Consider the following 55,211-nt stretch of genomic DNA (forward strand, 5'->3'; position numbering starts at 1 on the left):
GCGGCCAGTCAGCAATCCTGACTCCAGAAAGACAAAACCCCACGCTTCGAAAAACGTGGGGTTCGTCAGCAGTCTGAGCCGGGGCATGCCCCGGCTTTTTTTCACCCGATTGCCGACGCGCGGCTGCAGCGTGCGCGTCACACGTGCGCCGCGGCACCGTCGATCGCCGCGCGCACGCGCTCGACGCGCTGTTCGTCGACGGGTGCCAGCACCTCGCCGCGCGGCCGCACGCCCGAGCCGAAATGCACCGCGCGCACGCCGGTGGCACGGACGAAATCGCCGACCGCGTCGATCGTGAGGCCCGAGCCGGCCAGCACCGTGCAGGTCGAGCCTGCCGCCTGCCGGACCAGCCGCGTGATCGTCGCGACCGCGTCGAGCACCGACGGATGGCCGCCCGAGGTCAGCACCGACGTGACGGCCGGCACGCGCAGCAGCGTGTCGAACGCGGCATTGAGGTCGCGCGACACGTCGAACGCGCGATGGAACGTCAGGTCGCGCCCGTCCGCGGCGGCCGCGATGCGGGCAAGCGCGTCGAGATCGACGTCGCCGCGCGCATCGAGCGCGCCGAACACGACACCGTTCGCGCCGGCCGCGACGGCCGCGCGCACGTCGCGTTCGATCACGCGCAGATCGTCGGCGTCATAGACGAACGCGCGGCTGTGCGGCCGCACGATCACGTTGACGGGGATCGCCACGGCGGCCACGACGGCCTCGATCAGGCCGACGCTCGGCGTGAGCCCGCCTTCGCTGATCGCGGTCACGAGTTCGAGCCGGTCGGCGCCCGCGCGGGCGGCGGCCTTCGCGTCGCCGACGGTGGTGGCGATCACTTCGAGGAGGACGGAGGAAGCGGCGGTTCGGTTCATCGGCGGCTCGCGAATCGTCAGGACAATTCGCGCATCCTAGCCGAGCGGCGTGAACCGCGCCAGCGCGACGCCGGTGCTATGCGGCGTCCGCAGCCTCGTCGATCCAGTCGATATCGCCGCACAGCACGTGCTGCGCATCGCCGATCCGCACCGCCACCGACAGCGTCACGCACGGCTGCGCCTCGTTGATCGACAGGTACGGGCGCGTCACCTGCACGCGTCCGGGCTCCGCGATCGCCGTGCGGAAATACGGCCGGCGCAGCCAGTTCGCGCCCTGCGCATCCGACAGCGGCGAAAATCGCGCCTCGGCGAGCGCGCGGTCCGCGCGCAGCACGACGTTGCGGCCGGCCTGGCGGCCCCGCGCGTCGAGCAGGAAGCAGCGTGCCGCGTCGTCGAGCGCGAGGAAGTTCCAGCACACCTCGTCGAGCGGCTCGCCGGCCGCCACCCGCTCGGCCGCGCGCTCGAATGCGCGCAGGTACGGCGCGAGCCGCTGCGCGTCGCGCCGCTCGCGCGCTTCGGTCTGCTGACGGAACCGCTCGGTCAGCTCGCCGATGCAGCCGGTCGCCGTCGCGCTGTCGGGAAGCCCGGGCGCCGGGCGGCCGAAGAAATAGCCCTGCACGAAATCGGCCTCGCACGACAGCGCGATCTGCGCGTCGTGCTCGGTCTCGATCCCCTCGACGAGCACGAGCTTGCCGGCCTCGTGCAGCAGCGTGACGAGCCCGTGCAGGATCGCGGTGAGCCCCGTGCGGTGCGCCGCGTGGGACAGCATGATCCGGTCGAGCTTCACGATGTCCGGGTTCAGCTGCCAGATCCGCTCGAGGTTCGAGTGACCGGCGCCGAAATCGTCGAGCGCGATCAGGAAACCCTGCGCGCGGAATTCGCGCACGGCGTCGGCGAGCCGCTCGATGTCTTCCGCGCGCTGTTCGAGCACTTCGAGCACGACGCGGCGCGGCGGCATGCCGATCCGCCTCAGGTTCGCGAGCAGCGCGGCAGCCTGGAACGGGTCGGTCAGCACGCCCGGATGCACGTTGAGGAACAGCCACTCGCGCTCAGCGCCGAGCAGCGTGAAGTTCTCGAGATGCAGCGCCTGCGCGAGCCGGTCGAGCTGCAGCAGCTCGCCCTGGCGCGCGGCCTCGCCGAACACGTCGAGCGGCGACACCGCGCGGTCGAGCGCGTCATGCGCGCGCAATAGCGCCTCGTACCCTACCGCACGCTGGTGCGACAGGCTGAAGATCGGCTGGAACACGGTCGTGAGCGTCAGGTCGCGATGCTGCGTCGCCAGGCGTTCGAGGCCGGAGCTCATCTCCCGCTCGAAACGATACGGCGATGCGGTGGCCGGACGCTCCTGTTGCACGATCGTCATGGCTCCCTCCTGGTGATGCAGCCGAACGCGGCGGGTGAACGGGACGGCGCGCGCAATGTCATGGTTGGAATCCTCGGTTGTCCGGCCGGTGCCGGACGGTACGCAAGCATCAAGCAATCTCCGTGCAAGCGCTGAACACGCGCGCCGCGCCTGCCTGCGGCGCCGCCGCACCAGCGTGGCGCAGGCCGGATGCACCGTTTGCGTGCATACGCACCGGCGCACTCGAACGCACCCGTCACGCCGTCACGCTAAACTCCGTACGGTCGTTTCATTCTCCACAATTGCCGTATCGATGGAAATCGTCTTCACCGTCCTGATCCTGCTGCTGACCGTCGCGCTGTCCGGCGCGGTCACGCGCATCCTGCCGTTGCAATTGCCGCTGCCGCTGATGCAGATCGCGTTCGGCGCGATGCTCGCGTGGCCGAAGCTGAACCTGCACGTCACGTTCGATCCCGAAATCTTCATGCTGCTGTTCATTCCGCCGCTGCTGTTCGCGGACGGCTGGCGGATTCCGAAACGCGAGCTGTACCTGCAGCGCCGCGCGATCCTGATGCTCGCGTTCGGGCTCGTGTTCATGACGGTACTCGCAGTCGGTTACTTCGCGCACTGGCTGATACCCGAGTTGCCGCTGCCGATCGCGTTCGCGCTCGCGGCCGTGCTGTCGCCCACCGACGCGGTCGCGCTGTCGGGCATCGCCGGCAAGGGCAGGATTCCGCCACAGCTGATGCACATCCTCGAAGGCGAGGCGCTGATGAACGACGCGTCTGGCCTCGTCGCGCTGAAGTTCGCGGTCGCGGCGGCGCTCACGGGCATGTTCTCGCTGCGCGCCGCGTCGGTCACGTTCGTGATCGTCGCCGCCGGCGGGCTCGCGACGGGCGCGATCGTGTCGTGGGTGTTCAGCGCGCTGTCGACGCGCTTCCTGAACGCCGAGCAGGAAGGCGATCCGGCCCCCGGCATCGTGATGACACTGCTCGTGCCGTTTGCCGCCTATCTGTTCGCCGAGCACCTCGAGCTGTCGGGCGTGCTCGCGGCCGTGTCTGCCGGGATGATGATGAATTACACGAGCTTCTCCCGCAAAAGCACCGTCGCGTCGCGCGTGCGGGCCGAAAGCACGTGGGCGATGATCGAGTTCGTGTTCAACGGCATGGTGTTCATCATGCTCGGGCTGCAGCTGCCGCACATCATCGGCCGCGCGCTCGTCGACGCGCACCACACGAGCGACGCGCTCGTCGGCCGGATGATCTTCAACGTGTGCGCGATGATGCTCGCGCTGTATGCGATCCGCTTCCTGTGGGTCTGGCTGCTGCGCTGGATCGCAAGCCGCCGCGCCGCCCGCCACGGCCTCGCGGGCACGATGGCCGGCGTGCGCACGATCGCGGTGATGACGGTCGGCGGCGTGCGCGGCGCGGTCACGCTCGCGGGCGTGCTGTCGATCCCGGTCGCGCTGTCCGACGGCGCGCCGCTGCCCGGGCGCGACACCGCGATCTTCATCGCATCGGCGGTGATCCTCGGTTCGCTGATCGTCGCGGTGATCGGCCTGCCGCTGCTGCTGCGCGGCGTGCGCTCGACGCGCAACCCGCTCGCCGACGAGGAGCGCACCGCGCGCGCGGCCGCCGCGCAGGCCGCGATCCGCGCGATCGACTCGTCGCACGACGCGATCTCGGCCGATCTCGACGAATCGGGCGCCGCGCGCTGCGCGGACATCTCCGCGCGCGTGATGGACCAGTACCGCCGCCGCCTCTCCGCGCTCGCCGAAGACGGCCCGACACCGCGCGCGCAAGCGAAGCAGACCGAGACGATGGAGCTGCAGATGCGGATCGCGGCGGTGCGCGCGGAACGGTCGGTGCTGTACCGGCTGCGCAGCGAAAGCAGGATTTCCGACGAGACGCTGACGAAGCTGATCCGCGAGATCGACCTGTCGGAAACGGCGCTGTCGACGCGCAAGAAAGGGATCATCTGAGCGGCCGCGCCGCGGCGCGACTGCACGGCTTCCCGATAAAAAACGGCGACGCGCGAGCGTCGCCGTTTTCACATCCGCGCGGTTCGCGCTACTTCGCGACGACGACCGGAATCCCCTTCAGCATCCCCGCGCCCTTCATCTCGTCGAGCGCGTGCTGCACGGCCGCGCTCGTCGCCGCGTCGATGCCGAGTTGCAGCGCGAGCTCGCGCTCCGCACGCTTCACGCCCGCGAGGTTGCGCACCTTCACGTGACCGAAGCCGCGCACGCGGGCATGCAGGTCGGCCAGCTGCGTGACCTGCACCGCATTGCCGGCGGTCGTCGCGGCGAACGCACGCGTGAGCGTCGTCTCGTAGTCGTCCGCCAGCGCGCGCTCCATCCTGCGCTCGGCCGTGCGGCCGAACGGATCGAGCCACGTGCCGCGCAGGCCGCGCACGCGCGCGAGCGTGCCGAGCACCGGCCACATCCACTGGCCGAACACGCGCTTCTTCGGCACGCTGCCGTCGCGGCCGGCCTTCGCGACCGTCGGCGGCGCCAGGTTGAACTTCACGCGATAGTCCTGCCCCGGCACGCCTTCGAACTGCGCTTCGAGCGCCGTGCGGAACGCGCCATCCGCGTACAGCCGTGCCACCTCGTATTCGTCCTTCACCGCGAGCAGCCGGTAGAAGGTCGTCGCGACCGCGCGCGTCAGCGCATCGTCGCCCTTCGCACGCGCCGCGTTCACCAGCGCGCGGTAGCGCTCGACGTAACGTGCGCCGCCGTATGCGTCGAGCCGCGCTTCGCGATCGGCGATCAGTTCGGCGAGCGTCTCCGGCACAACCTGCACGGCCACCGCGTGACGCGCGTTCCACAACGCGTCGAGGCCCGCCGCGTCGCCGGCCGCCATCCGGCCGATCGCGAACGCGAGCTTGTTCATCGGCACCGCGACGTTGTTCAGTTCGATCGCGCGCATCATCGCGGCGAGCGACACCGGCACGAGGCCGAGCTGCCACGCGTAGCCGAGCATCAGGATGTTCGCGCCGATCGGGTCGCCGAGGAATTTCGCGGCGAGCGCCTGCGCGTCGCAGCTCGACAGGTAGCCGTCGCCGGCCGCGTGATGCATCTTCTCGAGCAGCGCATCCGCGTGCAGGTTCGCGTCGGGGTTCTGCACGAACGACGCGTTCGGAATCCGGTGCGTGTTGACGACGATCCGCGTGCGCTCGTGGCGCACCGTCTGCAGCGCCTCGGCGCTCGCGCCGACGACCATGTCGCACGCGAGCAGCACGTCGGCCTGCTGCGTGTCGATGCGCACCTGGTTCAGCCAGCGGTCGCTCGACGCGATCCGCACGAACGACAGCACCGAGCCGCCCTTCTGCGCGAAACCCATGAAGTCGAGCACCGACGCGCTCTTGCCTTCGAGGTGCGCGGCCATGCTGATCAGCGCGCCGACCGTCACGACGCCCGTGCCGCCCACGCCCGTCACGAGCATGTCGTACGGCGCCGCGTCGAGATGCGTCGCGGGCACCGGCAACGCGTCGACGCGCGCGGCGAGCGCCGCCTCGTCGAACGCCGCGCCCGCGGCCTTCTTCAGCGCCGCGCCTTCGACCGTCACGAAGCTCGGGCAGAAGCCGTTCACGCACGAGTAGTCCTTGTTGCACGACGACTGGTCGATGCGGCGCTTGCGGCCGAGCGGCGTCTCGAGCGGCTCGACCGACAGGCAGTTCGACTGCACGCCGCAGTCGCCACAGCCTTCGCACACCGCGTCGTTGATGAACAGGCGCTTGTCCGGGTCGGGGAACTCGCCCTTCTTGCGGCGGCGACGCTTCTCGGCCGCGCAGGTCTGGTCGTAGATCAGCACGGTGACGCCCGGCGTCTCGCGCAGTTCGCGCTGCACCGTGTCGAGTTCGCTGCGGTGATGGAACGTCGTGCCCGGCGGGAACTGCCCGTGATGGCCGTCGTACTTCTCCGGTTCGTCGGACACCACGACGAAGCGCGACACGCCTTCCGCCTCGACCTGCCGCGCGATCTGCGGCACCGAGATGCTGCCGTCGACCGGCTGGCCGCCCGTCATCGCGACCGCGTCGTTGTAGAGGATCTTGTACGTGATGTTCGCCTTCGCGGCGACCGCCTGGCGGATCGCGAGGATGCCCGAGTGGAAGTAGGTGCCGTCGCCGAGGTTCTGGAACACGTGCTTGGTGTTGGTGAACATCGCGTGCGCGGCCCAGTCGACGCCCTCGCCGCCCATCTGGATCAGGCCCGTCGTGTCGCGGTCCATCCACGACGCCATGAAGTGGCAGCCGATGCCAGCCTGCGCGATCGAGCCTTCCGGCACCTTCGTCGACGTGTTGTGCGGGCAGCCCGAGCAGAAGTACGGCGTGCGCTTCACCGCATCCGCCTCGTTCGACAGGATCTGCGGCGCGACGAGATCGACGACGCGTTCGCGGCGATCGAGCGCCGGCTTGTGCCGCGCGAGCCATGCGGCGAACACCGGCAGGATCCGCGACGGCCGCAGTTCGCCGAGTTCGGACAGCAGGCAGGCGCCCTGCTCGTCGTGCTTGCCGAGCACGCGCGGGCGCGCGCCGTCCGCGCGGTTGTACAGGTAGTCCTTGATCTGCTGTTCGATGACGGGGCCCTTTTCCTCGATCACCAGCACTTCGGCGAGCCCGTCGACGAAGGTCTCGATGCGCGTCATCTCGAGCGGATACGACAGGCCGACCTTGTAGATCCGCACGCCGGCCGCGTCGAGATCGGCGACCGTCAGGTCGAGCCGGCGCAGCGCTTCCATCAGGTCGAGGTGCGCCTTGCCGCAGGTGACGATGCCGACGTTCGCCTGCGCGCTCGGCGCGATCCACTTGTCGATGCTGTTGGTGCGCGCGAAATGGCGCACCGCGTCGAGCTTCGCGGCGAGGCGCGCCTCGATCGTGAGGCTCGGCAGGTCGGGCCAGCGGTTGTGCAGGCCGCCCGTCGGCGGCGTGAAGCCCGCCGGCGCCGGCCAGTGCGTCTGCAGCGCGTCGAGATCGACGGTCGAGCCCGACTCGACGGTCTCCGAGATCGCCTTGAAGCCGACCCATGCGCCCGAGTAGCGCGACAGCGCCCAGCCGTACAGGCCGAACTCGAGCATGTCGGCGATGTTCGACGGGTTCACGACCGGCATGTGCCACGCGATCATCGCGAAGTCGCTCTGGTGCGGCATCGACGACGACACGCAGCCATGGTCGTCGCCCGCCACCACCAGCACGCCGCCGTGCGGCGACGAACCGTATGCGTTGCCGTGCTTCAGCGCGTCGCCGGCGCGGTCGACACCGGGGCCCTTGCCGTACCACATCGCGTACACGCCATCGACGGTGCGCTCCGGGTCGGCCTCGACGCGCTGCGTGCCGAGCACGGCGGTGCCACCGAGTTCCTCGTTGATCGCGGGCAGGAAGCGCACGCCGCTGCCGTCGAGCAGTTTCTGCGCCTTCCACAGCTGCTGGTCGACCATCCCGAGCGGCGAGCCGCGATAGCCGCTGACGAAGCCGGCCGTGTTCAGGCCCTGCGCGGTGTCGGACGCGCGCTGCATCAGCAGCAGCCGGACCAGCGCCTGCGTGCCGGTCAGGAAGATCCGGCCGCGCGTGGCGGTCAGGTTGTCGGTCAGGCGGTAGTCGGATAGAGCGGGCGTGCCGTCGATGGGCAGGCGGGCGGTCATGGGGATGTCTCCTGATTGTGTGTTCTGGGCCGCGCATCGGGGCGTCGGGCGACGCCGGCCGGCGGCGGCTGGATGGCTCTATTTTTTCGCGGAGACACGAGAAAGTTTTTTCTCATCTTGCTCGGGCGACGCTGGAGTGAGAAAAACTGCGCAGGTTTTGACGGGGAATTGAGAGAGTTCTCGCGCGGGGTGATGGGCGGCTGTTGGGGGTGTGTCGGGGTGGGCTGGCCGGTTGCCTCGAAAAGGCGGGGATGCGCGGGTGGCGGACCGCGGGTGCGACAGCGGGCGCTCGCAGGCCGCCGTGCGACAAGGGTTTGGGCGGCGGAACGGGCGCGTCCTCACCCATGGAATGCACAGCGTTCGGATTGGTCGCGGGTGCCGGATGTCCACACCGCAGGGGCTGCGGGCGAAGCGGGCGGGTGCCCTCACCGGTCGATTGCACAGGGTTTCGAGTGGCGTCTGGGGGCGGATGTCCACACCGCGATCGGTCCGCGGTTCGAGCGGATGCCGACGCTCACCATTGAAATCCACAGCGCGACGAGTCGATGTCGGCGGGAGATATCCACACCATCGGATCCCCACCCAGCCGATGCGACGTTCGCCCTCACCTTTCTGATGCACAGGATTGCGAGTCGATTCGGCGGCGCGATATCCACACCGTTGTCCGCCATCGCGACGCTCCGGCGCGTCGGTCCGGCCGTCGGGGCGACGCAGGATAGCGCGTGTTCGGCGGGCGCGCGCCGGGTGCAGGCTTCAGTATGGATGGGCGTCCGTCTGCAAGCCCTCGCGGGGCTTTGGGGTTCATCGGTGCATGCCGTTGCGCAGCCGAACGAAGTGCCGGTACGGGTGTGGATATCGCCGCCATCAGACACTCAAAACCCTGTGAATTTCGATGGTGAGCGCCGGCACGCGATTGAAGCAGGATGCCGATTCGGGTGTGGATAGCCGGACCCGCGACGACTCGAAACACTGTGAATTTCTACGGTGAGCGACGACACCCGATCGAACGAGAGCGCCAACTCGGGCGCGAACAGCCCGATCAACGACAACTCAAAACGCTGTGAATTCCAACGGTGAGCGACGGCACGGCGATCGAGCGAGGACGCCGCTTCGGGTGTGGATGGCCCGATCCACGACCATTCAAGACGCGGCGGAATTCAACGGTGAACGTCGGCACGGCATCGCATGAAGGCGCTGAATCAGGCATGGACAGCGACGCCCGCAACCACGCGCAGGCCCATGCGTCCGGATTCGCGCAGACGCGGCCGAGCAGCACCCACGGGCCCTCACCACTGGAATACACAGCACGTCGACTGGTTCCGGCGACCGGATATCCACATCGCGGCACGCGATCGAATGGAACGCGCGATCGCGAGTGCGGTTAGAATGCGCGACCCTCGAAGCCGCGCCGACGATCGGGAACGAGCACGCAAGCCGACACCCGGTTTGGCCGGGGCCGACGCTCACTGTCCCAATACACAGCGCTTCGAGTGAATTCCGCGGCAGGATATCCACACCGCGATATGCGTGCGGATCTATCGCCGATCGGCGCGCGCCGTTAGAATGCGCGTCGCGCCGAATCTCGCGCGACGCCCGGAAGTCCGCGCCAGGCAAGCCCCACGCGCAATCGGACGTCAGCACTCACCCTTCGAAAGCACAGCATTTTTCGTCGTTGGGAACCCCGGTTGTCCACACCCCGCATTGCGCATCCGGCCGCGTGCGGTCACCCTCACCGGTGAAAAGCACAGCGTGCCGAGTGGTTTGGCGGCCAGGATATCCACAACCGATACTGCGCGTAAATTTACCGCTAGCGCATCGGCAACGTCGGTTCGCGCATCTCCCGCGATCGGCGTCAAATGCCGGGAAGCCCTGTAGATTCGGCCTCCGGGCGGGCGCTCACCGCTCCTGTTCACAGCATTTCGAGTGAGCGGAAAGGCCGGTTGTCCACATGCGCTCCGCAGCGGATGGCGCACGCAAATGCCTTCACTCGGCAATCGAACGGATGATCCGCGCCGGGTTTCCGCCGACCAAGGTATTCGGCGGAACGTCGCGCGTCACGACGGCACCCGCGCCGACCACCGAGTTCTCGCCGATCGTCACACCGCCGATGATCGTCGCGCCCGCGCCGATCCACACGTTGTTCCCGATCACGATCGGCCGGGCGACGACGGCATCGCGCCGGCGGGACGGCTCGACCGGATGGCCCGACGTGATGAGGCTGACGTTCGGCCCGATCATCACGTCGTCGCCGATATCGAGGCCGCCGAGGTCATAGAACGTGCAGTTCTGGTTGACGAACACGTTGCGGCCGATCCGCGTATCGGCGCCGCCCGTCGCGTAGAACGGCGGGATCAGCAGAAAGCCGTCGTCAATCGGTTTCCCGATCAGTTCTCCGAACAATGCTCGGACTTCATCCGCATCGTCGAACGTCAGACGGTTGAGCCTCGCGGTGATCGCCATCGTCCGCTTGAGCTCGCCGCGCATCGCGGCCGATTCCGGTGTGCGCCGGGGAATGATCGTGGTGCGATCGTCGTTCGCCATTCGTTACCGTTCTCCGTGCGCGATCGAACCGGCGCGCGGCGCATCACGCAGCGCCTGACTCGCCGAACGCGATCGCATCGCCTTGAATTCAATCGTTCGGTCGACCCGCGCGGGGCGACCCGGTTTCCGCATTTCGTGCCCCGTCGACGACCATCGTCCGGGTTCGTGCAGCCGGCCACAGACGTTGCTGCAAAGCCGGCGGAACAGTGCTGTCGCGCCGTTTCAACCGAGCATTCATATGCCAACTCTCAACTAGTCAGCGTATAACTAGTTAATTCATGAACTTCTGCCACACCTGGCTTTGCAGGAAATTCGCCACCCGTCCGCATCCGGCCGAACACGCACAACCCGCGCCCCGTCACCGGGCCAGGATCCATCGCTTCCACCGTCCGCCCCTGTCCGAACCTGCCCCGCTCGGGTACGCTTGAGCATCCACCGAACCGACACGCACACCCAAACGCGGAGGCGCGATGAAGCTCTACTACTGGCCGAAGACCCGGGCATTCCGGGCGCTGTGGATGCTGGAGGAAATCGGCGCCGTCTACGAACTCGTGCCGATCGACTTGCGGTCGCACGAACAGGGCAGCGACGCGTTCGTCCAGGTCAATCCGATGGCCAAGCTGCCCGCGCTCGACGACGGCGGCGAACCGTTCGCCGAATCCGGCGCCGTGCTGCTCTATCTCGCCGATCGCTGCCCGGGTGCCGGGCTCGGCATCGCGCCGGACGATCCGCTGCGCGGCCGCTTCCTGCAGTGGATGTTCTTCACGCCCACCTGCCTCGAGCCGGCGATGGCCGAGAAATTCACCGGCGCGTCGGGCAATCCGGTCGCCTTCGGCTGGGGCAACATCACGCGCGTGCAGCGTGCGCTCGCGCAAACGCTCGCCCAAAGCCGCTGGCTCGTCGGCGATCACTTCACCGCGGCCGACCTGCTGCTCGCCAGCACGCTGAAGATCGCGTTCGACGCACACCTGCTGCCGCACGAAGGCGTGCTCGGCGACTATGTCGCGCGCGCCGAGGATCGCGATGGCTACCGCCGCGCGGTCGCGGTCGAACAGCGCGAAGCGGCGCGTCTGCTGCATCCGTGACGCGTGAACGGCACGGCATTCGGTCGCGGCAGCCGCGCCCGAATGCCGGCGCCCGGGCGCGCCGGACGCCGACGTCATGCAGCCGGCCCGGGGGCCTGCGCGGCCGGACCGGCGTCGACCACCACGCCCGGCGAACCGCGTTCGTCGCTGTCGGCGTCGACCGGCACGACCTCGTGAAAGTGCGTGTAGTCGATGTGCGTGATGCCGCCCTCGTCGTGCATCAGGTCGACATAGCGGTGACGCCAGCGGATATCCGCATGCGCCCATGAGTAGCGCGCCTGCATGACCTGCGCGGTCGTCTCGTCGGAGCCCTCGATCGTGATCAGCAGCGACGCGTCGCGCGCGGCGAGCGATTCCGCCGTCTCGCCGAACAGCGGGCTCGTTTCGTCGATCACGTGCATCAGGTTCCAGCCGAGCAGGAAGATCGGATGCTCGCTGCGCACGAGCGGCAGGTCATGAATCTTGCGCAGCGTATAACCCTCGTGCGTGCCTTCGACGCGCATCAGCCGCAGTTTCGCCTGCGCTTCGGCGATCACGTTCTGGCGCGCATTCGCGGCACGCACCATCAGCGTCATCCGCCCGTTCAGCGGACGCACGATCGCGTAACGCGCGAACAGGATCTTCGCTTGCGGCCGGGAAAACCGCGCGAACACGAGGCCGGTCGCCAGCGCGATGCCCGACATCCCGATGAAGATCTCGAAGGTCGAGACGAGGTGCGCGTAGACGGTCTGCGGATGCATGTCGCCATAGCCGACCGTCGCGAGCGTCTCGACGCTGAAGAAGAACGCGCCGGCGAACCCGGCCGGCGACTGGTTCGCGATCGGCGCCTGGCCGAGCAGGTAGAGCGTCGCGAAGCCGCCGTTGAGCAGCAGGAACAGCAGCGCGAGCGACAGGAAGAATACGGGCCAGCTCACCGTCAGTGCACGGTGATAGAGATCGCGCCAGCCGAGCGGCGGCATCCCGTAGGCGATCACGGGGCGGGTGCCCGACCAGAGCTTGCGGCCACGGCCGCGGGAGGCTGGAGAGGACGAATCGACGTTCATCGCGCGAGGCCGGAAGCAGGGAGTCAAAGAGCGTAGCACGCGAAGGCGGCGGGCGGGAATGCGCGGCGATGCAGAGCGGGCCTGCGCACGCGGCGCAAAAAAAACCGGCCGCATGGGCGGCCGGCTTCGCGGTGATCCTGCGAGCACGCGCGCGGCGGGCGGCGCGTTTACTTGCGGTCGACGATCACGCGGTCGAATGTGCCGCCGTCGGCGAAATGGGTCTTCTGCGCGTTCGCCCAGCTGCCGAAAACCTGCTCGACGCTGAACGTCTTCAGCGGCTTGAACTCGGCCGCGTGCTTCTTCAACACGTTCGCATCGCGCGGGCGCAGATGGTGCTGCGCGATGATCTCCTGCGCCTGCGGCGTGTACAGGTAGTCGAGGTACGCCTGCGCGACCTTGCGCGTGCCCTTCTTGTCGGCAACCTTGTCGACGACGGCGACGGGCGGCTCCGCGAGGATGCTCGCCGACGGGTACACGGCGTCGAATTCCGCACCCGACGCGCCCGTGTCCATCAGCGCGACTTCGTTCTCGAACGTGACGAGCACGTCGCCGATGCCGCGCTGCGTGAAGGTCGTCGTCGCGCCGCGGCCGCCCGAGTCCAGCACCGGCACGTTGCGGAAGATCGCCTTCTCGAAGTCGAGCGCCTGCTGGTCGGTCGCACCCTTCTGCTTCTGATAGCCCCACGCGGCGAGGTACGCGTAGCGGCCGTTGCCCGACGTCTTCGGGTTCGCGATGATCACCTGCACGCCCGGCTTCGCGAGATCGCTCCAGTCCTTGATCGCCTTCGGATTGCCCTTGCGCACGAGGAACACCATCGTCGTCGAGTACGGCGAGCTGCTGTCGGGGAAGCGCGCGCGCCAGTCCTTCGGCAGCAACTGGCCGCGCTCGGCGAGCAGGTCGATGTCGTTCGGCTGGTTCATCGTCACGACGTCGGCCTGCAGCCCCTGCAGCACCGACAACGCCTGCGCGCTCGATGCGCCGTGCGACTGCTTGATCGTCACCGTTTCGCCCGTCTGCTGCTTGTACGCGGCGGCGAAGCGCGTGTTGATGTCCTTGTACAGCTCGCGCGTGACGTCGTAAGACACGTTCAGGATCGACGTGTCCGCATGCGCGGCCGTCGCCGCCACGACCAGCGCCGCCGCGGTGCCCGTGTGCAGCCAGCGGCCGATTCCCTTGATGCTTGCCATCGTGATATGCCCCGTTTCCAGTGGTGGTGAATGTGCGTGACGGCACGCGTACGCGCTGTCATCGAAACGTAAGCGGGCATTCTAGCGGCCGGGCGCCGCGCGCTTTCCAATCTGTCGTGCAAAGCAAATCTCGAATCCTGCTAAACGGCGCGCGCCGCTCGCGTGCGCGCCGGATCCGGTGTTAAGATCGCCGCTCAGCCCTTTTCACGGTTCATTCATGTCCGCTGCCCTGCGCTCGCCCTCGATCCTTGCCGCCATCGCGGCAGGTGCGTGCGCGGCCGGGCTGAAACTGAAAAAACGACTCCTCGACTGACGGGGACGTCGCGTCCCGTCAGGCGAATGCCGGACGGGATGCCCGCAGGTCGTTTCATTCTCCTTGCTCGCACGCCTCGCTCCGGCACACCGCCGACGGAACGGTTCCTTCCCACTCCGTTTCCACCATGAGGCTTTGCATGAACACACGTTTCGAAGGTATCTGGCTGCCGCTCATCACGCCGTTCCACGACGGCGCGGTCGACCGCGACGCACTCGCGCGGCTCGCGCGTCGCTATGCGGCGGCGGGCATCGCCGGTTTCGTCGCGGGCGCGACGACCGGTGAAGGCGTGCTGCTCGACGCGCGCGAACAGGACGCCGTGTTCGCCACGCTGCGCGATGCGGTGCCCGGCCTGCCGATCGTCGTCGGGCTCACCGCGAGCGCGACGCACTTCGCGGCCGCCCGCGCACGCGAACTCGCCGCGCTGCGGCCCGACGGGCTGCTCGTCACGCCGCCCGTCTATGTTCGGCCGACGCAGGACGGGATCCGCCGCCATGTCGAGGCGATCGTCGACGCGGCCGACCTGCCCGTCCTCGTCTACAACATTCCGTACCGCACCGGCGTGAACGTCGAACTGGAGACGCTGCAGGCGCTCGCGCGCGATCCGCGCGTCGCGGGCATCAAGGAGTGCGGCGGGACGCTCGACCGGATGAGCCGGCTCGTGCACGACACGCCGCTCGCGATCCTCTCCGGCGACGACAACCAGAACTTCGCCGCGCTGTGTGCCGGCGCGCATGGCGCGATCGCCAGCAGCGCGCACGTGCTGCCCGAATGGCACGTGCGCATCCACGCGCTGCTGCGCGACGGCCGGCTCGCCGACGCGCGACGGCTGTCGGTCGCGCTGCAGCCGCTCGTCGCGGCGCTGTTCGCGGAGCCGAATCCGGCGCCGGTGAAGGCGGTGCTGGCTGCGCAGGGGTGGTGCGAGGACGGGTTGCGGTTGCCGTTCGTGCCGGCAAGCGAGGGATTGCGGGAGAGGCTGGGGGCAATTCTTGCCGGGCTCGGCGAAATTGCGCAGGACACCGCTGCAGCATAGGCAGCCAAGCAACGCGCGGCTCGGACAACAGGCAAATCTTTGCCGCCAGATTGTTTCAAACCGTCAGAACGAGAGACAGGCCGTAGCGTGCAAGCTGGGCGTCGGCCGTCACGAGTTGCAGCGGTTCATGCCGAGCCTGCGCGACGAGCAAGCGATCGAACGGATCGCGATGGTGATGCGGCAAATCACGCACTGCGGCCCCATGCACGGCGCGAACCGGTAGTTCGCGCACCCCGCTTGTGCCGATCGAGCAGATCAATCTGCCCATGTCGATGTCGAGCTTCCCGAGGCCGGCCTTGATGGCGGCCTCCCAGATACTCGCGCTGCTGACAAAGCGTTCGTCGGCTGCGGAGATCAGTTTGCGCGCCCGCGCGCTGAGCTTCGGATCGTTGGTCACGATCCATAAAAAGATGTGCGTCTCGAGCAACAGGCGCATCAGCGTCCCTCGAATGCGTCCAGCAGATAATCCGGCAGCGGTGCGTCGAAGTCATCTGCGATCCAGGCCTGACCTTGCAGGACTCCAAATCGAACGGGCAGCTTCGCCGGCCCGACGGAATCGACGGGAGTCCCGTCAGCCGGACTCGAAACGTCGCCCCGTTGCGATGGATCGATCGAAATGCCGTTGGGCAGGTTCGTGCTTTGCATGATGACCTCCGTCTCAGGTGTCCATCACTGTAGTCTGGTTCGCCCGATCGCTCCATTCGGCCAATCGGGAGAGGGGGGTCGACGCACCCCGAGCCGCTGATCCGGAACGTTTCGTTACGCCGCCAGCACCACCACCTCCCCCGCCGTCGCGTCCCGTACAGCCTGCGTGACGATCCGCGCGAGCCGCTCGACGGTCGGCGTCGCCGACGACGTCCGCCGCAGCAGCATCAGCGGCAGGCTCGGCAGTGCCGGCAGCCCGGACGACGCCGCGTCGAGCACGCGCACCGACGCGGGCAGCCCGTAGTGCGAGCGCACCGTCAGCCCGAGGCCGGCCGCCGCCGCGGCCCACAGCCCGGCCAGGCTCGGCGTCGTGAACGCGACGCGCCACGGCACGCCCGCGCGGTCGAGCGCATCGGTCGCCGCGCCGAAGAAGCGGCACGGCCGGTCGAACACGACGAGCGGCAGCGGCTCGCCCGATGCGCGTAGCGCACGCAGACGCGCGGCGCCGTCGTCGGTCGGATCCGCCTGTCCGCCGCCCTCCGGCATGCCGTAGCCGCCCGCGCCGACCGCCGCGATCCACTGCATCGGCACCTGCGCGATCGCGTCGCTGTCGATGCCCGCGCGCGACACCAGCGTCGCCGACGCCGGATCGCCCCAGACGAGCGCGAGATCGAGCTGGTTCGCGTCGAGCCGCTCGAGCAACTCGGCATTGCGCGCGACGCGCGCCTCGATCCTCACCTTCGGATGCGCACGCGCGAAACGCCCGAGCACGTCGGGCAGGATCGCCTCGCCGAAGTCCTCCTGCAGGCCGACCCGCACCCAGCCGTCGAGATTCACGCCGCGCACGGCCGCGGCCGCTTCGTCGTTCAGCTCGATCATCCGCCGCGCATAGCGCAGCATCGCATCGCCGGCGTCGGTCAGCGCGAGCCCGCGCCCGGCCTTCACGAACAGCGGCGTGCCGGCCTGTTCCTCGAGCTTGCGGATCTGCGCACTCACCGCCGACGACGAACGCGCGACGCGATCGGCGGCCTTCGCGAAGCTGCCGAGATCCACGCCCGCGACCAGGCTGCGCAACGCCGCGACGTCGAAGTTCGGCCGGGCCAGCGTGGCGTCGGGTGCCGCGAGCGACGCCGCGCCGTGGGCATTGTCGTGTCCGGACATCTCAACCATCCCGTTTTATCGAACGATTCATCAAAAACTTTCCGATTTTCAGGATGAATGTAGGTCGCCACACTGGCGATGTCAATTTCCAAACGGGCCCTGCCGCCATGGATACCTCCTGCCTCGCTTCCCCGCCCTCGCCCGCGCGCGACGCGCGCGGCCCGGCCCATCGCTGGCGCGTGCTCGCGGCCGGCGTCGCCGCGAACATGAGTTTTTCCGCTGCCGCCGCCGGCATTCCGACCACCGCCGTGTGGATGCGCTCGGCCTATCACCTCGACAACGGCGCGCTCGGCCTCGTGCTCGGCGCGCTCGGCTTCGGCGTCGCACTGTCGGAGCTGCCTTGGGGGATCGCCGCCGACCGCTTCGGCGATCGCCGCGTGCTGCTCACCGGCCTCGTCGCGACCGCCGCGATGCTGGCGCTGATGGTGGCCGCGATCGTCCCGACCGCGCACGCGGTGCCGCCGCTCATGCGCGTCGTCGCGGCGATGTGCTGCGTCGGCCTGCTCGGCGGCAGCGTGAACGGATCGAGCGGACGCGCGGTGATGCGCTGGTTCGGCGAGCGCGAACGCGGGCTCGCGATGAGCATCCGCCAGACGGCCGTGCCGCTCGGCGGCGGCATCGGCGCGGCGCTGCTGCCGTCGCTCGCGTCGCACGCGGGCTTCGCCGCGGTATACGGCGCGCTGATGCTGCTGTGTGCCGGATCGGCCGCGCTGACGTGGCGCTGGCTGCACGAACCGCCCGACGCGCCGGCCGCCGCACGCCGCCCGGTCGGGCAGCAACCGCCGGCCGCGGCCGCGCGCAGCCCCCTTGCGAGCGGCCGCGTCTGGCGCATCGTGCTCGGCATCGGCGCGCTGTGTGCGCCGCAGTTCGCGGTGCTCACCTTCGCGACCGTGTTCCTGCACGACTTCGGCCGGCTCGGCCTCGCCGGCATCAGCGCGGCGATGGTCGCGCTGCAGCTCGGCGCCATGGTGATGCGCGTGTGGAGCGGCCGCCATACCGACCGGCACGGCAACCGGCGTGCGTACCTGCGCGGGTCGGTCTGCGTCGCGGCCGGATCGTTCGCGCTGCTCGCGGCCGCGACCGCCGGCAGCCCGCACGTGCCGCTCGCCGCGATCGTCGCGATCCTCGTGTTCGCCGGCATCTGCGTGTCGGCCTGGCACGGCGTCGCATACACCGAACTCGCGACGCTCGCCGGCGCGAACCACGCAGGCACCGCGCTCGGGATGGCGAACACGATCGTCTATCTCGGGCTGTTCGCGACGCCGCTCGCGATTCCGCCGCTGCTCGCCGTCAGTTCGTGGAGCGTGGTCTGGCTCGCGGCCGCGCTGATCGCAGGCGCGACCTGGCCGCTGTTTGCGCGATAGCGAGCCATCGCGCGGAACACGCGGACGTCGCCGCTCATGCCGCACACGCCGCGACGGCCGCGCAACGGCCGCGCACCGTCATGCCGTCTCGCGCGCCAGCGCGCGCCGCGCGGCCGGCCGCCCGGCCTCGCGCTGCGCATGCGCGGTCCACGCGGGATGCCGCGTCATGTCGAGCCCGATCGCGACGCCCCAGCGATACAGCACCAGCAGGAACGGATCGACGATCGAATGGCCACCCGGCTCGGCCCACGTGCGGCCGTCGGCGAGCGCGGCTTCGATCGTTGCGTTCGCGGCATCGATCAGCTCGCGCCCGTGCGCGCTGATCGCACCGTGCAGCGCAGGATCCCCAACGAAGCGCCCCGGCCGCCACAGCATGCCGTAGCCGACGCCGTGCACCCAGCCGACCAGCCAGGCGAGCCATTCGTGACAGCGCGCCTCGCGCAGCGGATCGTCGAGCGGCAGCAACTGCGCATCCGGATGGCGGCGCGCGAGATACGTGAGGATCGCGGGCGTTTCGGTCAGCATGCGCGGCTCGCCCGGAATCGCGAGCACGGGCACGCGCGCCTTCGGGTTGATCGCGAGATAGCGCGCGCCGAGGTTCTGCTGCTCGCGCACGGACACGATCTCGACGTCGAACGGCGCGCCGGTTTCCTCGAGCGCGATGTGGGTGGCGAGCGAACACGCGCCCGGCGAAAGATAGAGACGATATGCGTTCATGATGGCGTTGCCCGGCGGGCCTGTCGAAAAACGGAACCGAGTGTAGGAACGCACGGCCCGCCGCCGCAAACGATGAATTGTCGTGCTCGGGCATGAGTGCTACTAATGCGTGATGCGACGCATCCACCTCCCTCCGCTGCAGACGCTGCGTGCGTTCGAAGCCGCCGTGCGGCTGCAGAGCTTCACGCGCGCGGCCGACGAACTCGCGCTCACGCAGGGCGCGGTCAGCCAGCACATCCGCGCGCTCGAAGCGCAGCTCGGCCATCCGCTGTTCACGCGCGAGCGCAACGGCGCGACGCCGACGCATGCCGCGCATGCGCTCGTGCTGCAGGTGCGCCAGGGCCTGAGCGTGCTCGAACGCGCGTTCGAGCCGGCGCTCGCCGTGCGCAGCCGCCCGCGCACCCGCGACGTCACGCTGAACGTGAGCGTGCTGCCGAGCGTCGCCGAACGCTGGCTTGCGCCGCGCCTGCCGCGCTTCGCGGCCGCGCATCCGCACATCGCGATCGTGCTGCATCCGGACGCGGCGCTCGCGCCGCTGCGCAAGCGCGACCGCATCGACGTCGCGCTGCGCTACGGGCCCGGCACCTGGCCGGGTGTCGTCGCCGAGAAGCTGATGAACGAGACGATCTTTCCGGTCGCGAGCCCCGCGTATCGCAATCGCGACGGCATCGCGCCGCGCGCGCCGGCCGATCTCGTGCGCGCGACGCTGCTGCGCCATCCCGCGCAGCCGTGGGAACCGTGGTTCCAGGCGGCACGGCTCGACCTCACCGAATCCGCGCGTACGCCGCGCTTCACCGATGCGAACGCATTGATCGACGCGACGCTGAAAGGACGCGGCGTCGCGCTCGCGCGCCGCTCGCTGATCGAACCCGAACTTGCGGCCGGCATGCTCGTACGCGTGTCGACGGTGCGCGTGACCGACGTGTATGCGCATTACGTGGTGTGGCGCCCCGATCATCCGCACGAAGCAGCGATCCGCACGTGGCTCGACTGGCTGCGCAGCGAAGTGCGGCGCAGGACGCCGCGACGCTGAAACACGGCGCCCGCCTGCGCGGCAAAGCGCGCGAAAGCATTTAGTCGGCTCGACGAAAGCCGTTCGCGATCGTGCTCCGGTCGCAAACGATTCACCGAATCGTCGCATCGCGTCGGCATACTCGAAAACGTTTCCCGATCCGCCTGCCAGGAGAGAAGTCATGCATCGCGTTGCCCTCGTCGTCGTTCTATGTGCCGCCGCCTTCGTCGCCGCCTGCAGCGACGACGCGCCGCACGACGCGCACGCGGCCGACGCCTCGCAACAGGCCGGCGCATCGTCCGGCTCCGCGAGCGCATTCAACAGCGACGCGGGCGCGAACGCCGCCGCGTCCGATGCCGCACCGCTCGCGCCGCCCGTCGTCCACTACCCGCCCGACGATGACGACGACGCCAAGCCGGCGACGAACGCGGGCGCATCCGGCGTCGCCGCATCGTCGCCGCACTGATCCCGCCGTTCCTGGCCCTGTCCCCGTCCTCCCCGATCGCAGAACCGAGGTGAAATAACATGACGTCATCCAGCCGCCGCCGTTTCCTGCATACCGTCGCACAGTCAGCGGGCGCGGCCGTCGCGCTCAACGCGTTCCCCGAATCGATCCGCCGCGCGCTCGCGATTCCGGCCGCGCGCGGCACCGGCACGATCCGCGATGTCCAGCACATCGTCGTGTTCATGCAGGAGAACCGCTCGTTCGACCATTACTTCGGACACCTGCGCGGCGTGCGCGGCTACAACGACCGCTTCCCGATCCCGCTGCCGAACGGCAAGCCGGTGTGGTACCAGCCGTCGAAGGAAGACCCGACGAAACCCGTGCTGCCGTTCCGGCTCGACACGAAGACGACCAGCGCACAGTGCCTCGGCGCGCTCGACCACTCGTGGGCGAAGACCCACGCGGCGATCGACGGCGGCCGCTACGACCAGTGGCCCGCGAACAAGACCGACATGACGATGGGCTATCACGTGCGCGAGGACATCCCGTTCCACTACGCGCTCGCCGATGCGTTCACCGTGTGCGACAACTACTTCTGCTCGCTGCCGGGGCCGACGCACCCGAACCGTTCGTACCTGATGACGGGCACGGTCGACCCGACCGGCAAGTTCGGCGGCCCGCTGCTCGACAACGCCGACTACGTCGACGGCGACCTGCCGCCCGCGTACCAGCTGTTGTCGTGGACGACCTTCCCCGAACGGCTCGAGGCGCGCGGCGTGTCGTGGCAGATCTACCAGCAGGGGCTCACGTGGGCCGATCCGTACAACGGCAACTACGGCACGAACATCCTGCAGAACTTCACGAACTTCATCAACGCGAAGCCGGGCTCGTCCCTGTACCAGCGCGCGCAGACGGTGCGCACGCTCGACAACCTGAAGGACGACGTGATCAACGACCGGCTGCCGCAGGTGTCGTGGCTGCTTCCGCCCGCGGTGTTCTCCGAGCATCCGAAGTACACGCCCGCGTACGGCGCGAACTACACGTCGCAGATCCTCGACGCGCTGACGTCGAATCCGGACGTGTGGGCGAAGACCGTGCTGTTCATCATGTACGACGAAAACGACGGCTTCTTCGATCACGTCGTGCCGCCGCAGCCGCCGACGTCGGCCGCGCAGGGCGCATCGACCGTGACGACCGACGGCGAGCTGCATACGGTCGTGAATCCCGGCCGCGGCGGCAGCTACACGGCCGACGGGCTGCCGTACGGCCTCGGGCCGCGCGTGCCGATGACGGTCGTGTCGCCGTGGTCGAAGGGCGGCTTCGTGTGCTCGCAGGTGTTCGACCACACGTCGGTGATCCGCTTCATCGGCGAACGCTTCGGCGTCGACGAGCCGAACATCACGCCGTGGCGCCGGACCGTCTGCGGCAACCTCACCGCCGCGTTCGACTTCCGCTCGTCCGACGCGACGTTCCCGACACTGCCCGATACGAGCCAGTACCGTTCGATCGCCGACCAGCAATGCACGTCGCAACCGGCGCCGACCGTGCCCGCGACGCCGTCGCCGATCGATCCGCAGGAGCCCGGCGTGCGGCCCGCGCGCGCGCTGCCGTACGAACTGCATGTAAACGCGAGCATCTACGGCGGCAACACGCTGCGCATCGAGTTCGCGAACCGCGGCAACCAGGGCGCGCACTTCCAGGTGTACGCGACGAACCGCACCGACGGCCCGTGGCGCTACACGGTCGGCGCGCGCCGCGTGCTGCACGCGGACTTCGACCTGACGGAGGCGAACGGCGCGTATGCGTTCTCGGTGTACGGGCCGAACGGCTTCGTGCGGATGTTCGCGGGCAACGTGTCGGCCGCGACCGCGCGCCGCCGCAACCAGGCGCAGCCGGAGGTGAAGGCCGGCTACGACATCGCGAACGGCAACCTGTACCTGAAGCTGCGCAACCACGGCAGCGGTCACGCGACGCTGACGCTGACCGACAACGCATACGGCGCGCCGTCGCGGCAGGTCACGCTGCACGGCGGCGACGAGCACGTCGAGCAATGGGCGCTCGCGTCGAGCCACCACTGGTATGACGTGACGGTGAGCGACAGCGCGAACGGCACGTTCTCGCGCCGCTTCGCGGGCCACGTCGAGAACGGCCGGTCGAGCTTCTCGGATCCGGCCGCGGTGCGGCCGGTCGCCGCGTCGTAAGCACGGCGGCACGACGGTGCGCGGCACTCGCCGCGCAGCGCGTGCCCGTGAGTGTCAGATCGCGTGCGCGAGCGCGCGGTCGACGAGCGCGGCGTCGAAGCCGTCGTCCGCGTCGCGAAAGCGCAGCGGCGCCGCGCAATGCACCAGCGTGTCGATGAAGTACTTCGCGCGCGGCCACGGCCCGAAACCGGCCGCGGTGTTGATGTGCCCCGCGTCGCCGAGGTTCACGAACGCGCTGCCGAGCCGCTGCGCGAGCGTGCGCGCATCGGCAAGCGGCATCCACGGATCGGTCTCGCTGCCGATCACGATCGACGGCACCGCGAGCCGGCGCGCGTCGAACGGCCCGGCAAACGTGAATTTCCTCGGACTGGCCGGTGCGACGAGCAGCACGCCCGCGACGTCGGCCGCTTGTGGCCATTGCGCGAGCGCATGAGCGGCCGCGAGGCAGCCGAAACTGTGCGCGGCCAGCACGAACGGGCCGCGCTCGCGGTCGAGCAGCGCGCGCACGGACTGCGCCCAGCGCGCGAGATCGGGGGCATCCCAGTCGGCCTGTTCGACCCGCAGCGAACGCGGGAACTGCCGCTCCAGCCAGGTCTGCCAGTGGGCGCCTTCGCTGCCGTGCAGGCCCGGAACGGTCACGAGCCGCGGCGGCCACGCCGATTTGCTGCATGCGCGCATGATTGCCCTCGCTTGCTTTGCTTGGAGACGAGGTTCGATTGTGGCGTGGCGCGCGCGGCGGCCGAACCAATATTTTGTGCTTTGCTTGTGCGCGAGACGGCGACCGGGACGACCACCTGCGCGGGCCGGCGCGGCCTCGCGGCGGCGCAACGCGCCGCGAAACCGTAGAATGTGGGCTTCCCGCTTGCCATGCATCGGATCGCACCGGGGCGCCCCGCGCCGGGTCCGATCGACAGGAGACGCCCGATGTCCACTACGCCCGCCGGCGCGCTGCGCCCGTTCCATCTCGCCTTTCCCGTGTCGAGCCTCGCCGGCGCGCGCGCCTTCTACGGCGGCCTGCTCGGCTGCCCCGAGGGCCGCAGCTCCGAACACTGGGTCGACTTCGACTTCTTCGGCCACCAGCTCGTCGCGCACCTCGCGCCGGACGAAACCGGCAAAAGCGCGGTGAATCCGGTCGACGGCGACGACGTGCCCGTGCGCCATTTCGGCGTCGTCCTGTCGATGGACGAATGGCATGCGCTCGCCGACAGACTGAAGGCCGCAAATACGCGCTTCGTGATCGAGCCGCACATCCGCTTCAAGGGCGAGGTCGGCGAGCAGGCGACGATGTTCTTCCTCGATCCGTGCGGCAACGCGCTCGAGTTCAAGGCGTTCGCGGACATCGGCCAGCTGTTCGCGAAGTAGGCGCATGAAGATCCTGTTCTACTCGCCGCACCAGGAAGCCGGCGCATGGCGCGACGCGATCGCGCGGGCGCTGCCCGACGCCGAGCTGCGCGCGTGGCAGCCGGGCGACACGGCCGCCGCCGACTACGCGCTCGTGTGGCACGCGCCGCGCGAGCTGTTCGCGCCGCGCGACGGCCTGCGCGCGATCTTCAACCTCGGCGCGGGCGTCGATGCGCTGCTCGCGCTCGACCGCGCGCATCCCGGCACGCTGCCGCGCGACGTGCCGCTGGTGCGCCTCGAGGATTCGGGCATGGCGCGGCAGATGATCGAATACGTGACGCACGCGGCGCTGCGCTACCTGCGCCGCTTCGACGAATACGAAGCGCTGCAGCGCGAGCGCCGCTGGCAGGTGCTCGAGCCGCATCCGCGCGCGCGCTTCACCGTCGCGGTGCTCGGCCTCGGCGTGCTCGGCGCGCAGGTCGCGCAGGCACTCGCCGCGCTCGGCCTGCCCGTGCGCGGCTACAGCCGCAACCCGAAGCAGCTCGACGGTGTCGAGACCTTCGCGGGCGACGGCGCGTTCGACGCGTGCATCGACGGCGCGAAGGTGCTCGTGAACCTGCTGCCGAGCACGCCCGATACCGACGGGATCCTGTCCGCACGGACCTTCGCAAAGCTGGCGCCGGGCGCGTACCTGGTGAACGTCGCACGCGGCGCGCATCTCGTCGAAGCCGACCTGCTAGACGCGCTCGCGAGCGGCCGGGTCGCCGCCGCGACGCTCGACGTGTTCCAGCACGAGCCGCTGCCGGTCGATCATCCGTTCTGGCACGCGCCGCGCATCACGATCACGCCGCACAGTTCGGCCGAGACGCTGCGCGACGAAGCCGTCGAACAGATCGCCGGCAAGATCCGCGCGCTCGAGCGCGGCGAGCGCGTCGGCGGCATCGTCGACTACGCGCGCGGCTACTGAATTCCGCCCTACACAAAACTGGAGACAACCATGACGTTCCCCACCGCCGTCAAGATCGTCGAAGTCGGCCCGCGCGACGGGCTGCAGAACGAAAAGACCTTCGTGCCGACCGACGTGAAGATCGCGCTCATCGACCGGCTGTCGCGCGCCGGCTTCCGCAATGTCGAGGCCGCGTCGTTCGTGTCGCCGAAATGGGTACCGCAGATGGCCGACGGTGCGGACGTGATGGCCGGCATCGAGCGTCGCCCGGGCACCGTGTATTCGGTGCTCACGCCGAACCTGAAAGGCTTCGAGAATGCGCTCGCCGCACGCGCCGACGAAGTGGTGATCTTCGGCGCGGCGAGCGAGGCGTTCTCGCAGCGCAACATCAACTGCAGCATCGCCGAGAGCATCGCGCGCTTCGAGCCGGTCGCGAAGGCCGCGAAGGATGCCGGCCTGCGACTGCGCGGCAGCGTGTCGTGCACGCTCGGCTGCCCGTACCAGGGCGAGGTGCCGGTCGCCTCGGTCGTCGACGTCGTCGAACGCTTTGCCGCGCTCGGCTGCGACGAGATCGACATCGCCGACACGATCGGCGTCGGCACGCCGAAGCGCACGCGCGAAGTGCTCTCGGCCGTCACGCGCGTGTTCCCGCGCGAACGGCTGTCGGGCCACTTCCACGACACCTACGGCCAGGCGCTCGCGAACATCTACGCGGCGCTGTTCGAAGGGATCGAGATCTTCCACGCGTCGGTCGCCGGCCTCGGCGGCTGCCCGTACGCGAAGGGCGCGACCGGCAACGTCGCGACCGAGGACGTGCTGTACCTGATGCAGGGCCTCGGCATCGACACCGGCATCGATCTCGCGCAGGTGGTCGCCGCCGGCGACTTCATCTCGAACGCGATCGGCCGGGCGAACGTGTCGCGCGCCGGTCGCGCGCTGCTCGCCAAGGCGCAGAGCGCGGCCGACGCGCCGAGCTGCGTCTGACCCCGACATTCACGGATTCCCCATGACGACACCCGCTTCATTCGACTCTCTCCCCGATTCCGCGCGACGCGTCGCGCTGCTGCTGCGCGAGCGCGGGCATGCCAAAGGGATCGTGATGCTCGCCGAAACCGGCAAGACCTCCGCCGAGGCCGCGGCCGGGCTCGGCTGCGCCGTCGCGCAGATCGCGAAGTCGATCCTGTTTCGCCGCGAATCGGACGGCCTGCCGGTGCTCGTCGTCGCGAGCGGCGTGAACCGCGTCGACGAGAAGAAGGTCGCTGCCCAGGTCGGCGCGGTCGGCCGCGCCGACGCGAAGTTCGTGCGCGACAACACCGGCTACGCGATCGGCGGCGTCTGCCCGATCGGCCATCTCGTCGATCCGGTCACGCTGATCGACGCCGACCTCCTCGAGCTGGACAGCCTGTGGGCGGCCGCCGGCCATCCGCACGCGGTGTTCAACCTGTCGCCGCAGGAACTCGTCTCGCTGACGGGCGCGCCGGTCGCCGACGTCGCGCTGCGCAACGACGCATGAGCGACGTGCCGGTACCGGTCGGCACGGTCGCCTCGCCGTGCACCGACGTATGCAGGATCGACCCGCGCACCGACTGGTGCGCGGGCTGCCTGCGCACGCGTGACGAGATCAAGGGATGGCGCGCGTCGGACGACGACGCGAGACGCGCGTTGCTCGCGCGGCTCGACGCGCGGCGGCGCCTGCTCGCGCGGAGCGGCGCATAAAAAAATGCCGTTCGGCCTGTCTGGCGAACGGCATGAGATCGGAATCCTGTGAACGTGATCAACGTCACAGCCCGCATCATACGAGCGACGCGGCAGCGTCGCATCGGGTGTTTCCCTACAACTTCTTACGGCATTTTTCGCGCGCAATTCTCGTTCCCGGATGTGGCGGCGACAGGCGTTGGCGGCGAGCCGAAGCGGCAAGCCGAATCGCACGACCGTTTCAGTTGCCGACCGCCGCGCGACGCGCGGGCACGATGCGCCAGCCGAGGTTCACGCCGGCCGCCGCCAGCAGGATCAGGAGCGCGCCGAGCACCTGCGTCCACGCGAGCGTCTGCCCGAACGCGACGCGATCGACGATGATCGCGACGACCGGATAGACGAACGACAGCGCGCCCGTCATCGCGACCGGCAGCTTCTGGATCGCCCCGTACAGCAGCACGTACATCAGCCCGGTGTTCACGACGCCGAGCACGACGAGGTCGAGCCACTGCGCGGCCGTCGCGGGCAACGTGCCGAAGTGCGCGAACGGCGCGAGCAGCACGATGCCGAGGCCGGCCTGCAGCAGCGCGAGCAGGTGCGGCGGCGTGCCCTTCAGGTGCTTCGTGACGATCGACGACACCGCATACAGGAACGCCGCGCCGAGCGACAGCGCGACGCCTTCGAGATATTCGCCGGGCACCGCGAGCACGGCCGGCTCGACGCGCACCACGCACACGAGCCCGATGAAGGCGAGCGCGAGCCACGCGATCGTCGACGCGCTGATCCGTTCGCGGAACACGATCGCGCCGAGCGCGACGAGCATGAACGGCTGCGTGTTGTAGACGGCGGTCGCCATCGAGATCGACGCGCGCGAATACGCGGCGAACAGCAGCAGCCAGTTCGCGACGATCGCGACGCTGCCGAGCGTCGCGAGCGCGAGCATGCGCGGCGAGAACAGCGCGCGGCGCAGGAAGCCGAGCGCCGCGCAGACGATCGCGAGCGTCGCGGCGCCGAACAGGCAGCGGAAGAACACGACGTTGGTGAGCGGTTGCCGCGACGACATCACGAGCCAGCCGATCGTGCCGGACATCATCATCGCGACGACCATCTCGGCGGCACCGCGGCGGATTTCGTTCGAGGCCATCATGGACTCCGTTTGACGAGAGGGGATGACCTCGATTCTAGGAACTTGCTTTCCGGGCATCCACGGCTAAACTGAAGCGAAACAACCGATTCACCTTCGAAAGAAAAGCGATCATGTCGAAACGCCTTTCCCCGCCCGCCGTCGCGTCGCTCGACGCGACCGACCGCGCGATCCTCGCGGCGCTCGCCGAGGATGCGCGCATCGCCACCAGCGAACTGGCGCGGCAGATCGGGCTGTCGGCGCCCGCGACCGCCGACCGCGTGCGGCGGCTCGAAGCGCAGGGTGTGATCGCGGGCTTCACCGTCGAGCTCGACCCGCGCGCGCTCGGCTACACGCTGCAGGCGATCGTCCGCGTGAAGCCGCTGCCGGGGCAGCTGCATCTCGTCGAGGAAGTATTGCGGCGGATTCCGGAGTTCGTCGAATGCGACAAGGTGACCGGCGAGGACTGCTTCATCTGCCGGCTCTACCTGCGCACGATCGAGCACCTCGACGACATCCTGTCGAAGGTGACGGAGCGCGCGGAAACGAGCACGGCGATTGTGAAATCGACGCCCGTGCCGCGCCGCCTGCCACCGCTCGTCGACGACGACGCCGCGCACCGCTGAGCGCCAGGCACTGACCGTCGACGCGCAGCCAGCGCCGCGCTACCCGCGGCGACCGGCGCCGCTCACGCGGCCGCGTCGCGCGCCTCGAAGAACGCGAGCAGCTCGTCGATCAGCGCGACGGGCGCTTCTTCCGGAATGTAGTGCCCGCAATCGAGCGCGCGGCCGCTGACGTCGCGCGCGACGCGCCGCCATTCGTCGAGCGGATCGAAGCAGCGGCCGACGATCCCGTGCTCGCCCCACAGCACGCGCAGCGGACACGCGACCTTGTTGCCGCGCTCGAGATCCGCGCGGTCGTGTTCGAGATCGATCGTCGCCGACGCACGGTAGTCCTCGCACATCGCATGCACGGCGCCCGGCTGCGCGAGCGCGGCGCGATACGCGGCGAGCGCCGCCGGCGCGAACGGCGCGAGCCCGGCGGACCGGTTGCCCATCACGCGCTCGATGTACGCATCGGTGCGGCCTTCGATCAGCGTTTCGGGCAGCGGCGCCGGCTGGATCAGGAAGAACCAGTGGAAATACGCGGTCGCGAATGCGCGGTCGGTCTGCTCGTACATGGCGAGCGTCGGCGCGATGTCGAGCAGCATCATCCGCTCGACGGCCGCCGGATGATCGAGCGCGAGCCGGTGCGCGACGCGCGCGCCGCGATCGTGCGCGCAGACGTGGAATTGCTCGAAGCCGAAATGCCGCATCACGGCGACCTGGTCGGCCGCCATCGCGCGTTTCGAATACGGCGCGTGCCGCGCGTCGCTCGGCGGCTTGCCCGACGCGCCGTAGCCGCGCAGGTCGGTCGCGATCACCGTGAAGTGATTCGCCAGCGTCGCGGCGACGCGATGCCAGATCATGTGGGTCTGCGGATGGCCGTGCAGCAGCAGAAGCGGCGGCCCCGCGCCTCCTTTGACACCGAAGATGTCGGTGTCCTGCACCGTCACGCGAAACGGTGCAAACGCCTCAAACGACATGGTTTGTTTCTCGTTGGTTTGTTATGGCGGTTATTGTAGGAGCGCCCGGCCCGCTGCTGCGCACGGCAGATACCCGAATGCGTAGAAAGAGAACACTCACTCGATTGTCGCCATGCCGCGCAGTTTGTTAAGCTCGCGTAGAATCGCACGACCGTTCGTATTAATATGAATGCGCTGCTGCAACGCTACACTCGAAACACCGTTCGAACGCCAAGCATGGATGCCGGCACCGGCGCGATCGCGCCGGATCCGGCCGCCCCTCGAGACTGGAGACATCACATGGCATTGCCCGCCGTCCTGCAGAACCTGACGCTGCCCGTCATCGCGTCGCCGATGTTCATCGTCAGCTACCCCGAACTCGTGCTCGCGCAATGCAAGGCGGGTATCGTCGGATCGTTTCCCGCGCTCAACGCCCGTCCGGCCGAACTGCTCGACGAGTGGCTCACGCAGATCCAGTCCGAGCTCGCCGACCACAAGGCGAAGCACCCGGACGCGGTGATCGGCCCGATCGCGGTCAACCAGATCGTCCACCAGTCGAACGTACGGCTCGAGCATGACGTGCGCGTGTGCGTCGAGCACAAGGTGCCGATCTTCATCACGAGCCTGCGCGCGCCGTCGCGCGAGATCGTCGACGCGGTGCACGGCTACGGCGGCATCGTGCTGCACGACGTGATCAACCTGCGCCACGCGCAGAAGGCGCTCGAAGCCGGCGTCGACGGGCTGATCCTCGTCGCGGCCGGCGCCGGCGGCCACGCGGGCACGACGTCGCCGTTCGCGCTCGTCGGCGAAGTGCGCAAGATGTTCGACGGCCCGATCGTGCTGTCTGGCTCGATCGCGAACGGCGGCTCGATCCTCGCCGCGCAGGCGATGGGTGCCGACTTCGCGTACATGGGCACGCGCTTCATCGCGACGCAGGAAGCGCACGCGGTCGAAGACTACAAGCACGCGATCCTCAACGCGAAATCGTCCGACATCGTCTACACGAACCTCTTCACCGGCGTGCACGGCAACTACATCCGCGAGAGCATCGAGAAAGCCGGCCTCGATCCGGACGCGCTGCCGGAATCGGACAAGTCGAAGATGAATTTCGGCGGCGACAAGGCGAAGGCGTGGAAGGACATCTGGGGTGCCGGCCAGGGCGTCGGCCTGATGGACGACCTGCCGAGCGTCGGCGCGCTCGTCGAGCGGCTGAAGCGCGAGTACGACGACGCGAAGGCGCGGCTCGGCATCGCACGCTGACGCAGGCGGCGGGTTGCGCCACCGCCGCGCATGACTTCAGACAAAACAAAAAAGCGCGAACCGCAACGGCTCGCGCTTTTTTCATGTCCGCCCGCGGGCGGGCGGCGCCGGTCAGCCCGCGCGCTTGATCCGCGTGATCGGCAGCACGCGCAGGCGTGCCTCGATCGACGGGCACAGCGACTGCCCTTCGAACCGTGCGGCGAGGAAGTCGACGAACGAGCGCACCTTCGCGGACACGTGGCGACGACTCGCGTACACCGCATAGATCGGCGCCTCGTGCGGCGGCACGGAGTCGAGCAGCACCGGCACGAGCCGGCCGGATTCGATGTCGTCGCCGACCACCTCGGTGCCGAGCAGCGCGATGCCCGCGCCCGCGAGCACGGCCGCGCGCAGCCCCTCGAGATGGTTCACGATCAGGTTGCCGTTCAGGTTCACGCGCGACGCGGCGGCCGCGTCGATCACCAGCGAATCGAGCATCGTCGAATTCGAATCGCGGCGCAGGTAGTTGTGATGCGCGAGATCGGCAATCGTCTGAGGCGTGCCGTGCTTCTCGAGATACTCGGGCGATGCGACCAGCAGGATGTGCGCGGTCGCGATCTGCCGCGCGACCAGCGACGACGATTTCAGTCCGTTCGGCGCCGCACGCACCGCGACGTCGTAGCCTTCCTCGATCAGGTCGACCACGCGATCGGACAGCGTCATGTCGACGGTCACGTCCGGGAACCGGCCCGCATAGTCGGTGACGGCCTGCATCACGTGCCGCAATCCGAACGCGGACAGCGACGTCACGCGCAGGCGGCCCTGCGGCACCACGCTCGCGGCGCCGACCGCCTGCCCGGCTTCGTCGAGTTCCGACAGCGCCTGCACGAGGCGCTCATAGTATTCGCGTCCCGCCTCGGTCGGCGCGACACGTCGTGTCGTACGATGCAGCAGCCGCGCGCCGAGCTGCTGCTCGAGATGCATCACGTGCTTGCTCGCCATCGCGGCCGACATCTGCATGCGCTCGGCCGCGCCGACGAAGCTGCCCACTTCGACGACGTAGCGAAACACATTCATGCTGACGAGGGTATCCATCGAACTAGCTCGCAATTCCTGGGAATCATGCAATTACGAGATAGGGTAACAAAGGCGCGGAAACAAGAAGGTCAACAAAGGCAAAACGGCGCCGCGGGGAGCGGCGCCGTTTCGGGGCGGAAAGCCGGCTGACGGGACGCGCGCTGCGTGCGCGCGTCCCGCGGGCGAATCGTCAGAACTTCGCGCGAATGCCCGCGCCGAACGTGTTGCCGCTCGACAGGCCGCTGATGTGGTCGTTCATGTAAGCGGCATAGACGTCGGTACGCTTGGACAGCGGATAGTCGTAGCCGACGGCCCAGGTCTGGCGCGTCTGGTCGAGGCCGCCGCCGTCGCGCGAGTACGCGTACGACGCCATCGCGTTGCCGACGCCGAGCGGCACCGACACGCCGCCCTGCGCGGTATTCACGTGCCAGCTGCCGGCGACCTGGTCGTTCTTCGTATACATGTACTGGCCGAACAGCTTCACGTACTTCAGGTCGTAGGTCGCGCCGACCAGCCCGATGCCCTGGCTCTTCATGCCGGTCACGAGCGAGCTCAGGTCCTGCGGACCGTTGTTGAAGTTCACGTACTGATAGACGGCGGTCGCCGCGAACGGGCCGTTCGCGTAGTTGAACTGCGCGCTCCATTTCTTCGAACGGTTGTCGCCGGCCGTGTTGCCGAGCGCGTACATCGCCGCGAAATTCAGGCCGCCGAACGAAGGCGACGTGTACGACAGCGCGTTGTTCCAGCCCGAATCGCCGACCGCGCCCTGGTCGCTCGGATAGGTCGGGAACGTGCCGAGGCCGAGGAACACGTGGTACACCATCGGCGAGAAGGTGTACGAGTCGTAGAACGGGTTGAACAGGATCGTCGACAGGAACAGGTGCGTCGTCAGGCGGCCCGCCGTCACCGTGCCGTACGGCGAGCTGACGCCGACGTACGCATTGCGCGCGAAGAACGTGTCGCCCTGGAAGCGGCCGAACTGGCCGTTCTGCGCACGGAAGAAGCTTTCCAGCGTGAAGATCGCCTTGTAGCCGTCGCCAAGGTCCTCTGCACCGTGCAGGCCCCAGTACGACGTCGACATCCCGCCGCCCGACACGTTCCATGCGCGATTGCCGCCCGGGAACTTGGTTGCGCCGACCCATTCGTCGACCTGACCGTAGAGCGAGACGCTCGACTGCGCGTGGACGGGTGCGGCTGCCGCCACGCAGGCGGCCGCGGCGATCAGCTTGACAGACGTGCGCGACGCACGGCGAGCGAATGCTTTCATGGGATCTCCAGGATTTGTCGAATAGTCGATAAGTGGCGCGAGCGTTGTTTTTGGAGCCGATTGCTTGCGTCGTATGGGGCGCAGCCATCTTTACGGATCATTTGTCCGGTCAAAATTGCGCACACTTATTGCGGGTATAGCGGCGGCATTAACTTCGCGGGGATCGACACGTGGCCGGGCGCGCCTCGGCGGCCCCGCGCGGAGCGGGCACGCGACGGGACGGCCGCGGGGCGCGCGCGTGCCGGGCGCGAAAGATAGCGCAATGCGGCGGGAAAATCAGCGGAAATCTGCGCGCGACTGTGGCGAATTCGCATCACGGCCGGCGGGGGGACGAACGCGCGGGGCGCTCAGTTTCGGTAGAACGGGGAAAAAAACGGCGAGTGGGAAGGCTCTTCCTGCGAGCGGGGCGGCGGCATCGGACGGCCGCCGCGCTCCTCGTTGTAGCGCGCGACGTCGGCGCGGATCGAGCCGGCACGCAGCGGCACGTTGCCGCCGCCCGGCGGGCGCGGCATCTGGCGGGAATCGGCGCTGATCGGACGATACGGGCTCTGCGCGGCGTAATGGCCGTAAGACGGCGTCGGCCGCAGGCCCCAGCGGGAACCGTAGCCGCTCACGCCGCCGGCACGCGCGCCGCCCGGCGGCAGCGCCCGGCGCCACACCTGTGCGTGGCCGCCCGGCTGGCCGTACGGGCGCATCTCGCCGCCGCCGAAACCGTGACCGAAACCGAAGCCGTGGCCGCCGCCGCCGCCGCCGCCGAACGCCTGGCCGCCGTGCGGCGGTTGCGCGAGCGCAAGCGGCATCAGCAGCGCGCCGAGCACGCCTGCCACCCATCGTCCGACCTTCAGTTTCACCCGTTCCGTCATCATTCAGTGCCTGTTTCCGCTCGCCGCCGGCTGTTTCCGGCCGACGCAAGCCTTTCAGCAGTAATTTATGAGCGGTCCGAAACGGTGTCGAGCCAAAAAATGTTATGTCGCCGGCATCGGTGTAACACCATGTTACTGCTAGGTTTTTTCACTTCCGGGTGCGATCGCGACAGAACATTCTTCTGCTGTTTTGCGCACCGGCGGGCGCCCGCGGGCGAGCGTTGTTGCGCGATCGCAGCATGCAATTGATTCATCAATGGATTCACACAATGAATTTGTGTATTGAATAACCAATCGGGACAATGTCGGCTTCGCGCGCGCGACATGCGCGCCCGCCGTTTCCGAATCGAGTTCCCCGATGGCCCGTCCCCGTTTCCTTCCCGACAACTTCACGCTCGCGCTCGTCGGCACCGTCGTGCTCGCGAGCCTGCTGCCGTGCCGCGGCCCGGCCGCCCACGCGTTCAACTGGGCGACCAACATCGCGGTCGGCCTGCTGTTCTTCCTGCACGGCGCGAAGCTGTCGCGCGAAGCCGTCGTCGCGGGCGCGACCCACTGGCGGCTGCATGCGGTCGTGCTGCTCAGCACGTTCGCGCTGTTCCCGCTGCTCGGCCTCGCGCTGAAGCCCGTGCTGCAGCCGCTCGTCACGCCGACGCTCTATGCCGGCGTGCTGTTCCTGTGCACGCTGCCGTCGACCGTCCAGTCGTCGATCGCGTTCACGTCGATCGCGAAGGGCAACGTGCCGGCCGCGGTGTGCGCGGCGTCCGCGTCGAGCCTGCTCGGGATCTTCGTGACGCCGGCGCTCGTCGGGCTGATGATCACGTCGCAGTCGGCCGCGGCCGCATCGCCGTGGAGCACGGTCGGCAGCATCGTGATGCAGCTGCTCGTGCCGTTCGTCGCCGGCCAGCTGCTGCGGCCCGTGATCGGCGGCTGGATCGAACGCAACCGCGGCGTGCTGCGCTTCGTCGACCAGGGCTCGATCCTGCTCGTCGTCTACGTCGCGTTCAGCGAGGCCGTGAACCAGGGGCTGTGGCACCAGATTCCGGCGCACGCGCTCGGCGGCCTGCTGGTCGTCAACGTCGTGCTGCTCGTGATCGCGCTGGTGCTGACCGCGTTCGTCAGCAAGCGGCTCGGCTTCAACCGGGCCGACCAGATCACGATCATTTTCTGCGGATCGAAGAAGAGCCTCGCGGCCGGCGTGCCGATGGCGAAGGTGATCTTCTCTGCACAGGCGGTCGGCGCGATCGTGCTGCCGCTGATGCTGTTCCACCAGATCCAGCTGATGGCCTGCGCGGCGCTCGCGCAGCGCTGGGGCGCGCGCGACATGAGCGGCGAGCGTGATGGCGAGGGCGCCGCGGCCGGGGCGGCGCGCACGCAAGGCGCGCTGAACACGGGCAAGCGCTGAAGCGGGAGATGCGCGGCCGGCATGGCTGGCCGCGCGGGGTATTCTCCTTTCTGGTCCCCGCCTTCCGCCTTCCGCCTCCCGCTTCCCGCTTCCCACGTCTCCCCCCGTCTCCCCCGCTTCCTCCGCCGCGCCGCCGCAAACCCTCAGCCCGACGCGACGCATGCACCATCGACGCGCATCGCGTCACGAAATCTTCATTCAATTCTCCGCGCGCCCTGCCGTTAAAGTCGGGCGTCCCGTCGCCTCGGCTGTCCTCGCCCATGCCCGCGCCCCATCCCGCCCCGTCCGCCGCCCCCACCACCCGCCTGATCGCGGAACGCGCGCTCGCGGCCGTGTTCCAGCCGATCGTCGACCTCGGGTCGGGCACGGTCGTCGGTTACGAAGGCCTGATCCGCGGCCCGCGCGGCACCGACCTCGAGCCGCCGGCCGCGCTGTTCGCGCAGGCCGCCCGCGACGGCGCGACCGTCGCGCTCGAACAGGCGGCCGCGCTCACCTGCCTCGACGCATTCGCGGCGCTCGGCTGCGACGGCAAGCTGTTCCTCAACTTCAGCGCAGGCACGATCCTGCAACTCGCGCGCGAACGCGAGCGCGCGCGGCAGTTGCTCGTCCGTGCGCGGATCGGCGCCGAGCGCATCGTGATCGAACTGACCGAGCAGACCGCGCTGCCGGACGTCGCGCGCATCGGGCCGGCGGTCGCATCGCTGCGCGACGCCGGCATCCAGTTCGCGCTCGACGACTACGGCACCGCGAACGCGAGCATGAACCTGTGGCTGCGCCTGCACCCCGATGTCGTGAAGATCGACCGCTTCTTCATCCACGACATCGCGCGCGATCCGCTCAAGTTCGAGGCGGTCAGGGCGATGCAGCACTTCGCGCACGCGAGCGGCGCGCAATTGATCGCGGAAGGGATCGAGAACGAGTGCGACCTGATCGTCGTGCGCGACATGGGCATCTGCTGCGTGCAGGGCTTCCTGCTCGGCCGGCCGGACGCGCATCCGTCGCCGGTCGTCGCGCCGGCCGCGCGCGACGCGATCCGCACCCCGCACATCGCGGTGTTTCCCGGTGCGACCCGCGCCGTGCGGCCGGCCGGCACGATCGCGGCGAAGATGCTCGTCCCCGCGCCGGCGCTGCCGCGCGATGCCACCAGCAACGACGTGCTCGACCTGTTCAACCGGATGCCCGCCCTGCACGCGGTCGCGCTCGTCGAACGCGGGCGGCCGGTCGCGCTTGTGAACCGGCGCGGCTTCATGGACCGCTTCGCGCTGCCGTACCACCGCGAGGTGTTCGGGAAGAAGCCGTGCCTGCAGTTCGCGAACGACGCGCCGCTGATGATCGACAACGCGACGACGGTCGAGCAGCTCGCGATGGTCCTCGCGAGCCACGACCAGCGCTACCTCGCGGACGGCTTCGTGATCACCGAGCACGGCCGCTACGTCGGGCTCGGCACCGGCGAGAGCCTCGTGCGCGCGGTGACCGAGATGCGCATCGAGGCCGCGCGCTACGCAAATCCGCTGACGTTCCTGCCCGGCAACATCCCGATCAGCGCGCACATCGAGCGCCTGCTGGCGCGCGACGCCGGCTTCCACGCGTGCTACGTCGACCTGAACCAGTTCAAGCCGTTCAACGACCAGTACGGCTACTGGCAGGGCGACGAAGTGCTGAAGTTCGCGGCGACGGTGCTGGCCGGCGTGTGCGATCCGCAGCGCGACTTTCTCGGGCACGTCGGCGGCGACGATTTCCTCGTGCTGTTCCAGCGCGACGACTGGCACACGCGCGCGGCCGATGCGATCGCCCGCTTCAACGACGGCGCGCAGCGCTTCTACACGCAGGCCGACCGGTTGTCGGGCGGGCTGCGCGGCGAGGACCGCCACGGCAACCCCGCGTTCTTCGGCTTCGTGACGATGGCGATCGGCGCGGTCGGCGTGCCGGCCGGCGCGAACGGCGCGATGCGCTACGGCAGCGACGAGATCGCGTCGGTCGCGGCGCTCGCGAAGCGGCGCGCGAAACAGCAGCCGGGCGGACTCGCGGTGGTCGATCTCGACGCGGGCCGCGCGGCGTTGCGCGATCGCGGCGAGCCGCCGCACGCGGCGGCGGGCTGAACGGCGGGCAGTTGCCGGTCGCAGGCAGGTCGCCGGGCCGCCCGAACGACGTTGCCGGTGCTGCGCCAGCGTGGTGGGCCGCTTCCGGGCAACCGCCAGCCGATCGCCCCGCCCGCCTCTTTCACGCCGGCATCTGAACGCGCCCGACCGACTCCCTCCCGCCGCCGCCACATTCCGTATGATCACCTTGCCTTTTTCGCGTTTTGTTTAGTATTTTTAGTAACGGCGTTTTCGCAGATTAGCACGTAAAAACCCCGTTATTTCCGGGTATTCCCCGGTAATCCGGCCCGAATTAGGCGCCGTTTTTTACTATACAATCGCCGTCATCCTAAACAAACCGGACCCCGAACGATGGGCACCACCATTCGCGACGTAGCGCGGGCGGCAGAGGTCTCGATCGGCACCGTCTCCCGCGCGCTGAAGAATCAGCCGGGCCTGTCCGAAGCCACGCGGGCGCGCATCGTCGAGATCGCGCAGCGGCTCGGTTACGATCCGGCACAATTGCGGCCGCGCGTCCGCCGGCTCACCTTCCTGCTGCACCGCCAGCACAACCGCTTTCCCGCCAGCCCGTTCTTCTCGCACGTGCTGCACGGCGTCGAGGACGCGTGCCGCGAGCGCGGCATCGTGCCGACGCTGCTCACGGTCGGCCCGAACGACGACGTGCTGCGCCAGATGCGCCCGCACGCCCCCGACGCGATCGCGGTGGCCGGCTTCATCGAGCCCGAGACGATCGAGGCGCTCGCCGCGACCGGCCGGCCGCTCGTGCTGATCGACCTGTGGGCGCCCGGCCTGCGCTCGGTGAACATCGACAACGCGACGGGCGCGGCGCTCGCGATGCGCCACCTGCTCGCCATCGGCCGCTCGCGGATCGCGTTCATCGGCGGCTCGGCCGCGCACTACAGCATCGCGCAGCGCGCGATCGGCTACCGGCGCGCGTTCTTCGAGGCCGGGCGGCTGTTCGATCCCGCCTACGAAGTGACGATCGACGCCGGGCTCGACCCCGACACCGGCGCCGCGCGCGCGATGCAGCAGCTGCTCGACGCGCCGGGCCCGCGCCCGGACGCCGTGTTCGCGTACAACGACGCCGCCGCGCTGGCCGCGCAGCGCGTGTGCATCGCGCGCGGCGTGCGGATTCCGGAAGACATCGCGATCGTCGGCTTCGACGACATCCCGGCCGCCGCGCACGCGAACCCGCCGCTCACGACGCTCGCCGTCGACAAGGAAGCGCTCGGCCGCCGCGGCGTCGAACTGCTGCTCGCGGAAGCGCCCGAGCACACGGAGATCTCCCTGCCCGTCGAGCTGATCGTGCGGGCCAGCAGCCAGCCCGCCGGCTCGCCGGCATTCGATACCGCCACGGTCACCGAATCATGAACATGCCCCCGGCCCAATCCCCCACGGCCACGCCGGCCAACCACGCGCAAACGGCACCGTTCGTCGCGAGCTTCCGCGAGCCGTCGTTCCTGCTGTCGCACGTCGAGGACACGCTGCGCTTCTACGCGACGAACGCGTTCGACCCGACGGGCGGCTTCTACCATTACTTCCGCGACGACGGCAGCATCTACAACCGCACGTCGCGGCACCTGGTCAGCAGCTGCCGGTTCGTCTTCAACTACGCGATGGCGTACCGGCATTTCGGCGATCCGCGCCATCTCGAGTACGCGCGCCACGGGCTGCGCTTCCTGCGCGACGCGCACTGGGACGAAGCGCTGCAAGGCTACGACTGGGAACTCGACTGGCGCGACGGCGCGAAGCGCGCGACGCTCGACGGCACGCGCCACTGCTACGGGCTCGCGTTCGTGCTGCTGGCCGCCGCGCACGCGACGATGGCCGGCATCGACGAGGCGCGCGCGCTGATCGCGTCGACCTACGAACTCGCGGAACACCGCTTCTGGGATGCGGCAGCAGGCCTCTACGCGGACGATGCGACGCCGAACTGGAACGTGTCGTCGTACCGCGGCCAGAACGCGAACATGCACATGACGGAAGCGCTGCTCGCCGCGTACGAGGCAACCGGCCACCTCACCTATCTCGATCGCGCCGAAAAGCTCGCGACCCACATCACGCAGCGCCAGGCTTCGCTGTCAGGGGGCCTCGTGTGGGAGCACTACCACGCGGACTGGTCGGTCGACTGGGACTACAACAAGGAAGACAGCTCGAACATCTTCCGTCCGTGGGGCTTCCAGCCGGGACACCAGACCGAATGGGCGAAGCTGCTGCTGATCCTGGAGCGGCACCGCCCGCTCGACTGGCTCGTGCCGCGCGCGGCCGAGCTGTTCGACGCGGCGCTCACGCACGCGTGGGATGCCGATCACGGCGGCCTCTGCTACGGCTTCGGCCCCGACTTCACGATCTGCGACCACAACAAGTATTTCTGGGTGCAGGCGGAAACCTTCGCGGCGGCCGCGATGCTCGGCGCGCGCACCGGCAGCGAGCGCTTCTGGGACTGGTACGACGAGATCTGGCGCTACAGCTGGGCGCATTTCATCGATCACCGCTACGGCGCGTGGTACCGGATCCTCACCTGTGACAACCGCAAGTACAGCGACGAGAAGAGCCCGGCCGGCAAGACCGACTATCACACGATGGGCGCATGCTACGACGTGCTCGCGACCCTCGCGCGCGCGGCGCGCAGCGAGCCGACGCAATGAGCGGCGGCACGTTTCCGGCCTTCGTGTCGGCGGGCGACATCCTGACCGACATGGTGCGCGCGGGCGACGCGCAGTGGACGTCGGTGCCGGGCGGTGCCGGCTGGAACGTCGCGCGCGCGGTCGCGCGGCTCGGCATGCCGAGCGCGCTCGCGGGCGCGATCGGCGAGGACTGCTTCTCCGACGTGCTGTGGCGCACCAGCGAGGCCGCCGGCCTCGACCTGCGCTTCCTGCAGCGCGTGCCACGTGCGCCGCTGCTCGCGATCGTCCACGAGACGCGGCCGCCCGCGTACTTCTTCATCGGCGAAGCGAGCGCGGATCTCGCGTTCGACCCGGCTCGGCTGCCGGCCGGCTGGGTCGAACACGTGAAATGGGCGCACTTCGGCTGCATCAGCCTGGTGCGCGAACCGCTCGCGGGCACGCTCGTCGCGCTCGCGGCCGACCTGCACGCGCGCGGCGTGAAGATCAGCTTCGATCCGAACTACCGGAACCTGATGACGGCCGCGTACCGGCCGACGCTGGAGAAGATGGCCGCGCTCGCCGACCTGATCAAGGTATCCGACGAGGACCTGCGCCACCTGTTCGGCGGCGACGGCCCCGACGCGATCGCGGCGGTACGCGCGCTGAATCCGCGCGCGGCCGTGCTCGTCACGCGCGGCGCGCAGGCGGCGACGCTCCACGCGGACGGCGACGTGCTCGAGGCCAGCCCGCCGCGCGTCGAGGTGGTCGACACCGTCGGCGCGGGCGACGCGTCGATCGGCGGCATGCTGTTCAGCATGATGGCCGCGCCGCAGCGGTCGTGGCGCGAGCATCTCGCGTTCGCGCTCGCGGCGGGCGCCGCCGCATGCCGGCATACGGGCGCACACGCGCCGACGCTCGACGAGGTCGTCGCGCTGCTCGAACGGTGACGGGATGATGACGGCGCTCAGATCGGACGCCGATACGCGGCGCTGTACATGCTGCGCCGCAGTGCTACGATGAAGTGTCCTATTGCGGGAGAGGCACGATGGACACGAACACGTTCACGAAGGGCATCTACACGGCCAAGGCGCATACGCAGCACGCCGCCAACGGACAGTTCCAAGGCTACGTGATCCTCGCGCGGGACGACGGCGACGAGACGGAGAACATGCGCTACGACGTCCACACGACGAGCCCGAGCGAGGAAGAGGCGTTCAACGAAGCGAAGGCGCTCGCGCACCGGATCCTCGGCGAAATCGAACTGTAATGCGCCGAGCCATCACGCGCGCTGCGGCCGGACCGCGACGCGCCGTCTTCGGCGCGGTTCGAGGCAACCCACGATCATCGACACTCGCCGTCAGAGCAGCCGCGCCACCATCGACACCAGCATCGTCAGCACCAGCGTCGACATGAACGGGAACGGGTAGCGCCGCCCGCCGAGCGTCAGCGTGACATCGCCCGGCATCCGCCCGATGCCGAACTTGCCGAGCCACGGCCAGCAGCGCGTCAGGATCATCACCGCGACGAACGACGCCATCAGCCAGCGCAGCATCCTGGCTCCCGTCAGAGCGCGTGCGAGCGGTCGCCGCGCGCGAACGCGTCGAGCGTGCCATCGATCCCGCGCGAGAACGCGATGACCTTGAACAGCTCGCCCATCTCGGCCTCCGAGATCAGCTTCTGCACCGCGTTCGCGGCCGGCAGGAACTGGTGGATGTCGGACGGATCGATCGCGGCCAGCGCGTCGGTGATGCCCGCGTTCAACAGGAAGCGCGCCTGCGACGTGTAGCCGAGCAGGTCCGCGCCGGTCGCGACGCCCGCGTCGTAGATGCCGGTGAATTCGACGTGCGCGGTGATGTCCTGCAGCCCCGGGTACAGGAAGGCGTCGTCGTGCGCATGATGACGGTAGTGGCACATGAGCGTGCCGCGGTCGCGCTGCGGATGGTAGTACTCGTGCGCGGGAAAGCCGTAGTCGACCAGCAGCACCGCGCCGCGCGCGAGCATCGTGCACACGGTTCGCGTGAACGCCAGCGCGGCTTCGTGCGTCTCGGTCACGTAGCCGTCGTCGACGTCGAGGGTCGCGAGCACCGGCGGCAGGCCTGCCGCGCCGGCGGGCCGGTCGTCGAACACGAACGCGTGCCGCGCGTCGAGCGCGACGCCGCGCTCGAGCCACGCGCCGCCCGCCTTCGCGAAGAGGCGTACCGGCATCGCATCGAGCACCTCGTTGCCGACCACGACGCCGTCGAAGCGCTCAGGCAGCGCGTCGAGCCAGCGCACCTTCCCGGCAAGGGCCGGCGCGGCCGCCGCGATCGTGTCGCGCTGCCGTTCGCGCAGCTCGCCGGACAGGTCGACGATCAGGTAGTCGTCGAGTTCGACGCCGAGCGCATCGAGCGCCGCGAGCAGCCCGGCCGCGAGCTTGCCCGTGCCCGCGCCGAATTCCATCACGCGGCGCGTGCCGCTTGCCGCGAGCGCTTCCGCGACGGGATTCGCGAGCGTGCGCGCGAACAGCGGCGACAGCTCCGGGGCGGTCACGAAGTCGCTGCCGTCGTCGGCGCGGCGTCCGAACTTGCGCGCGCCGCCGCTGTAATAGCCGAGGCCGGGCGCGTACAGCGCGCGCTCCATGAAGCGGTCGAACGGCAGCCAGCCGCCGGCCGCCGCGATCTCGTCGCGCAACTGCGCGGCGAGGGTTTCGGACTGCGCGAGCGCATCAGGGCCGGGAGCAGGTAAACTAGCGGGTTCGTGAGCTTTCGGGTTCATCCCGGCATTGTAAATGACCGTTTCAGCCGATACGTCGACCCCGCGCATCGCGCTCGTCGCTGGCGCGCTGGGCAGCGCCGCCGACGCCGCGTCGCTCGGTCGTGCGCTCGCGACCGGATTCGCGCAGCGCGGCTGGGACGTCGCGCTGCAGCGCAGCCCCGGCACGCCGCGCGCTGCCGCCGACGCGCTCGTCGCCGAAGTCGCCGCACACGGCCGCCGCGCGGCCGTGCTCGACGCCGATCTGGCCCTGGAAACCGACGCGGCCGCGCTCGTCGCCGCATGCGGCGCGACGCTCGGCCGGCCGGCGTGCGTGGTGTTCGTGAGCGCATGCGCCGGCACCGACGACGCGCACACCGTGGACGGTGCGTCGCTCGCCGGCGCGCTCGCGCGCAATGTGGCCGCGCCGCTCGCGCTGGCCCGCGCGCTCGCCGACGCGACGCCCGACGCCGCGCGCGACGACGAATCGCTGCGCGCCTGCGCGATCCACGTGCTGGATCAGGCCCTGTTTCACCCGGCGCCGGCGCAGTTGTCGCATGCACTGATGCAGGCCGCGCTGAACCGCGCGACCTCCGCGCTGGCGCTGGCCCTCGCACCGAAGGTGCGCGTCGCGGCGCTCGTGCGCGGCCACGCGCCGCACGCGGACGACATCGCGGCGGCGGCCTGCTATCTCGCGAGCGCGCCCGGCGTCACGGGCGCGACGCTGACCGTCGACGGCGGCGAGCACCTCGTGCCGCCCGCCGCCGGCCCGAATGAATGAACTGCGCGGATCGCGCGGCCTGAATGCCGCCACCCGCGCCACTTTGCGTGTGCGCACGCCAATTTGACTGGGACGACCATGTTTTCCGCTCTCCTGCACCCCCGCCTCGCGGACTGCCGCAGGCTCTACCTGCGCGACTACGAGGTGCACATCAACATCGGGGCCTTCGAACACGAGAAGCGCGGTGAGCAGCGCGTCGTCATCAACGTCGACCTGTTCGTGCCGCTCGCGCTGTCCACCCCCGTCGACGACCGGCTGCACGAAGTCGTCGATTACGACCTGATGAAGCAGAGCGTCGCGCAGAGCGTGGCGCGCGGCCACATCCACCTGCAGGAAACGCTGTGCGACGCGATCGCCGCGAACCTGCTGGCGCACGACGCCGTGCGCGCGGTACGCGTCTGTACCGAGAAACCGGACGCCTATCCGGACTGCGACGCCGTCGGCGTCGAAGTCTTTCGCATCAAGGACGAGGAGCGCGCATGAACGCCCCCCACATGAATGACACGGCAGCCGATGGCGCCGCCATCGAAGCCACCATCTCCGACACCGGCCGCCGCGCGCTGACGCGCCGCGAGCAGAAGGAAGCGTACGAGAACAACAAGCTGTTCAAGCGGATCGTGCGCCAGGTCGGCCAGGCGATCGGCGACTACAACATGATCGAGCAGGGCGACAAGGTGATGGTGTGCCTGTCGGGCGGCAAGGACAGCTACGCGATGCTCGACGTGCTGCTGCGCCTGCGCGAGCGCGCGCCGATCGACTTCGACATCGTCGCGGTCAACCTCGACCAGAAGCAGCCGGGCTTCCCCGAGCACGTGCTGCCCGAGTACCTGACGCAGGTCGGCGTGCCGTTCCACATCGAGAACCAGGACACCTACAGCATCGTCAAGCGGCTCGTGCCCGAAGGCAAGACGACCTGCTCGCTGTGCTCGCGGCTGCGCCGCGGGATCCTGTACCGCGTGGCCGGCGAGCTCGGCGCGACCAAGATCGCGCTCGGCCACCACCGCGACGACATCCTGCAGACACTGCTGCTCAACATGTTCTACGGCGGCAAGCTGAAGGGGATGCCGCCGAAGCTGCAGTCGGACGACGGCAGGAACGTCGTGATCCGCCCGCTCGCGTACGTGAAGGAAACCGATCTCGAGAAATTCGCGGAACTGCGCGAATTTCCGATCATCCCGTGCAACCTGTGCGGCAGCCAGCCGAACCTGAAGCGCGCGGAAATGAAGGCGCTGATCCGCGAGTGGGACAAGCGCTTCCCGGGCCGCGTCGACAACATGTTCAGCGCGCTCGCGAACGTCGTGCCGTCGCACCTGATGGATACGACCCAGTTCCCGTTCGCGTCGCTGCGCGCGACGGGCGAAGCCGATCCGCAGGGCGACATCGCGTTCGACGAGGAACCGTGCGCGTCCGGCGACGACACCGCCGCGCCGGGCGCCGCCAAACCGATCTCGATCGTCCAGTTCGACGACCTGTAAGCAGGGCCGGAACACCCATCGGAGCGGGGCGCAAGCCCCGTTTTCCGGCGCTGTCGCCCCGCCGCGACAGGCCCGGAACGCCAGGGGCCGCATGCTAAAATGGACAGCTTCGAACTCCTCTGACAAGCTGGCGCCATGAATATCGTGATTTTGGCGGCAGGCACCGGCAAGCGCATGCGTTCCGCGCTGCCGAAAGTGCTCCATCCCCTGGCCGGCAGGCCGCTCCTCTCCCACGTCATCGCCACCGCGCGCACGCTGCAGCCGTCGCGGCTCGTCGTCGTCGTCGGTCATGGCGCCGAGCAGGTCCAGGCCGCCGTCGCCGCGCCCGACGTCCAGTTCGCGGTACAGGCCGAGCAGCTCGGCACCGGCCATGCGGTACGCCAGGCGCTGCCGCTGCTCGATCCCGCACAGCCGACGCTGGTGCTGTACGGCGACGTGCCGCTCACCCGCGCGTCGACGCTGCGGCGTCTCGTCGACGCCGCACGCGAGGGCCGCTACGGGATTCTGACCGTCACGCTCGACGATCCGACCGGTTACGGCCGCATCGTGCGCGACGCATCCGGCTTCGTCACGCGCATCGTCGAGCAGAAGGATGCGTCGCCCGAGCAGCTGAAGATCGCCGAGATCAACACCGGCATCATCGTCACGCCCACGGCGCAGCTGTCGATGTGGCTCGGCGCGCTGAAGAACGAGAACGCGCAGGGCGAGTACTACCTGACCGACGTCGTCGAGCTCGCGATCGAGGCCGGCTTCGAGATCGTCACGGCGCAGCCCGACGAGGATTGGGAAACGCTCGGCGTGAACAGCAAGGCGCAGCTCGCGGAACTCGAGCGCATCCATCAGCGCAACGTCGCCGATGCGCTGCTCGTCGACGGCGTCACGCTCGCCGATCCGGCGCGTCTCGACGTGCGCGGCACGCTGCGCTGCGGCCGCGACGTGTCGATCGACGTGAACTGCGTGTTCGAAGGCAACGTGACGCTCGCCGACAACGTGACGATCGGCGCGAACTGCGTGATCCGCAATGCGTCGATCGGCGCGGGCACGCGCATCGACGCGTTCACGCACATCGACGGCGCCGAGCTCGGCGCGAACACCGTGATCGGCCCGTACGCGCGGCTGCGTCCGGGCGCGCAGCTCGCGGACGAAGCGCACGTCGGCAACTTCGTCGAGGTGAAGAACGCGGTGATCGGCCACGGCTCGAAGGCGAACCACCTGACGTACATCGGCGACGCCGACATCGGCGCGCGCGTGAACATCGGCGCGGGCACGATCACCTGCAACTACGACGGCGCGAACAAGTTCCGCACCGTGATCGAGGACGACGTGTTCGTCGGCTCGGACACGCAACTCGTCGCGCCGGTGCGCGTCGGCCGCGGCGTGACGATCGCGGCCGGCACGACGATCTGGAAGGATGTCGCCGAAGGCGTCCTCGCGTTGAACGAGAAGACGCAGACCGCGAAGAGCGGCTACGTCCGCCCGGTCAAGAAGAAGAGCTGAACCCTTTGCGGGCGCCCGGACGGCGCCCGCGTCGACTTACAGGATTGACCATTCATGTGCGGCATTGTCGGCGCAGTTGCGCAGCGTAATATCGTTCCGGTGCTGATCGAAGGATTGCGGCGCCTCGAATACCGTGGCTACGATTCGTGCGGCGTCGCCGTGCTCGAACCGGGCGCGCCGAAGCGCGCACGCAGCGTCGCGCGCGTCGCCGATCTCGACGCGCAGGTGCGCGAATCGCATCTCGAAGGCGCGACCGGCGTCGCACACACGCGCTGGGCGACGCACGGCGCGCCCGTCACGCACAACGCACACCCGATCTTCTCGTCGAACGCGCTCGCGCTGGTGCACAACGGCATCATCGAGAACTTCGAGACGCTGCGCGAAGCGCTGCGCGCGAAGGGCTACGAATTCGTGTCGCAGACCGACACCGAAGTGATCGCGCACCTCGTGCACAGCCTGTATCGCGGCAACCTGTTCGAGGCCGTGCGCGAAGCCGTGCAGCAGCTGCACGGCGCGTATGCGATCGCGGTGACCCACAAGGACCAGCCGCACACCGTCGTCGGCGCGCGCCAGGGTTCGCCGCTCGTCGTCGGCCACGGCGACGGCGAGAACTTCCTCGCATCCGACGCACTGGCGCTGGCCGGCAGCACCGACCGCTTCACGTTCCTCGAGGAAGGCGACGTGTGCGAACTGTCGCTCGACGGCGTGAAGATCGTCGATCGCCACGGCGCGCTCGCGCAGCGCGAGATCCGCGTGGTCAGCGCGTACGGCGGCGCGGTCGAGCTGGGCCCGTATCGCCACTTCATGCAGAAGGAAATCTTCGAGCAGCCGCGCGCGATCAGCGACACGGTACCGCAAACCGAAGCATTCGACGCGACGCTGTTCGGCGATGCGGCCCCCGCCGCGTTCGCGGACATCGACAGTCTGCTGATCCTCGCGTGCGGCACGAGCTACTACTCGGGCCTCACCGCGAAATACTGGCTCGAATCGATCGCGAAGATCCCGACCCAGGTCGAGATCGCGAGCGAATACCGCTACCGCGAGTCGGTGCCGAACCCGCGCCAGCTCGTGCTGGTGATCTCGCAGTCGGGCGAGACGGCCGACACGCTCGCCGCGCTCAAGCACGCGCAATCGCTCGGTCACACGCATACGCTCGCGGTGTGCAACGTCGCGACGAGCGCGATGGTGCGCCTCACCGAGATGCAGTTCCTGACGCACGCGGGCACCGAGATCGGCGTCGCATCGACGAAGGCGTTCACGACCCAGCTCGTCGCGCTGTTCGTGCTGGCCGCGACGCTCGGCAAGTTGCGCGGGCACGTCGACGCCGCGCTGGAAGCAGAATTCCTGAAGCAGCTGCGCCACCTGCCGGCCGCGCTGAACAGCGTGCTCGCGCTCGAGCCGCAGATCATCGCGTGGTCGGAGGAATTCGCTCGCAAGGAAAACGCGCTGTTCCTCGGCCGCGGGCTGCACTACCCGATCGCGCTCGAAGGCGCGCTGAAGCTGAAGGAAATCTCGTACATCCACGCGGAGGCCTATCCGGCCGGCGAACTGAAGCACGGGCCGCTCGCGCTCGTCACGGAAGCGATGCCGGTCGTCACGGTCGCGCCGAACGACACGCTGCTCGAGAAGCTGAAGTCGAACATGCAGGAAGTGCGCGCGCGCGGCGGCGAGCTGTACGTGTTCGCGGACTCGGACACGCAGATCGTCAACGACGACGGCCTGCACGTGATCCGGATGCCGGAACACTACGGGCAGCTGTCGCCGATCCTGCACGTCGTGCCGCTGCAGTTGCTCGCGTATCACACCGCGTGCGCACGCGGCACCGATGTCGACAAGCCGCGCAACCTCGCGAAGTCGGTGACGGTGGAGTAAGCAATCGGCGCAGCGCAGTCCGGCGCGCCGACGAGACTGACGGAGAGACCATGGTAAGACTGTTTGGATGCGGATTGCTGGCGCTGACCTTCGCGTCGACGGGCTGGGCGGCCGAGCACTACGTCGAAGTCTGGAACCCGCCCGAAGCACGGCTGCCGGCGGCACGCACGCCGGATGCCCGTACGCCGGATGCCCGTATGCCGGCCGCGCGCACGGGCGCCGACGCGCACGCCGGCAGCAAGACCGCGGAAAAGCACGCGAGCGTGCAGCCGAAGGCCGCAGTGAAGCTGCACAAGCGCCGCGTCGCGCAAGCTGTGAAAGCCGCGCCGCATCGACCGACCGCCGCGGCGGTCGACGCGCCGGCCGCGCCGCGCCCGGTCGCGCAGCCCGCGCCGGGCCGGCTCACGGTAATGCAGCCGGCCGTGCCCGACACGCCGCACGCACTCAGTTACACCAATATCCCGCGGCAATACACGCCGGACGGCAACGTGCTGCGCGTCGGCACGAGCCGCCGTTCCGCGGAGGTGACGCGATAATGGAAGCGCAGACCTATCACGGCTACCAGATCTGGGGCCATTCGATCCTGCAACAGGACGAGATCCTGCAGCCCGAACGCTTCGCGGCGAGCGGCACGATCACGCAGAACAACCGGCTCGTCGAAGCGTCGGGCGTGCTCGGCGTGTTCGATACCGAGGACGACGCGCGCGAAGCGGGGCTCGAATGGGCCCGCGCGTGGATCGACAGCCATCGCTGAACGGGCCGCGCGGCTGCGCGCGAACCGTCAACGCAAAAAAAGGGGCGTCCACGACGCCCCTTCTTGCATTTGGCCCCGCCCGCTCAGGCGACGGGCCGCGGCGGCGGCGGCATGGCCGTCCGGGGCCGGCCGACGAGCCGCGCGAGCACGACGATCGCGACCAGCGTGCCGACGTACGCGACAATCTGGATCCCCGCCGGACGCGCGGTATAGCCGATCAGCGTATGCAGCGCCTTGCCGACGATGCTCGTTTCCTTGAGCAGCCACGAGGTATCCCAGACCGCATCGCCCCACGACGGCACGAGGCCGGCGGCGAGCAGGAAGCCGACGCACTGGCTCGCCATCCCCGCCGCGAGCAGCACGATCAGCGCGTTGGTGACGGAGAACAGGCGCTTGAGCGGAATCTGCAGCAGGCCCGCATACATCGCATAGCCGAGCCCGGCGCCGCCCAGCACGCCGAGCAGCCCGCCGACGATCATCTGCGGCGTCTGTCCCGGATCGCCCGCCGCGATGCCGTACAGGAACAGCACGGCCTCGGAGCCTTCGCGCAGGACCGCGACGCCGACCACGATCGCGAGCCCCGTCAGCGGCCGGCTGCCGGCCGCGACGGCCCGCCCGACCTCGCCCATGTGCAGCGCCATCTCGCGGCCGTGGCGGCTCATCCAGATGCAGTGCCACGCCAGCATCAGCGTCGCGACGAACATCACGCCGGCGTTGAAGACTTCCTGCCCCATGCCGGACGCCCACTGCGAGATCACGTCGGCGAATGCGGCGATCAGGCCGGCGCCGATCACGCCGCCGACGAGCCCGCCGCCGACCCACCAGCCGCGCCGCGGCACGCCCTTCGTGGCGGCCATCACGATCGAGACCACCAGCGCGGCCTCGAGCACTTCACGAAAGACGATCAGGGCGGTAGACAGCATGGCGATATCCGCTTACTTGACGGTCAGGTGTGTCTTCGACTGCACTTCGTGATACTCGTCGTGAAACTCGTAGGTCCCGGCCTTCAGCGGCCCGACCAGGATTTCGACCGACTTGCCGGCCGGCACGACCTTCTCTGCCTTGAAATCGTCGCTTTCGAATTCCGCGGGCGTCGCATCGAGGTTCTTCACGACGAACTTCACCTTCTTGCCGGCCGGAATCGTCACGCCGTCGGGCGAAAACTTGTGGTCCTTCAGGGTCAGGTTGACGACATCGTCGGCAGCGAATGCGGACGTTGCCGATGCGCCCAGCAGGGCCAGCGCGAAGCCGAAAGCGAAACGATTCATGTGGGTCACGAAATGAAATATCGAAGGGAACCGATAGTAAGATCGATTCGCATTATCACCTCCGAGTACCCTTACTTGCCTCATGGGCATTGTGCGTCGTCGATGTGACACGCACCTTGTCGTGCAAGGCTCCGCCAGATTTCGCCGACAACGCGCAATCGTCAATCGGGAAAAATTCGGACTGACGCACCCAGGCGAATTGCGATTCGTCTGACTTCATCTTTACAAAATGCTTGTGCGCTGCCGAACGCCGCCAACGGGCTTGACCTTCCCACCATGGCAAGCTTCATGCTGGTGATGTTGTCAATCGCCAATCAACCCAGGAGAACACGATGGAATTCGAAGTCCAGGACATGACCTGCGGCGGCTGCGCCAACGCCATCACGCGCGCCGTGACGGCAGTAGACCCGGCCGCGAAGCTCGACATCGACGTGGCCACGAAGACGGTCAAGGTCGAATCGGCGCAAGGCGCCGAACGCGTGCAGTCGATCATCGAAGCCGCGGGCTTCCACCCGGCGCTGCGCACGGCCTGACGCGCGCGGGCGCAGCGCCCGTCGGCACTGCGCCCGACCGCCGGCCGCGTCAGCGCAGCCGGATCAGCGTCGACTTCAGCTCGGTGTACTTCTCGAGCGCGTGCAGCGACTTGTCGCGGCCGTTGCCCGACTGCTTGTAGCCGCCGAACGGGAAGTTCATGTCGCCGCCTTCGTCGTAGCAGTTCACCCACACCGTGCCCGCCCGCAGCCGGCGCGACACGTCGTGCGCGGTCGTCAGGTCCGACGTCCACACGGCCGCCGCGAGCCCGTACTCGGTATCGTTCGCGATCCGCACCGCCTCGTCGACATCGTCGAACACGATCACCGACAGCACGGGACCGAAGATTTCCTCGCGCGCGATCTTCGCATCGGGCTTCACCTCGAACACCGTCGGCTCCACGTAGAAGCCGCCCGTCTCCGCCTTCACACGCGCGCCGCCCGTGACGAGCGTGCCTTCCTTGCGCCCGGCGTCGATGTAGCCGAGCACGCGCTCGAGCTGGATCCCGTCGACGATCGCGCCCATCGAGACCGACGGGTCGAGCGGGTTGCCAGGCACGTACGCACGCGCGGCCGCGACCAGCTTCTCGATGAACGCATCCTTGATGTCGCGATGCACGAGCAGGCGCGAGCCGGCCGTGCACATCTCGCCCATGTTGTAGAAGATCGCGCCGGCCGCGGCCTGCGCGGCGCGGTCGAGGTCCGGGCAATCGGGCAGCACGATGTTCGGCGACTTGCCGCCGAGTTCGAGCCACGCGCGCTTCAGGTTCGACTGCGCGGCGTACTGCATGATCAGCTTGCCGACCGTCGTGGAGCCGGTGAACGCGATGCAGTCGACGTCGCGATGCAGCGCGAGCAGCTTGCCCGGTTCGCCCGCGCCCGGCACGACGTTGAACACGCCGGCCGGGATGCCGGCCTCGCAGGCGAGTTGCGCGACGCGGATCGCGGTCAGCGGCGACTTCTCCGACGGCTTCAGCACGACGCTGTTGCCGGCCGCGAGCGCCGGGCCGAACTTCCATGCGGCCATCAGGATCGGGAAGTTCCACGGCACGACGGCCGCGACCACCCCGACCGGCTCGCGCGTGACGAGACCGACGAGATGATGGTCGGCCGGTGCGACTTCGCCGCCGACCTTGTCTATCGCTTCGGCGAACCACTCGACGCAATAGGCGGCGCCCGGCACGTCGACCGTCGTCGTGTCGCCGATCGGCTTGCCCGCGTCGAGCGTCTCGAGCAGCGACAGTTCGTCGAGATGCTCGCGCATCAGCGCGGCCCAGCGCAGCAGCACGGCCTTGCGCGCGCGCGGGTTCAGTCCGGCCCACACGCCCGCGTCGAACGCGCGGCGTGCGGCCGCGACGGCGGCGTTCACGTCGGCCTCGCCGCAATCGGCGACCTTCGCGAGCACGCGGCCGTCGATCGGGCTCACGCAGTCGAAGGTCTTGCCGCCGTGCGCGTCGCGCGACGCGCCATCGATGAATGCGCGCCCTTCGATCTCGAGCGACGCCGCCTTGTCCTGCCAGTCAGCCAAAGTCAACTTGTTCATTCAGGATGCCTCAATGGTTGTGGCATTCGCGCTTCGGCACGCCGCGCAACGGCAACACTGCCGGCGGCGAATGCGATGATGCGCGGTCAGAAGGTGGCCGGCGAATTGGCCGACACGACCTCGCAGAGCTGTTCCGCGCTGGGATTGCGAAAACGGTGCGGCAAACGGCTTTCGAAGTAATAGCCGTCTCCGGGGTCGAGCAGCCAGGTCGCGCCGTCGACGGTGAGCTCGAGCCGGCCCGACACGACCACGCCGCCTTCGTGCCCCGCGTGCACGAGCATTTCGGGCCCCGTATCGGCGAGCGGCTGGTAGATCTCGCGCATGATGCACATGTTGCGGTCCTTCACGCCCGCGCCGACGAGGTGAAACGCGAGCGCGTCGTTGCCGAGGTTCGGCATCTCGTCACGCCGCGACACGACCGAGCGCGATTCGACCAGCTCGAACGTGAAGAACTCCGCGAGACTCATCGGGATGCATTCGAGCAGTTTCTTCAGCGAGCCGACCGACGGGCTCACGCGCCCCTGTTCGATCAGCGAGATCGTGCCGTTGGTCACGCCGGCCCGCTTCGCGAGTTCGCGCTGCGACAGGCCATGCTTGTTGCGCACGAAACGCAGGCGCTCGGCGACTTCGGTGGACATCGATTCGGTTTCGGACACGATAGTAGTGCGGTGAAAAAGTGAAACGACGTGTTGGGCAGCCGTTGAATATTCTAATCACTTTATGCCGCGCATCAGCGGGGAAAACCCTGAAAGCCGTTCGAAATAATGAACACCCCGCCAGTCATTCCATTTGCGAATCTTTTGTTCGCAGTGCTTCGGGAAAGCCCTGACACGAGACCGTCAAAAAACATTTGACGCCGTTTTTGACTCGTATATGCTGGCTCTCAGGTCGGCGTCATCGACCATTCATCGGCACCAGAAAACGTTATCGCAACGTAAAAATTGATGCCAATCGATGTAAATGACGCAGGCCCGACACCTTGATTATTTTAAACGCCCCGCGCGCCGAAACGATCAGGTGTTCAATACTTTCAACAAACCAGTCGAGTGTAATCGTGAGAGTCCGTGGCCCTCTGGTGAGGTGGGATCGAGGCGATGTGCGAAGTTTGCGCAGCGCTGCTCCCGCTTCCGATGGCAGTTGCGGCTGGCATAGTCCTCGCCTGCTGCATCTGTCGATCTACACCATCCTGTCCCGTCGTTCCGTTCGGCGTCACAACGCCGTTTCCGCACGCGCATTCGTGGCCGTCGATACCGACGAAGTCGCGTCGCTGCTGCCATAGCGCCTCTCCTCCTTTTCTCGTCGTTCGTTTCAGCTGCCTGTTCGTCAATCGCGTCGTCTGCGCGGTGACGGAACGCGTTCGCGCATCCATTGCCGCGTCGCACAGCGCAACGAAACGAACGACGGCCTGACCGTCGCGCGCAGCGCGGATCGCCATGCGAACCCGCCGCGCCCATTCACCAGCGGCCTTGACGCTCTGCGCCAGGCTGCGGGGCCGTGTCACGCCTGCGTTTTGCAGTTTTCCCGCGCAACGCATGACACATCCCTATGGATAACTGATTGACGTCATGGAAAGGAAACCCCTCGTCGGCATCACAGCCGACTTCACGCAGATCGGCGCACATGCGTCGCACACGGTCGGCGACAAGTACGTCGCGGCGATCGTCGACGGCGCACACGCGCTCGCGATGGTGCTGCCCGCGCTCGGCGAGCGTCAGTCGGTCGACGACGTGCTCGCCACGGTCGACGGCCTGCTGTTTACCGGCAGCTACTCGAACGTCGAGCCGCACCTGTACGGCGGCGAGCCGAGCACGCCCGGCACGAAGCACGATCCCGCACGCGACGCGACGACGCTGCCGCTGCTGCGCGCGGCAATCGCGGCAGGCGTGCCCGTGCTGGCCGTGTGCCGCGGCTTCCAGGAGCTGAACGTCGTCTGCGGCGGCACGCTGCACCAGCGCGTGCACGAAGTGCCGGGGCTCGCCGATCACCGCGAGGACGACGACGCGCCGATGGACACGCAATACGGCCCCGCGCACGTCGTGCGCCTGAGGCCCGGCGGCGTGCTGCACACGCTCGCCGGCGGCCGCGACGACGTGCACGTGAACTCGCTGCACAAGCAGGGCATCGCGCAGCTCGGTTCCGGCCTCGCCGTCGAAGCCGTCGCGCCGGATGGCCTGATCGAGGCCGTCAGCGTCGTCGATGCCCCGGCCTTCGCCCTCGCCGTGCAATGGCACCCGGAATGGCGGCATGCGCATGACCAGCTGTCGAGCGCGATCTTCCGCGCCTTCGGCGACGCATGCCGCGCGCGCCGCAACGCCCGCACGCGCGCCACGGCCGCCGCCGCGCTCGCCTGAGCGCGCCGACCCACATAACGAGAACAGACATGCAAGACATCGAAGACTTTCTGAAGCAGCACCGGATCACCGAGATCGAAGCGATCATTCCCGACATGGCCGGCATCGCGCGCGGCAAGATCACGCCGCGCAACAAGTTCACGTCCGGCGAATCGATGCGCCTGCCGCAGGCCGTGATGGTGCAGACCGTCACCGGCGACTATCCGGAAGACGGCTCGCTGACCGGCGTGACCGATCCCGACATGGTGTGCGTGCCCGACACGTCGACCATTCGCCTGATCCCGTGGGCCGTCGACCCGACCGCACAGGTGATCCACGACTGCGTGCACTTCGACGGCTCGCCCGTCGAGATCTCGCCGCGCTACGTGCTGCGCCGCGTGCTCGACCTGTACAAGGCGAAGGGCTGGAAGCCGGTCGTCGCGCCGGAGCTCGAGTTCTACCTGGTCGACATGAACAAGGACCCGGACCTGCCGCTGCGTCCGCCGGTCGGCCGCACGGGCCGCCCCGAGACGGGCCGCCAGTCGTATTCGATCGAGGCGGTGAACGAGTTCGACCCGCTGTTCGAGGACATCTACGAGTACTGCGAAGCGCAGA

At 68.7% G+C, this 55,211-nt stretch carries 53 protein-coding genes (1 of these 53 running past the window's edge); 31 read left to right on the forward strand and 22 right to left on the reverse strand.

Annotation, left to right across the window (positions count from 1 at the left end; genetic code table 11):
- Window positions 1-137 precede the first annotated feature (137 nt).
- Together DIE23_RS32125 and DIE23_RS32130 are read right to left on the reverse strand one after the other, a co-directional pair.
- Window positions 138-863 (reverse strand): copper homeostasis protein CutC, encoded by a 726-nt coding sequence (locus tag DIE23_RS32125; protein ID WP_124615971.1) that lies wholly within the window; start codon window positions 861-863, stop codon window positions 138-140.
- Between the two features lie 76 nt (window positions 864-939).
- Window positions 940-2,226, reverse strand: a complete 1,287-nt coding sequence (locus tag DIE23_RS32130) for an EAL domain-containing protein (protein ID WP_124615973.1) — start codon at window positions 2,224-2,226, stop codon at window positions 940-942.
- Between the two features lie 292 nt (window positions 2,227-2,518).
- On the opposite strand from DIE23_RS32130, the gene DIE23_RS32135 reads away from it, so the two are divergent.
- Window positions 2,519-4,186 carry a Na+/H+ antiporter gene (locus DIE23_RS32135; protein WP_124615976.1) on the forward strand — a complete coding sequence of 556 codons (1,668 nt, stop codon included), beginning with the start codon at window positions 2,519-2,521 and terminating at the stop codon, window positions 4,184-4,186.
- A gap of 88 nt (window positions 4,187-4,274) precedes the next feature.
- Here DIE23_RS32135 and DIE23_RS32140 read toward each other — a convergent pair whose 3' ends face one another.
- Window positions 4,275-7,847 (reverse strand): indolepyruvate ferredoxin oxidoreductase family protein, encoded by a 3,573-nt coding sequence (locus tag DIE23_RS32140; protein WP_124615978.1) that lies wholly within the window; start codon window positions 7,845-7,847, stop codon window positions 4,275-4,277.
- Window positions 7,848-9,830: 1,983 nt separating this feature from the next.
- Window positions 9,831-10,388, reverse strand: coding sequence for a sugar O-acetyltransferase (locus DIE23_RS32145; protein ID WP_124615980.1), 558 nt, complete (start codon window positions 10,386-10,388; stop codon window positions 9,831-9,833).
- Between the two features lie 470 nt (window positions 10,389-10,858).
- Between DIE23_RS32145 and DIE23_RS32150 the strand changes: the two genes are divergently transcribed.
- Window positions 10,859-11,473 carry a glutathione S-transferase family protein gene (locus DIE23_RS32150; protein WP_124615982.1) on the forward strand — a complete coding sequence of 205 codons (615 nt, stop codon included), beginning with the start codon at window positions 10,859-10,861 and terminating at the stop codon, window positions 11,471-11,473.
- A gap of 74 nt (window positions 11,474-11,547) precedes the next feature.
- Here the strand turns inward: DIE23_RS32150 and DIE23_RS32155 are convergent, their stop codons facing one another.
- A complete protein-coding gene (locus DIE23_RS32155) occupies window positions 11,548-12,516 on the reverse strand; it encodes an ion channel (protein WP_124615983.1) in 969 nt (322 codons plus the stop codon).
- 167 nt (window positions 12,517-12,683) lie between these two features.
- Window positions 12,684-13,703, reverse strand: a complete 1,020-nt coding sequence (locus DIE23_RS32160; RefSeq protein WP_124615985.1) for a sulfate ABC transporter substrate-binding protein — start codon at window positions 13,701-13,703, stop codon at window positions 12,684-12,686.
- A 452-nt stretch (window positions 13,704-14,155) separates the two neighbouring features.
- Here DIE23_RS32160 and dapA point away from each other — a divergent pair, with 452 nt between their 5' ends.
- On the forward strand, window positions 14,156-15,049 hold the full coding sequence (dapA, locus tag DIE23_RS32170) for a 4-hydroxy-tetrahydrodipicolinate synthase (protein ID WP_124615987.1): 894 nt from the start codon (window positions 14,156-14,158) through the stop codon (window positions 15,047-15,049).
- Window positions 15,050-15,104: 55 nt separating this feature from the next.
- Here dapA and DIE23_RS32175 read toward each other — a convergent pair whose 3' ends face one another.
- The 3 genes from DIE23_RS32175 to DIE23_RS32185 form a co-directional block, all read right to left on the reverse strand.
- Window positions 15,105-15,485, reverse strand: a complete 381-nt coding sequence (locus tag DIE23_RS32175) for a type II toxin-antitoxin system VapC family toxin (protein ID WP_124615989.1) — start codon at window positions 15,483-15,485, stop codon at window positions 15,105-15,107.
- Window positions 15,485-15,694, reverse strand: a complete 210-nt coding sequence (locus DIE23_RS32180; RefSeq protein ID WP_124615991.1) for a hypothetical protein — start codon at window positions 15,692-15,694, stop codon at window positions 15,485-15,487. Before DIE23_RS32180 ends, DIE23_RS32175 begins: the two co-directional genes overlap by 1 nt.
- A 114-nt stretch (window positions 15,695-15,808) precedes the next feature.
- The gene (locus DIE23_RS32185) at window positions 15,809-16,855 is read right to left on the reverse strand and encodes a LysR substrate-binding domain-containing protein (RefSeq protein WP_124615993.1); all 1,047 of its coding nucleotides are present in this window, start codon (window positions 16,853-16,855) and stop codon (window positions 15,809-15,811) included.
- 107 nt (window positions 16,856-16,962) lie between these two features.
- Between DIE23_RS32185 and DIE23_RS32190 the strand changes: the two genes are divergently transcribed.
- Window positions 16,963-18,219 carry an MFS transporter gene (locus DIE23_RS32190; RefSeq protein ID WP_124615995.1) on the forward strand — a complete coding sequence of 419 codons (1,257 nt, stop codon included), beginning with the start codon at window positions 16,963-16,965 and terminating at the stop codon, window positions 18,217-18,219.
- 78 nt (window positions 18,220-18,297) lie between these two features.
- On the opposite strand, the gene DIE23_RS32195 is transcribed toward DIE23_RS32190, so the two are convergent.
- Window positions 18,298-18,936: a glutathione S-transferase family protein gene (locus tag DIE23_RS32195; protein WP_124615997.1), complete on the reverse strand. Its 639-nt coding sequence runs from the start codon at window positions 18,934-18,936 to the stop codon at window positions 18,298-18,300.
- Window positions 18,937-19,048: 112 nt separating this feature from the next.
- Between DIE23_RS32195 and DIE23_RS32200 the strand changes: the two genes are divergently transcribed.
- The 3 genes from DIE23_RS32200 (at window position 19,049) to DIE23_RS32210 (ending at window position 22,594) form a co-directional block, all read left to right on the forward strand.
- Window positions 19,049-19,969: a LysR substrate-binding domain-containing protein gene (locus DIE23_RS32200; RefSeq protein WP_124615999.1), complete on the forward strand. Its 921-nt coding sequence runs from the start codon at window positions 19,049-19,051 to the stop codon at window positions 19,967-19,969.
- Between the two features lie 160 nt (window positions 19,970-20,129).
- On the forward strand, window positions 20,130-20,414 hold the full coding sequence (locus tag DIE23_RS32205; protein ID WP_124616001.1) for a hypothetical protein: 285 nt from the start codon (window positions 20,130-20,132) through the stop codon (window positions 20,412-20,414).
- A gap of 59 nt (window positions 20,415-20,473) precedes the next feature.
- A complete protein-coding gene (locus tag DIE23_RS32210; RefSeq protein WP_124616003.1) occupies window positions 20,474-22,594 on the forward strand; it encodes a phosphocholine-specific phospholipase C in 2,121 nt (706 codons plus the stop codon).
- A gap of 54 nt (window positions 22,595-22,648) precedes the next feature.
- On the opposite strand, the gene DIE23_RS32215 is transcribed toward DIE23_RS32210, so the two are convergent.
- Complete coding sequence (locus DIE23_RS32215) at window positions 22,649-23,272, reverse strand: alpha/beta hydrolase (protein WP_124616005.1); 624 nt, start codon at window positions 23,270-23,272, stop codon at window positions 22,649-22,651.
- A 246-nt stretch (window positions 23,273-23,518) separates the two neighbouring features.
- On the opposite strand from DIE23_RS32215, the gene DIE23_RS32220 reads away from it, so the two are divergent.
- From DIE23_RS32220 to DIE23_RS32240, 5 genes are read left to right on the forward strand one after another with little or no spacing between them, the layout of a single operon-like run.
- Entirely contained in the window at window positions 23,519-23,956 is a 438-nt protein-coding gene (locus DIE23_RS32220; protein WP_185646578.1) for a VOC family protein, read from the forward strand.
- A gap of 4 nt (window positions 23,957-23,960) precedes the next feature.
- Window positions 23,961-24,902: a glyoxylate/hydroxypyruvate reductase A gene (locus DIE23_RS32225; protein WP_124616007.1), complete on the forward strand. Its 942-nt coding sequence runs from the start codon at window positions 23,961-23,963 to the stop codon at window positions 24,900-24,902.
- A 30-nt stretch (window positions 24,903-24,932) separates the two neighbouring features.
- Entirely contained in the window at window positions 24,933-25,865 is a 933-nt protein-coding gene (locus tag DIE23_RS32230; protein ID WP_124616009.1) for a hydroxymethylglutaryl-CoA lyase, read from the forward strand.
- Between the two features lie 22 nt (window positions 25,866-25,887).
- The gene (locus DIE23_RS32235) at window positions 25,888-26,394 is read left to right on the forward strand and encodes a YbaK/EbsC family protein (RefSeq protein WP_124616011.1); all 507 of its coding nucleotides are present in this window, start codon (window positions 25,888-25,890) and stop codon (window positions 26,392-26,394) included.
- Entirely contained in the window at window positions 26,391-26,597 is a 207-nt protein-coding gene (locus DIE23_RS32240; RefSeq protein WP_006762224.1) for a DUF1289 domain-containing protein, read from the forward strand. Before DIE23_RS32235 ends, DIE23_RS32240 begins: the two co-directional genes overlap by 4 nt.
- Window positions 26,598-26,817: 220 nt before the next feature.
- Here the strand turns inward: DIE23_RS32240 and DIE23_RS32245 are convergent, their stop codons facing one another.
- Entirely contained in the window at window positions 26,818-27,720 is a 903-nt protein-coding gene (locus DIE23_RS32245) for a DMT family transporter (protein WP_124616013.1), read from the reverse strand.
- A gap of 113 nt (window positions 27,721-27,833) precedes the next feature.
- Between DIE23_RS32245 and DIE23_RS32250 the strand changes: the two genes are divergently transcribed.
- Window positions 27,834-28,325 carry an Lrp/AsnC family transcriptional regulator gene (locus DIE23_RS32250; RefSeq protein WP_124616015.1) on the forward strand — a complete coding sequence of 164 codons (492 nt, stop codon included), beginning with the start codon at window positions 27,834-27,836 and terminating at the stop codon, window positions 28,323-28,325.
- Between the two features lie 62 nt (window positions 28,326-28,387).
- Here the strand turns inward: DIE23_RS32250 and DIE23_RS32255 are convergent, their stop codons facing one another.
- A complete protein-coding gene (locus DIE23_RS32255; protein WP_124616017.1) occupies window positions 28,388-29,284 on the reverse strand; it encodes an alpha/beta fold hydrolase in 897 nt (298 codons plus the stop codon).
- A 279-nt stretch (window positions 29,285-29,563) separates the two neighbouring features.
- Here DIE23_RS32255 and DIE23_RS32260 point away from each other — a divergent pair, with 279 nt between their 5' ends.
- Entirely contained in the window at window positions 29,564-30,523 is a 960-nt protein-coding gene (locus tag DIE23_RS32260; protein WP_124616019.1) for a nitronate monooxygenase family protein, read from the forward strand.
- A 111-nt stretch (window positions 30,524-30,634) separates the two neighbouring features.
- Here DIE23_RS32260 and DIE23_RS32265 read toward each other — a convergent pair whose 3' ends face one another.
- The 3 genes from DIE23_RS32265 to DIE23_RS32275 all read right to left on the reverse strand — a co-directional run bounded on the left by DIE23_RS32265 (window position 30,635) and on the right by DIE23_RS32275 (window position 33,709).
- On the reverse strand, window positions 30,635-31,597 hold the full coding sequence (locus tag DIE23_RS32265) for a LysR family transcriptional regulator (protein ID WP_124616021.1): 963 nt from the start codon (window positions 31,595-31,597) through the stop codon (window positions 30,635-30,637).
- 172 nt (window positions 31,598-31,769) lie between these two features.
- Entirely contained in the window at window positions 31,770-32,846 is a 1,077-nt protein-coding gene (locus DIE23_RS32270; RefSeq protein ID WP_124616023.1) for a porin, read from the reverse strand.
- A gap of 347 nt (window positions 32,847-33,193) precedes the next feature.
- Window positions 33,194-33,709: a peptide-binding protein gene (locus DIE23_RS32275; RefSeq protein WP_124616068.1), complete on the reverse strand. Its 516-nt coding sequence runs from the start codon at window positions 33,707-33,709 to the stop codon at window positions 33,194-33,196.
- 358 nt (window positions 33,710-34,067) lie between these two features.
- Here DIE23_RS32275 and DIE23_RS32280 point away from each other — a divergent pair, with 358 nt between their 5' ends.
- The 6 genes from DIE23_RS32280 to DIE23_RS32310 all read left to right on the forward strand — a co-directional run bounded on the left by DIE23_RS32280 (window position 34,068) and on the right by DIE23_RS32310 (window position 41,083).
- On the forward strand, window positions 34,068-35,111 hold the full coding sequence (locus tag DIE23_RS32280; protein ID WP_124616025.1) for a bile acid:sodium symporter family protein: 1,044 nt from the start codon (window positions 34,068-34,070) through the stop codon (window positions 35,109-35,111).
- 260 nt (window positions 35,112-35,371) lie between these two features.
- Window positions 35,372-37,210 (forward strand): EAL domain-containing protein, encoded by a 1,839-nt coding sequence (locus DIE23_RS32285; RefSeq protein ID WP_124616027.1) that lies wholly within the window; start codon window positions 35,372-35,374, stop codon window positions 37,208-37,210.
- Between the two features lie 351 nt (window positions 37,211-37,561).
- Window positions 37,562-38,581 (forward strand): LacI family DNA-binding transcriptional regulator, encoded by a 1,020-nt coding sequence (locus DIE23_RS32295; protein ID WP_124616031.1) that lies wholly within the window; start codon window positions 37,562-37,564, stop codon window positions 38,579-38,581.
- Window positions 38,578-39,858 (forward strand): AGE family epimerase/isomerase, encoded by a 1,281-nt coding sequence (locus DIE23_RS32300; RefSeq protein WP_124616033.1) that lies wholly within the window; start codon window positions 38,578-38,580, stop codon window positions 39,856-39,858. The genes DIE23_RS32295 and DIE23_RS32300 overlap by 4 nt, the downstream gene beginning before the upstream one ends.
- A complete protein-coding gene (locus tag DIE23_RS32305) occupies window positions 39,855-40,763 on the forward strand; it encodes a carbohydrate kinase (RefSeq protein ID WP_124616035.1) in 909 nt (302 codons plus the stop codon). Before DIE23_RS32300 ends, DIE23_RS32305 begins: the two co-directional genes overlap by 4 nt.
- Window positions 40,764-40,861: 98 nt before the next feature.
- A complete protein-coding gene (locus tag DIE23_RS32310; RefSeq protein ID WP_059523876.1) occupies window positions 40,862-41,083 on the forward strand; it encodes a hypothetical protein in 222 nt (73 codons plus the stop codon).
- A 90-nt stretch (window positions 41,084-41,173) separates the two neighbouring features.
- Here DIE23_RS32310 and DIE23_RS32315 read toward each other — a convergent pair whose 3' ends face one another.
- On the reverse strand, window positions 41,174-41,368 hold the full coding sequence (locus tag DIE23_RS32315) for a DUF2905 domain-containing protein (protein WP_057928625.1): 195 nt from the start codon (window positions 41,366-41,368) through the stop codon (window positions 41,174-41,176).
- Window positions 41,369-41,379: 11 nt separating this feature from the next.
- On the reverse strand, window positions 41,380-42,570 hold the full coding sequence (locus tag DIE23_RS32320; protein ID WP_124616037.1) for a class I SAM-dependent methyltransferase: 1,191 nt from the start codon (window positions 42,568-42,570) through the stop codon (window positions 41,380-41,382).
- A 13-nt stretch (window positions 42,571-42,583) separates the two neighbouring features.
- On the opposite strand from DIE23_RS32320, the gene DIE23_RS32325 reads away from it, so the two are divergent.
- From DIE23_RS32325 to DIE23_RS32355, 7 genes are all read left to right on the forward strand, one after another.
- On the forward strand, window positions 42,584-43,327 hold the full coding sequence (locus DIE23_RS32325) for an SDR family oxidoreductase (RefSeq protein WP_124616039.1): 744 nt from the start codon (window positions 42,584-42,586) through the stop codon (window positions 43,325-43,327).
- Window positions 43,328-43,405: 78 nt separating this feature from the next.
- Window positions 43,406-43,810 carry a dihydroneopterin aldolase gene (locus DIE23_RS32330; protein ID WP_124616041.1) on the forward strand — a complete coding sequence of 135 codons (405 nt, stop codon included), beginning with the start codon at window positions 43,406-43,408 and terminating at the stop codon, window positions 43,808-43,810.
- The gene (gene ttcA / locus DIE23_RS32335; protein WP_124616043.1) at window positions 43,807-44,802 is read left to right on the forward strand and encodes a tRNA 2-thiocytidine(32) synthetase TtcA; all 996 of its coding nucleotides are present in this window, start codon (window positions 43,807-43,809) and stop codon (window positions 44,800-44,802) included. Before DIE23_RS32330 ends, ttcA begins: the two co-directional genes overlap by 4 nt.
- A gap of 135 nt (window positions 44,803-44,937) precedes the next feature.
- Entirely contained in the window at window positions 44,938-46,299 is a 1,362-nt protein-coding gene (glmU, locus tag DIE23_RS32340; RefSeq protein WP_124616045.1) for a bifunctional UDP-N-acetylglucosamine diphosphorylase/glucosamine-1-phosphate N-acetyltransferase GlmU, read from the forward strand.
- Between the two features lie 54 nt (window positions 46,300-46,353).
- Window positions 46,354-48,171, forward strand: a complete 1,818-nt coding sequence (gene glmS / locus DIE23_RS32345; protein WP_124616047.1) for a glutamine--fructose-6-phosphate transaminase (isomerizing) — start codon at window positions 46,354-46,356, stop codon at window positions 48,169-48,171.
- Window positions 48,172-48,221: 50 nt separating this feature from the next.
- A complete protein-coding gene (locus tag DIE23_RS32350; protein WP_124616049.1) occupies window positions 48,222-48,707 on the forward strand; it encodes a hypothetical protein in 486 nt (161 codons plus the stop codon).
- Complete coding sequence (locus tag DIE23_RS32355) at window positions 48,707-48,925, forward strand: hypothetical protein (protein WP_014895833.1); 219 nt, start codon at window positions 48,707-48,709, stop codon at window positions 48,923-48,925. The genes DIE23_RS32350 and DIE23_RS32355 overlap by 1 nt, the downstream gene beginning before the upstream one ends.
- 83 nt (window positions 48,926-49,008) lie before the next feature.
- On the opposite strand, the gene DIE23_RS32360 is transcribed toward DIE23_RS32355, so the two are convergent.
- Entirely contained in the window at window positions 49,009-49,848 is an 840-nt protein-coding gene (locus DIE23_RS32360; RefSeq protein WP_124616052.1) for an FTR1 family protein, read from the reverse strand.
- Between the two features lie 12 nt (window positions 49,849-49,860).
- Entirely contained in the window at window positions 49,861-50,193 is a 333-nt protein-coding gene (locus DIE23_RS32365) for a cupredoxin domain-containing protein (protein WP_124616054.1), read from the reverse strand.
- Between the two features lie 332 nt (window positions 50,194-50,525).
- Here DIE23_RS32365 and DIE23_RS32375 point away from each other — a divergent pair, with 332 nt between their 5' ends.
- A complete protein-coding gene (locus tag DIE23_RS32375) occupies window positions 50,526-50,726 on the forward strand; it encodes a heavy-metal-associated domain-containing protein (RefSeq protein WP_124616056.1) in 201 nt (66 codons plus the stop codon).
- Window positions 50,727-50,775: 49 nt separating this feature from the next.
- On the opposite strand, the gene DIE23_RS32380 is transcribed toward DIE23_RS32375, so the two are convergent.
- Window positions 50,776-52,266, reverse strand: coding sequence for an aldehyde dehydrogenase (locus tag DIE23_RS32380; RefSeq protein ID WP_124616058.1), 1,491 nt, complete (start codon window positions 52,264-52,266; stop codon window positions 50,776-50,778).
- A gap of 86 nt (window positions 52,267-52,352) precedes the next feature.
- The gene (locus tag DIE23_RS32385; RefSeq protein ID WP_014895828.1) at window positions 52,353-52,904 is read right to left on the reverse strand and encodes a cupin domain-containing protein; all 552 of its coding nucleotides are present in this window, start codon (window positions 52,902-52,904) and stop codon (window positions 52,353-52,355) included.
- Window positions 52,905-53,362: 458 nt separating this feature from the next.
- On the opposite strand from DIE23_RS32385, the gene DIE23_RS40480 reads away from it, so the two are divergent.
- From DIE23_RS40480 to DIE23_RS32400, 3 genes are all read left to right on the forward strand, one after another.
- The gene (locus DIE23_RS40480; protein WP_006402789.1) at window positions 53,363-53,545 is read left to right on the forward strand and encodes a hypothetical protein; all 183 of its coding nucleotides are present in this window, start codon (window positions 53,363-53,365) and stop codon (window positions 53,543-53,545) included.
- A 286-nt stretch (window positions 53,546-53,831) separates the two neighbouring features.
- The gene (locus tag DIE23_RS32395) at window positions 53,832-54,617 is read left to right on the forward strand and encodes a gamma-glutamyl-gamma-aminobutyrate hydrolase family protein (RefSeq protein ID WP_124616060.1); all 786 of its coding nucleotides are present in this window, start codon (window positions 53,832-53,834) and stop codon (window positions 54,615-54,617) included.
- Window positions 54,618-54,646: 29 nt separating this feature from the next.
- Window positions 54,647-55,211: the 5' portion of a glutamine synthetase family protein gene (locus DIE23_RS32400; protein ID WP_124616062.1), read on the forward strand. Its footprint extends 773 nt past the window's final position; 565 of the gene's 1,338 nt are visible here — the first part of the coding sequence; its start codon is at window positions 54,647-54,649; the stop codon falls past the right edge of the window.

This window comes from Burkholderia sp. Bp9143, from assembly GCF_003853645.1.
Taxonomy (GTDB): Bacteria; Pseudomonadota; Gammaproteobacteria; order Burkholderiales; family Burkholderiaceae; genus Burkholderia.

What these genes read in the sequence shown, in the direction of transcription:
- DIE23_RS32125 (WP_124615971.1), bottom strand. Translation starts at nt 863, where the DNA reads ATGAACCGAACCGCCGCTTCCTCCGTCCTCCTCGAAGTGATCGCCACC.
- DIE23_RS32130 (WP_124615973.1), bottom strand. Translation starts at nt 2,226, where the DNA reads ATGACGATCGTGCAACAGGAGCGTCCGGCCACCGCATCGCCGTATCGT.
- DIE23_RS32135 (WP_124615976.1), top strand. Translation starts at nt 2,519, where the DNA reads ATGGAAATCGTCTTCACCGTCCTGATCCTGCTGCTGACCGTCGCGCTG.
- DIE23_RS32140 (WP_124615978.1), bottom strand. Translation starts at nt 7,847, where the DNA reads ATGACCGCCCGCCTGCCCATCGACGGCACGCCCGCTCTATCCGACTAC.
- DIE23_RS32145 (WP_124615980.1), bottom strand. Translation starts at nt 10,388, where the DNA reads ATGGCGAACGACGATCGCACCACGATCATTCCCCGGCGCACACCGGAA.
- DIE23_RS32150 (WP_124615982.1), top strand. Translation starts at nt 10,859, where the DNA reads ATGAAGCTCTACTACTGGCCGAAGACCCGGGCATTCCGGGCGCTGTGG.
- DIE23_RS32155 (WP_124615983.1), bottom strand. Translation starts at nt 12,516, where the DNA reads ATGAACGTCGATTCGTCCTCTCCAGCCTCCCGCGGCCGTGGCCGCAAG.
- DIE23_RS32160 (WP_124615985.1), bottom strand. Translation starts at nt 13,703, where the DNA reads ATGGCAAGCATCAAGGGAATCGGCCGCTGGCTGCACACGGGCACCGCG.
- dapA (WP_124615987.1), top strand. Translation starts at nt 14,156, where the DNA reads ATGAACACACGTTTCGAAGGTATCTGGCTGCCGCTCATCACGCCGTTC.
- DIE23_RS32175 (WP_124615989.1), bottom strand. Translation starts at nt 15,485, where the DNA reads ATGCGCCTGTTGCTCGAGACGCACATCTTTTTATGGATCGTGACCAAC.
- DIE23_RS32180 (WP_124615991.1), bottom strand. Translation starts at nt 15,694, where the DNA reads ATGCAAAGCACGAACCTGCCCAACGGCATTTCGATCGATCCATCGCAA.
- DIE23_RS32185 (WP_124615993.1), bottom strand. Translation starts at nt 16,855, where the DNA reads ATGTCCGGACACGACAATGCCCACGGCGCGGCGTCGCTCGCGGCACCC.
- DIE23_RS32190 (WP_124615995.1), top strand. Translation starts at nt 16,963, where the DNA reads ATGGATACCTCCTGCCTCGCTTCCCCGCCCTCGCCCGCGCGCGACGCG.
- DIE23_RS32195 (WP_124615997.1), bottom strand. Translation starts at nt 18,936, where the DNA reads ATGAACGCATATCGTCTCTATCTTTCGCCGGGCGCGTGTTCGCTCGCC.
- DIE23_RS32200 (WP_124615999.1), top strand. Translation starts at nt 19,049, where the DNA reads ATGCGACGCATCCACCTCCCTCCGCTGCAGACGCTGCGTGCGTTCGAA.
- DIE23_RS32205 (WP_124616001.1), top strand. Translation starts at nt 20,130, where the DNA reads ATGCATCGCGTTGCCCTCGTCGTCGTTCTATGTGCCGCCGCCTTCGTC.
- DIE23_RS32210 (WP_124616003.1), top strand. Translation starts at nt 20,474, where the DNA reads ATGACGTCATCCAGCCGCCGCCGTTTCCTGCATACCGTCGCACAGTCA.
- DIE23_RS32215 (WP_124616005.1), bottom strand. Translation starts at nt 23,272, where the DNA reads ATGCGCGCATGCAGCAAATCGGCGTGGCCGCCGCGGCTCGTGACCGTT.
- DIE23_RS32220 (WP_185646578.1), top strand. Translation starts at nt 23,519, where the DNA reads ATGTCCACTACGCCCGCCGGCGCGCTGCGCCCGTTCCATCTCGCCTTT.
- DIE23_RS32225 (WP_124616007.1), top strand. Translation starts at nt 23,961, where the DNA reads ATGAAGATCCTGTTCTACTCGCCGCACCAGGAAGCCGGCGCATGGCGC.
- DIE23_RS32230 (WP_124616009.1), top strand. Translation starts at nt 24,933, where the DNA reads ATGACGTTCCCCACCGCCGTCAAGATCGTCGAAGTCGGCCCGCGCGAC.
- DIE23_RS32235 (WP_124616011.1), top strand. Translation starts at nt 25,888, where the DNA reads ATGACGACACCCGCTTCATTCGACTCTCTCCCCGATTCCGCGCGACGC.
- DIE23_RS32240 (WP_006762224.1), top strand. Translation starts at nt 26,391, where the DNA reads ATGAGCGACGTGCCGGTACCGGTCGGCACGGTCGCCTCGCCGTGCACC.
- DIE23_RS32245 (WP_124616013.1), bottom strand. Translation starts at nt 27,720, where the DNA reads ATGGCCTCGAACGAAATCCGCCGCGGTGCCGCCGAGATGGTCGTCGCG.
- DIE23_RS32250 (WP_124616015.1), top strand. Translation starts at nt 27,834, where the DNA reads ATGTCGAAACGCCTTTCCCCGCCCGCCGTCGCGTCGCTCGACGCGACC.
- DIE23_RS32255 (WP_124616017.1), bottom strand. Translation starts at nt 29,284, where the DNA reads ATGTCGTTTGAGGCGTTTGCACCGTTTCGCGTGACGGTGCAGGACACC.
- DIE23_RS32260 (WP_124616019.1), top strand. Translation starts at nt 29,564, where the DNA reads ATGGCATTGCCCGCCGTCCTGCAGAACCTGACGCTGCCCGTCATCGCG.
- DIE23_RS32265 (WP_124616021.1), bottom strand. Translation starts at nt 31,597, where the DNA reads ATGGATACCCTCGTCAGCATGAATGTGTTTCGCTACGTCGTCGAAGTG.
- DIE23_RS32270 (WP_124616023.1), bottom strand. Translation starts at nt 32,846, where the DNA reads ATGAAAGCATTCGCTCGCCGTGCGTCGCGCACGTCTGTCAAGCTGATC.
- DIE23_RS32275 (WP_124616068.1), bottom strand. Translation starts at nt 33,709, where the DNA reads ATGACGGAACGGGTGAAACTGAAGGTCGGACGATGGGTGGCAGGCGTG.
- DIE23_RS32280 (WP_124616025.1), top strand. Translation starts at nt 34,068, where the DNA reads ATGGCCCGTCCCCGTTTCCTTCCCGACAACTTCACGCTCGCGCTCGTC.
- DIE23_RS32285 (WP_124616027.1), top strand. Translation starts at nt 35,372, where the DNA reads ATGCCCGCGCCCCATCCCGCCCCGTCCGCCGCCCCCACCACCCGCCTG.
- DIE23_RS32295 (WP_124616031.1), top strand. Translation starts at nt 37,562, where the DNA reads ATGGGCACCACCATTCGCGACGTAGCGCGGGCGGCAGAGGTCTCGATC.
- DIE23_RS32300 (WP_124616033.1), top strand. Translation starts at nt 38,578, where the DNA reads ATGAACATGCCCCCGGCCCAATCCCCCACGGCCACGCCGGCCAACCAC.
- DIE23_RS32305 (WP_124616035.1), top strand. Translation starts at nt 39,855, where the DNA reads ATGAGCGGCGGCACGTTTCCGGCCTTCGTGTCGGCGGGCGACATCCTG.
- DIE23_RS32310 (WP_059523876.1), top strand. Translation starts at nt 40,862, where the DNA reads ATGGACACGAACACGTTCACGAAGGGCATCTACACGGCCAAGGCGCAT.
- DIE23_RS32315 (WP_057928625.1), bottom strand. Translation starts at nt 41,368, where the DNA reads ATGCTGCGCTGGCTGATGGCGTCGTTCGTCGCGGTGATGATCCTGACG.
- DIE23_RS32320 (WP_124616037.1), bottom strand. Translation starts at nt 42,570, where the DNA reads ATGAACCCGAAAGCTCACGAACCCGCTAGTTTACCTGCTCCCGGCCCT.
- DIE23_RS32325 (WP_124616039.1), top strand. Translation starts at nt 42,584, where the DNA reads ATGACCGTTTCAGCCGATACGTCGACCCCGCGCATCGCGCTCGTCGCT.
- DIE23_RS32330 (WP_124616041.1), top strand. Translation starts at nt 43,406, where the DNA reads ATGTTTTCCGCTCTCCTGCACCCCCGCCTCGCGGACTGCCGCAGGCTC.
- ttcA (WP_124616043.1), top strand. Translation starts at nt 43,807, where the DNA reads ATGAACGCCCCCCACATGAATGACACGGCAGCCGATGGCGCCGCCATC.
- glmU (WP_124616045.1), top strand. Translation starts at nt 44,938, where the DNA reads ATGAATATCGTGATTTTGGCGGCAGGCACCGGCAAGCGCATGCGTTCC.
- glmS (WP_124616047.1), top strand. Translation starts at nt 46,354, where the DNA reads ATGTGCGGCATTGTCGGCGCAGTTGCGCAGCGTAATATCGTTCCGGTG.
- DIE23_RS32350 (WP_124616049.1), top strand. Translation starts at nt 48,222, where the DNA reads ATGGTAAGACTGTTTGGATGCGGATTGCTGGCGCTGACCTTCGCGTCG.
- DIE23_RS32355 (WP_014895833.1), top strand. Translation starts at nt 48,707, where the DNA reads ATGGAAGCGCAGACCTATCACGGCTACCAGATCTGGGGCCATTCGATC.
- DIE23_RS32360 (WP_124616052.1), bottom strand. Translation starts at nt 49,848, where the DNA reads ATGCTGTCTACCGCCCTGATCGTCTTTCGTGAAGTGCTCGAGGCCGCG.
- DIE23_RS32365 (WP_124616054.1), bottom strand. Translation starts at nt 50,193, where the DNA reads ATGAATCGTTTCGCTTTCGGCTTCGCGCTGGCCCTGCTGGGCGCATCG.
- DIE23_RS32375 (WP_124616056.1), top strand. Translation starts at nt 50,526, where the DNA reads ATGGAATTCGAAGTCCAGGACATGACCTGCGGCGGCTGCGCCAACGCC.
- DIE23_RS32380 (WP_124616058.1), bottom strand. Translation starts at nt 52,266, where the DNA reads ATGAACAAGTTGACTTTGGCTGACTGGCAGGACAAGGCGGCGTCGCTC.
- DIE23_RS32385 (WP_014895828.1), bottom strand. Translation starts at nt 52,904, where the DNA reads ATGTCCACCGAAGTCGCCGAGCGCCTGCGTTTCGTGCGCAACAAGCAT.
- DIE23_RS32395 (WP_124616060.1), top strand. Translation starts at nt 53,832, where the DNA reads ATGGAAAGGAAACCCCTCGTCGGCATCACAGCCGACTTCACGCAGATC.